The 57,671-nt window shown below is 40.1% G+C and carries 51 protein-coding genes and 7 tRNA genes (2 of these 58 running past the window's edge); 18 read left to right on the top strand and 40 right to left on the bottom strand.

Going from position 1 to position 57,671, the window contains the following annotated elements; translation table 11 throughout:
• The 6 genes from AC2HW8_RS05360 to AC2HW8_RS05335 all read right to left on the bottom strand — a co-directional run.
• A protein-coding gene (locus AC2HW8_RS05360; protein ID WP_015523935.1) for an adenylosuccinate synthase crosses the window boundary here: on the bottom strand, positions 1–38 show its start. The gene continues 1,240 nt to the left of window position 1, outside the view; only the first 38 of its 1,278 coding nucleotides appear in the window; its start codon is at positions 36–38; its stop codon lies off the left edge, out of view.
• Between the two features lie 84 nt (positions 39–122).
• Complete coding sequence (purB, locus tag AC2HW8_RS05355) at positions 123–1,559, bottom strand: adenylosuccinate lyase (RefSeq protein WP_046432932.1); 1,437 nt, start codon at positions 1,557–1,559, stop codon at positions 123–125.
• Positions 1,560–1,576: 17 nt separating this feature from the next.
• Positions 1,577–3,043: an amidophosphoribosyltransferase gene (gene purF / locus AC2HW8_RS05350; protein ID WP_117967508.1), complete on the bottom strand. Its 1,467-nt coding sequence runs from the start codon at positions 3,041–3,043 to the stop codon at positions 1,577–1,579.
• 80 nt (positions 3,044–3,123) lie between these two features.
• Positions 3,124–3,831, bottom strand: coding sequence for a phosphoribosylaminoimidazolesuccinocarboxamide synthase (gene purC, locus AC2HW8_RS05345; protein WP_015523937.1), 708 nt, complete (start codon positions 3,829–3,831; stop codon positions 3,124–3,126).
• A gap of 231 nt (positions 3,832–4,062) precedes the next feature.
• Positions 4,063–4,566, bottom strand: a complete 504-nt coding sequence (locus AC2HW8_RS05340; protein ID WP_484327241.1) for a hypothetical protein — start codon at positions 4,564–4,566, stop codon at positions 4,063–4,065.
• A 60-nt stretch (positions 4,567–4,626) separates the two neighbouring features.
• Positions 4,627–4,713 (bottom strand) — tRNA-Leu (locus tag AC2HW8_RS05335).
• Between the two features lie 283 nt (positions 4,714–4,996).
• Between AC2HW8_RS05335 and AC2HW8_RS05330 the strand changes: the two genes are divergently transcribed.
• Complete coding sequence (locus AC2HW8_RS05330) at positions 4,997–6,052, top strand: CPBP family intramembrane glutamic endopeptidase (protein WP_303807337.1); 1,056 nt, start codon at positions 4,997–4,999, stop codon at positions 6,050–6,052.
• Positions 6,045–6,503, top strand: coding sequence for a nucleoside deaminase (locus AC2HW8_RS05325; protein WP_021882837.1), 459 nt, complete (start codon positions 6,045–6,047; stop codon positions 6,501–6,503). The genes AC2HW8_RS05330 and AC2HW8_RS05325 overlap by 8 nt, the downstream gene beginning before the upstream one ends.
• 65 nt (positions 6,504–6,568) lie before the next feature.
• Here the strand turns inward: AC2HW8_RS05325 and AC2HW8_RS05320 are convergent, their stop codons facing one another.
• From AC2HW8_RS05320 to murD, 5 genes are read right to left on the bottom strand one after another with little or no spacing between them, the layout of a single operon-like run.
• Positions 6,569–7,828 (bottom strand): methionine gamma-lyase family protein, encoded by a 1,260-nt coding sequence (locus AC2HW8_RS05320; protein WP_484327240.1) that lies wholly within the window; start codon positions 7,826–7,828, stop codon positions 6,569–6,571.
• 5 nt (positions 7,829–7,833) lie between these two features.
• The gene (locus tag AC2HW8_RS05315; protein WP_303666945.1) at positions 7,834–8,607 is read right to left on the bottom strand and encodes a GNAT family N-acetyltransferase; all 774 of its coding nucleotides are present in this window, start codon (positions 8,605–8,607) and stop codon (positions 7,834–7,836) included.
• Positions 8,608–9,657, bottom strand: coding sequence for a M42 family metallopeptidase (locus AC2HW8_RS05310; RefSeq protein ID WP_484327239.1), 1,050 nt, complete (start codon positions 9,655–9,657; stop codon positions 8,608–8,610).
• Positions 9,650–10,678: a M20/M25/M40 family metallo-hydrolase gene (locus AC2HW8_RS05305; protein ID WP_117886000.1), complete on the bottom strand. Its 1,029-nt coding sequence runs from the start codon at positions 10,676–10,678 to the stop codon at positions 9,650–9,652. The genes AC2HW8_RS05310 and AC2HW8_RS05305 overlap by 8 nt, the downstream gene beginning before the upstream one ends.
• An 8-nt stretch (positions 10,679–10,686) precedes the next feature.
• Positions 10,687–12,078, bottom strand: coding sequence for a UDP-N-acetylmuramoyl-L-alanine--D-glutamate ligase (gene murD, locus AC2HW8_RS05300; protein WP_303665556.1), 1,392 nt, complete (start codon positions 12,076–12,078; stop codon positions 10,687–10,689).
• A gap of 152 nt (positions 12,079–12,230) precedes the next feature.
• On the opposite strand from murD, the gene pdxR reads away from it, so the two are divergent.
• Positions 12,231–13,595: a MocR-like pyridoxine biosynthesis transcription factor PdxR gene (gene pdxR / locus AC2HW8_RS05295; protein WP_021882843.1), complete on the top strand. Its 1,365-nt coding sequence runs from the start codon at positions 12,231–12,233 to the stop codon at positions 13,593–13,595.
• Positions 13,596–13,638: 43 nt separating this feature from the next.
• On the opposite strand, the gene AC2HW8_RS05290 is transcribed toward pdxR, so the two are convergent.
• The 8 genes from AC2HW8_RS05290 to AC2HW8_RS05255 form a co-directional block, all read right to left on the bottom strand.
• Positions 13,639–14,505, bottom strand: a complete 867-nt coding sequence (locus AC2HW8_RS05290) for a hypothetical protein (protein ID WP_021882844.1) — start codon at positions 14,503–14,505, stop codon at positions 13,639–13,641.
• 96 nt (positions 14,506–14,601) lie between these two features.
• Complete coding sequence (locus AC2HW8_RS05285; protein ID WP_484327238.1) at positions 14,602–15,813, bottom strand: serine hydrolase domain-containing protein; 1,212 nt, start codon at positions 15,811–15,813, stop codon at positions 14,602–14,604.
• A 10-nt stretch (positions 15,814–15,823) separates the two neighbouring features.
• On the bottom strand, positions 15,824–18,073 hold the full coding sequence (locus AC2HW8_RS05280; RefSeq protein WP_484327237.1) for an ATP-dependent helicase: 2,250 nt from the start codon (positions 18,071–18,073) through the stop codon (positions 15,824–15,826).
• Between the two features lie 71 nt (positions 18,074–18,144).
• On the bottom strand, positions 18,145–18,516 hold the full coding sequence (locus tag AC2HW8_RS05275) for a DUF4358 domain-containing protein (RefSeq protein ID WP_296640392.1): 372 nt from the start codon (positions 18,514–18,516) through the stop codon (positions 18,145–18,147).
• 156 nt (positions 18,517–18,672) lie between these two features.
• Positions 18,673–18,749, bottom strand: a tRNA-Pro gene (locus tag AC2HW8_RS05270).
• A gap of 32 nt (positions 18,750–18,781) precedes the next feature.
• Positions 18,782–18,855 (bottom strand) — tRNA-Gln (locus AC2HW8_RS05265).
• A 149-nt stretch (positions 18,856–19,004) separates the two neighbouring features.
• Positions 19,005–19,991 carry an ATP-binding protein gene (locus tag AC2HW8_RS05260; protein WP_296640396.1) on the bottom strand — a complete coding sequence of 329 codons (987 nt, stop codon included), beginning with the start codon at positions 19,989–19,991 and terminating at the stop codon, positions 19,005–19,007.
• 13 nt (positions 19,992–20,004) lie between these two features.
• Positions 20,005–21,102 carry a DnaD domain protein gene (locus AC2HW8_RS05255; protein ID WP_303994622.1) on the bottom strand — a complete coding sequence of 366 codons (1,098 nt, stop codon included), beginning with the start codon at positions 21,100–21,102 and terminating at the stop codon, positions 20,005–20,007.
• 272 nt (positions 21,103–21,374) lie between these two features.
• Here AC2HW8_RS05255 and AC2HW8_RS05250 point away from each other — a divergent pair, with 272 nt between their 5' ends.
• Positions 21,375–21,629: a TIGR03905 family TSCPD domain-containing protein gene (locus AC2HW8_RS05250; RefSeq protein ID WP_015523993.1), complete on the top strand. Its 255-nt coding sequence runs from the start codon at positions 21,375–21,377 to the stop codon at positions 21,627–21,629.
• Positions 21,630–21,832: 203 nt separating this feature from the next.
• Here AC2HW8_RS05250 and AC2HW8_RS05245 read toward each other — a convergent pair whose 3' ends face one another.
• Together AC2HW8_RS05245 and prfB are read right to left on the bottom strand one after the other, a co-directional pair.
• A complete protein-coding gene (locus tag AC2HW8_RS05245) occupies positions 21,833–23,044 on the bottom strand; it encodes a cofactor-independent phosphoglycerate mutase (protein ID WP_304002108.1) in 1,212 nt (403 codons plus the stop codon).
• 33 nt (positions 23,045–23,077) lie between these two features.
• Entirely contained in the window at positions 23,078–24,196 is a 1,119-nt protein-coding gene (gene prfB, locus AC2HW8_RS05240) for a peptide chain release factor 2 (RefSeq protein WP_117838103.1), read from the bottom strand.
• A 196-nt stretch (positions 24,197–24,392) separates the two neighbouring features.
• Here prfB and AC2HW8_RS05235 point away from each other — a divergent pair, with 196 nt between their 5' ends.
• Both AC2HW8_RS05235 and galU read left to right on the top strand, forming a co-directional pair.
• On the top strand, positions 24,393–25,436 hold the full coding sequence (locus AC2HW8_RS05235; RefSeq protein WP_484327236.1) for an RING finger protein: 1,044 nt from the start codon (positions 24,393–24,395) through the stop codon (positions 25,434–25,436).
• Between the two features lie 71 nt (positions 25,437–25,507).
• Positions 25,508–26,380, top strand: coding sequence for a UTP--glucose-1-phosphate uridylyltransferase GalU (gene galU, locus AC2HW8_RS05230; protein WP_117967488.1), 873 nt, complete (start codon positions 25,508–25,510; stop codon positions 26,378–26,380).
• 136 nt (positions 26,381–26,516) lie between these two features.
• Here galU and AC2HW8_RS05225 read toward each other — a convergent pair whose 3' ends face one another.
• Positions 26,517–27,338, bottom strand: coding sequence for a histidinol-phosphatase HisJ family protein (locus AC2HW8_RS05225; protein ID WP_484327235.1), 822 nt, complete (start codon positions 27,336–27,338; stop codon positions 26,517–26,519).
• 158 nt (positions 27,339–27,496) lie between these two features.
• On the opposite strand from AC2HW8_RS05225, the gene AC2HW8_RS05220 reads away from it, so the two are divergent.
• Genes AC2HW8_RS05220 through AC2HW8_RS05170 form a run of 11 tightly spaced genes read left to right on the top strand, consistent with a single transcriptional unit; the run spans position 27,497 to position 37,847 of the window.
• Complete coding sequence (locus AC2HW8_RS05220) at positions 27,497–27,766, top strand: ACT domain-containing protein (RefSeq protein WP_015524000.1); 270 nt, start codon at positions 27,497–27,499, stop codon at positions 27,764–27,766.
• Positions 27,767–27,799: 33 nt separating this feature from the next.
• Complete coding sequence (locus tag AC2HW8_RS05215) at positions 27,800–29,161, top strand: PFL family protein (RefSeq protein ID WP_015524001.1); 1,362 nt, start codon at positions 27,800–27,802, stop codon at positions 29,159–29,161.
• A 20-nt stretch (positions 29,162–29,181) separates the two neighbouring features.
• The gene (locus tag AC2HW8_RS05210; protein ID WP_015524002.1) at positions 29,182–29,493 is read left to right on the top strand and encodes a hypothetical protein; all 312 of its coding nucleotides are present in this window, start codon (positions 29,182–29,184) and stop codon (positions 29,491–29,493) included.
• A gap of 38 nt (positions 29,494–29,531) precedes the next feature.
• Complete coding sequence (locus AC2HW8_RS05205) at positions 29,532–30,566, top strand: V0D/AC39 family V-type ATPase subunit (RefSeq protein WP_192869319.1); 1,035 nt, start codon at positions 29,532–29,534, stop codon at positions 30,564–30,566.
• A 32-nt stretch (positions 30,567–30,598) separates the two neighbouring features.
• The gene (locus AC2HW8_RS05200) at positions 30,599–32,533 is read left to right on the top strand and encodes a V-type ATP synthase subunit I (RefSeq protein WP_484327234.1); all 1,935 of its coding nucleotides are present in this window, start codon (positions 30,599–30,601) and stop codon (positions 32,531–32,533) included.
• Between the two features lie 21 nt (positions 32,534–32,554).
• Positions 32,555–32,980 carry an ATP synthase subunit C gene (locus AC2HW8_RS05195; RefSeq protein ID WP_015524004.1) on the top strand — a complete coding sequence of 142 codons (426 nt, stop codon included), beginning with the start codon at positions 32,555–32,557 and terminating at the stop codon, positions 32,978–32,980.
• Between the two features lie 36 nt (positions 32,981–33,016).
• Positions 33,017–33,325: a V-type ATP synthase subunit F gene (locus AC2HW8_RS05190; RefSeq protein ID WP_046432893.1), complete on the top strand. Its 309-nt coding sequence runs from the start codon at positions 33,017–33,019 to the stop codon at positions 33,323–33,325.
• 39 nt (positions 33,326–33,364) lie between these two features.
• A complete protein-coding gene (locus tag AC2HW8_RS05185; protein ID WP_015524006.1) occupies positions 33,365–33,961 on the top strand; it encodes a V-type ATP synthase subunit E in 597 nt (198 codons plus the stop codon).
• A gap of 42 nt (positions 33,962–34,003) precedes the next feature.
• On the top strand, positions 34,004–35,758 hold the full coding sequence (locus tag AC2HW8_RS05180; protein ID WP_046432888.1) for a V-type ATP synthase subunit A: 1,755 nt from the start codon (positions 34,004–34,006) through the stop codon (positions 35,756–35,758).
• 18 nt (positions 35,759–35,776) lie between these two features.
• Positions 35,777–37,156, top strand: a complete 1,380-nt coding sequence (locus tag AC2HW8_RS05175; RefSeq protein ID WP_021882860.1) for a V-type ATP synthase subunit B — start codon at positions 35,777–35,779, stop codon at positions 37,154–37,156.
• A gap of 28 nt (positions 37,157–37,184) precedes the next feature.
• Entirely contained in the window at positions 37,185–37,847 is a 663-nt protein-coding gene (locus AC2HW8_RS05170; protein ID WP_021882861.1) for a V-type ATP synthase subunit D, read from the top strand.
• Between the two features lie 92 nt (positions 37,848–37,939).
• Here the strand turns inward: AC2HW8_RS05170 and AC2HW8_RS05165 are convergent, their stop codons facing one another.
• From AC2HW8_RS05165 to AC2HW8_RS05125, 9 genes are all read right to left on the bottom strand, one after another.
• Positions 37,940–38,374, bottom strand: coding sequence for a hypothetical protein (locus AC2HW8_RS05165; RefSeq protein ID WP_295024163.1), 435 nt, complete (start codon positions 38,372–38,374; stop codon positions 37,940–37,942).
• Between the two features lie 8 nt (positions 38,375–38,382).
• On the bottom strand, positions 38,383–38,706 hold the full coding sequence (locus AC2HW8_RS05160) for a hypothetical protein (RefSeq protein WP_484327233.1): 324 nt from the start codon (positions 38,704–38,706) through the stop codon (positions 38,383–38,385).
• 80 nt (positions 38,707–38,786) lie between these two features.
• Positions 38,787–39,110: a carboxymuconolactone decarboxylase family protein gene (locus tag AC2HW8_RS05155; protein ID WP_015524011.1), complete on the bottom strand. Its 324-nt coding sequence runs from the start codon at positions 39,108–39,110 to the stop codon at positions 38,787–38,789.
• A 47-nt stretch (positions 39,111–39,157) separates the two neighbouring features.
• Positions 39,158–40,915, bottom strand: a complete 1,758-nt coding sequence (locus AC2HW8_RS05150; protein WP_484327232.1) for a 1-deoxy-D-xylulose-5-phosphate synthase — start codon at positions 40,913–40,915, stop codon at positions 39,158–39,160.
• A gap of 222 nt (positions 40,916–41,137) precedes the next feature.
• A tRNA-Gln gene (locus tag AC2HW8_RS05145) sits at positions 41,138–41,212 on the bottom strand.
• 65 nt (positions 41,213–41,277) lie between these two features.
• A tRNA-Lys gene (locus tag AC2HW8_RS05140) sits at positions 41,278–41,353 on the bottom strand.
• Positions 41,354–41,356: 3 nt separating this feature from the next.
• Positions 41,357–41,433: transfer RNA gene (locus AC2HW8_RS05135), tRNA-His, on the bottom strand.
• 6 nt (positions 41,434–41,439) lie between these two features.
• Positions 41,440–41,516 (bottom strand) — tRNA-Arg (locus AC2HW8_RS05130).
• Positions 41,517–41,638: 122 nt separating this feature from the next.
• Positions 41,639–42,739, bottom strand: a complete 1,101-nt coding sequence (locus AC2HW8_RS05125) for an AAA family ATPase (RefSeq protein ID WP_337620395.1) — start codon at positions 42,737–42,739, stop codon at positions 41,639–41,641.
• A 280-nt stretch (positions 42,740–43,019) separates the two neighbouring features.
• On the opposite strand from AC2HW8_RS05125, the gene AC2HW8_RS05120 reads away from it, so the two are divergent.
• Positions 43,020–44,045, top strand: coding sequence for a branched-chain amino acid aminotransferase (locus tag AC2HW8_RS05120; protein WP_015524014.1), 1,026 nt, complete (start codon positions 43,020–43,022; stop codon positions 44,043–44,045).
• Between the two features lie 47 nt (positions 44,046–44,092).
• Here AC2HW8_RS05120 and AC2HW8_RS05115 read toward each other — a convergent pair whose 3' ends face one another.
• The 9 genes from AC2HW8_RS05115 to AC2HW8_RS05075 form a co-directional block, all read right to left on the bottom strand.
• Entirely contained in the window at positions 44,093–44,806 is a 714-nt protein-coding gene (locus AC2HW8_RS05115; protein ID WP_484327231.1) for a hypothetical protein, read from the bottom strand.
• A 54-nt stretch (positions 44,807–44,860) separates the two neighbouring features.
• On the bottom strand, positions 44,861–45,721 hold the full coding sequence (locus AC2HW8_RS05110; RefSeq protein WP_443950835.1) for a leucine-rich repeat protein: 861 nt from the start codon (positions 45,719–45,721) through the stop codon (positions 44,861–44,863).
• Between the two features lie 72 nt (positions 45,722–45,793).
• The gene (locus AC2HW8_RS05105; protein ID WP_293616388.1) at positions 45,794–45,943 is read right to left on the bottom strand and encodes a hypothetical protein; all 150 of its coding nucleotides are present in this window, start codon (positions 45,941–45,943) and stop codon (positions 45,794–45,796) included.
• A gap of 20 nt (positions 45,944–45,963) precedes the next feature.
• Positions 45,964–51,363: an InlB B-repeat-containing protein gene (locus AC2HW8_RS05100; protein ID WP_484327230.1), complete on the bottom strand. Its 5,400-nt coding sequence runs from the start codon at positions 51,361–51,363 to the stop codon at positions 45,964–45,966.
• A gap of 42 nt (positions 51,364–51,405) precedes the next feature.
• Entirely contained in the window at positions 51,406–51,696 is a 291-nt protein-coding gene (locus tag AC2HW8_RS05095; protein WP_046433773.1) for a hypothetical protein, read from the bottom strand.
• A gap of 682 nt (positions 51,697–52,378) precedes the next feature.
• Positions 52,379–53,182, bottom strand: coding sequence for an ABC transporter ATP-binding protein (locus AC2HW8_RS05090; protein ID WP_021884199.1), 804 nt, complete (start codon positions 53,180–53,182; stop codon positions 52,379–52,381).
• A gap of 2 nt (positions 53,183–53,184) precedes the next feature.
• Complete coding sequence (locus AC2HW8_RS05085) at positions 53,185–54,150, bottom strand: ABC transporter permease (RefSeq protein WP_015524019.1); 966 nt, start codon at positions 54,148–54,150, stop codon at positions 53,185–53,187.
• A gap of 76 nt (positions 54,151–54,226) precedes the next feature.
• A complete protein-coding gene (locus AC2HW8_RS05080; RefSeq protein WP_304002781.1) occupies positions 54,227–55,231 on the bottom strand; it encodes an ABC transporter substrate-binding protein in 1,005 nt (334 codons plus the stop codon).
• 172 nt (positions 55,232–55,403) lie between these two features.
• Positions 55,404–57,671, bottom strand: the 3' portion of a protein-coding gene (locus AC2HW8_RS05075) for a DNA polymerase III subunit alpha (protein ID WP_484327229.1). Its footprint extends 1,257 nt past the window's final position; only the last 2,268 of its 3,525 coding nucleotides appear in the window; the start codon falls outside the window, past its right edge; the stop codon is at positions 55,404–55,406.

Below are 57,671 nucleotides of genomic sequence, written 5' to 3'. Positions count from 1 at the left end.
TCGTCGCCCCAGTTGGCACCTACAATTGCTTTTACCATTTTACAAAACTCCTTTTTACAGACGCATGGTCTGCTATAAATAAAATATATACTTGAACCAAAGGTTCGATTAAATCAGTCTAATTAAACATTGATTTCAGGCTTGTCAGACTCAACATCTGCGTACTTTTCAAGAACAGGCTTGATGCACTCGTTGAGGAAGTCCTCTGTCTGCTCTTTTGCTCTGCCTGTGTAGTTTTCCGGCTTGAGAATCTTCTCAAGCTCTTCAAGAGTAACTCCGAATGCCTCATCTGCGGCAATTCTCTCGAGAAGGTCATTCTCGCCGCCTTCAACCTTAACTACTCTTGACGCAGCCATTGAATGCTCACGGATTTTCTCGTGAAGCTGCTGTCTGTCAGCACCACGCTTTTTAACTGCATCCATCATAATATTCTCTGTTGCCATGAACGGAAGTTCTTTTCTGAGTCTTTGTTCAATTACCTTTGGATAAACGACAAGACCGTCTGCAACATTTGCATAAAGTGAAAGGATGCCGTCAACTGCGAGGAATGCCTCCGGAACACTGAGACGCTTGTTGGCTGAGTCATCAAGTGTTCTTTCAAACCACTGTGTGGCAGTTGTAAAGTAACCGTTGAGAACATCAACCATAACATATCTTGAAAGTGAACCTATACGCTCACTCCTCATTGGGTTGCGCTTGTAAGCCATAGCCGATGAACCGATCTGATTCTTTTCAAACGGCTCTTCAACCTCTTTGAGGTGCTGAAGAAGTCTGATATCATTTGAGAATTTAGCGGCTGACTGAGCAATTCCCGCAAGAACATTGAGGAACTGTGAGTCAAGCTTTCTTGAATATGTCTGACCTGATACAGGGAAACAAGCCTTGTAGCCCATTTTTTCTGCAATCTTATGATCAAGCATTTTGCACTTTTCGTGATCTCCGTCAAAGAGTTCAAGGAAACTTGCCTGTGTACCTGTTGTACCCTTTGAACCGAGAAGCTTAGCCTTTGAAAGCTGATACTCAACATCTTCAAGATCCATAAGGAGCTCCTGAAGCCAGAGAGTCGCTCTCTTACCTACTGTTGTAGGCTGTGCAGGCTGAAAATGAGTGAATGCAAGGGTTGGAAGAGCCTTGTATTCATCGGCAAACTTTGAAAGGTTGCGGATAACTGTGATAAGCTTATTTCTGATAAGCTTGAGTCCTTCTGTCATAATGATGATATCTGTGTTATCACCGACATAGCAGGAGGTTGCTCCGAGATGAATAATGCCCTTTGCGTTCGGACACTGAACACCGTAAGCATATACATGTGACATTACATCGTGACGAACAATTTTCTCTCTTTCCTGTGCAACTTCATAGTTGATATCATCAGCATGAGCCTTGAGTTCGTCAATCTGCTCCTGTGTAATTGGGAGTCCGAGTTCTTTTTCCGATTCTGCAAGAGCAATCCAGAGCTTTCTCCATGTTCTGAATTTTTTATCCGGCGAGAAAATGTATTTCATTTCCTTGCTTGCATAACGGGCTGACAAGGGTGATTCATAAGTATCTTTTACCATTATTTACATCCTTTCAATTAGTTGTCCTTTTTATTGTTTTCATCGAAGTTCATTCCGCCACGCTCTTTGCCCTTAAAGGTTTCTTTTGTGATAGGAGCGGGGTAATTACCCGTAAAGCAACCGTCACAAAAGCCTACGGGAGCGTTGTGAATCATCTCACGAAGTGACTCAACAGGGAGGTATCCGAGGGAATCAGCCTTGCTGAGCTTTGTGATTTCTTCGATTGTATGGTTGCAGGCAATAAGTTCTCCTCTTGACGGAATGTCAGTACCGTAATAACACGGCCACATAAACGGAGGTGAACTGATACGCATATGTACCTCTTTTGCGCCTGCCTCTTTGAGCATTGTAACAATTCGGTCAACAGTTGTACCACGCACAATGCTGTCATCAATAATAACAACTCTCTTGCCTTTGATTTTGTCGGCAATCGGGTTGAGTTTAATTTTTACGCTTTTCATTCGTTCCTTCTGACTTGGCTTTATGAAGGTTCTGCCGATGTAGCTGTTCTTCACAATAGCCTTTTCATAAGGAATTCCTGATTCTTCGCTGTAACCGATTGCGGCATCAATTCCCGATTCGGGAACACCGACAACCATATCAGCCTCAACAGGGTATTTTCTTGCAAGAATTCGTCCTGCCTGCTTTCTTGCCTCATAAACGCTTACTCCGTCAATAAAGGAGTCTGAACGGGCAAAATAAATATACTCAAAAATGCAAAGTGCCTTTTTCTTGTCACCAAAGTCGGGTTTCATACTGCGGACACCGTTTTGGTCTACAATTACGATTTCGCCCGGTTCAATATCACGGACAAATTCTGCACCGCAGGCATCAAGAGCCGCACTTTCACTTGCAAAAACATAGGAATCGTTGTACTTGCCCATACAAAGCGGTCTGAATCCGTGAGGATCACGAGCCGCAATAAGCTTTCTCGGGCTCATAACGAGGAGCGAATAAGCTCCCTCAATTACCTGCATTGTTCTTGCAACGGCATCTTCAACAGAATGACATTTAAGTCTTTCACGGGCAATTACATAGCAGATAACCTCGCTGTCGATTGTTGTCTGAAAGATTGCGCCACGCTGTTCAAGACTTCTGCGGATTTCAAGCGCATTGGTAAGGTTGCCGTTATGGGCAATTGAAAGCGTACCCTTTACATAACGCATAACAAGCGGTTGTGCATTTTCCAGCACAGAACCGCCTGCAGTCGAGTAACGGACATGCGAAACCGCCATTTGTCCGTTGAGAGAATCAAGAATTTTGTTGTTAAAGACCTCGGTAACAAGGCCCATATCTTTGTGATAATCAATTACACCTTCGTCAGATACAGCGATGCCGCAGCTTTCCTGTCCTCTGTGCTGGAGAGCAAGCAAGCCGTTATAACAAGCGTATGCAGGGTTAATTGTGCCGTCGCTGAATATGCCGAATACTCCGCACTCTTCGTGCAGACCTTCTTTTGCAAAATTATCGAAAGAAAATTCCAAGGTGCCACCATCCGATTAATCAAAATAACTATCCAAAGTTTAATTCACATATCTTAATTCAAAAATTCACAATGTAGTTATTATGCAAGACCTACACGCTTCATCATTTCGGCATAAGCCTCTTCAACACCGCCCATGTCACGACGGAAACGGTCTTTGTCGAGTTTTTCCTGAGTATCCATATCCCAGAAACGGCATGTATCGGGAGAAATTTCGTCAGCAAGGAGAATCTTGCCCTTGTATCTGCCGAACTCAATCTTGAAGTCAATAAGATCAACCTTGCACTGCTTGAAGAATTCAATCATAATCTCATTAATCTTGAAAGCCATTTCTGTGATTGTGTCGATTTCTTCCTTTGTAGCAAAGCCTGCTGCGAGGATGTGATATTCATTTACCATAGGATCGCCGAGTTCATCGTTCTTATAGCAGAATTCAAGAACAGGAGTCTTCATAGGAGTGCCTTCGGGAAGACCGAGACGCTTTGAAAGACTGCCGGCAGCTTTATTTCTTAAAATTACCTCGAGAGGAACAATTTCAACCTTCTTGAGGACTGTATCTCTGTCGTTAAGCTCTTCAACAAAGTCTGTTGCAATGCCATGCTTTTCGAGAAGCTTGAACATAAAGTTTGACATACGGTTGTTTACAACACCCTTGCCAACGATTGTACCCTTTTTCTCGCCGTTGAATGCAGTTGCGTCATCCTTGTAGGAAACGATGCAGAGATCGGGATCTTCTGTAGAAAATACCTTTTTAGCTTTTCCTTCGTAAAGTAATTCTTTCTTTTCCATAATCAAATCCTCCATAAAGATGCGGCTTTGCGCCGTAATTAAAAAACAATACAAGATACATTATAATATATAAATCAAAAATAAGCAACCGTATGAGAATTAAAAATAAAAAAATTGACGAATTTTTTAAAAAATTGCCTGTATCGAAAAATTATGAAACAAAAATAATCTTAAACAGGGCATTTTTGCAAAAGGAAAAGGAACAATACGGCGTGTATTGCTCCTTTGAAATTAAACTCTGACTGTATTCTGCTTATTTCTGAATACGAAAAGTATTATCGGTCTAAAAAGTCCGAAGGTAAGGACATTTACTACTGTGAGAACATCCGAATATCTGATGTTAAGATTTTTGAATATTTTATCGGCGATAATTACATCTATCACAAATGAGGCAATGACACAAGCTAACAGGGCAATCAAGCCGATGATACCGATTTCCAGTTCAAAGCAGAAAAACAGAACGGCAACGGTTGCGATTGAAAGGTTCAGCACACCTTCTATTATGCCTAAAGCCTTATTCCCTGCAATTTTACCGAGGAGATATTTATTATAAAACGGAATCCAAGCTGTACCGCTGTGCTTATAGTACAAGTTCTTGCACATACCCATTGCCGCAATGCTCTCAAAAACATAGCTTACTGCAAAATAAATAATCAGCACGGCAATTACTGCTATAAAAAACATATACATAGCCGAAAGCATTCCCATTAAAAGCATAACACTTATTCCGCCCATAATTATCGCCCTCCGAAATATACTAAAAAAGGACACTAACTCTATGAGTTAATGTCCTTTTGGTGCCGGTGACCGGACTTGAACCGGTACGGTATCGCTACCGGCGGATTTTGAGTCCGCTACGTCTGCCAATTCCATCACACCGGCAAATGCAAAACATATTATACAATACAAATCAGGAAAAATCAAGTTATATTTTTAAATTTTTTGCCTTAATTACTACGCTGTAAATAGAGGTGAATCAATTTGTGTGAAAATACAAACGGTTTTTCTTCTTTGGCGTCGATTTTGAGTGAATTTATTATACTGTATTTTAAAGTTACTTTTTGTCGGATTACATCATTTTAATCATGCAAATACTTTATACGGATGTTTTAATCCTTGAAAATAATATGCCTCTATGTTAGAATAGCTTTGAGGATGTGATAATTTGATAAATAACCAGTTTTCGGGTAATAATATGCCGTTTTACGGCAATAACCTTAATTATAACCGCAATTTCAAAAAAGAGTTCCAGTATGATAATCTCAAGCAAAGATCAAGCGGTTTAGGTTTTTTTGTATTTGCGTATTCGCTTACAATGACAGTAAGCGCAATGATAGTTGTAGAAGTTTTCAAGGCTTTTGGTTCGGCAAAATATATTTATTCTGACAATTATTCAATACTGACTTACTTTATGGATATATTTATTTCCGTATTTGCCGTTGTTGTTCCTGCATTTTTTTATATAAAGCTTTCAAGAAACAGTTTAAATGATATTATCAGCACAAAATATGTAAAACAAAAAAGTATGATACCCATTCTGTTTCTCGGAATGGGGGGTGCGATGATTGCAAATGTTGCCACGAGTGTTATCGCAGACAACTTCTCGCTTTTCGGAATTGAAAACACATCTTCGGGATTGACAATCGGAGATTCAAGTGTTTTGAGTATTGTTCTGAACATAATTTCAACAGCAATCGTCCCCGCTTTTGCCGAAGAATTTGCTTTCAGAGGAATAGTTATGGGTTCTCTGAGAAAGTTCGGTGATACAACAGCAGTTATAGGCTCTGCAATTTTGTTCGGTGCAATGCATCAGAATATATCACAAATTCCGTTTGCGTTTATTCTCGGACTTATTTTTGCGTATGTCGATTGCAAATTCAATTCCATTCTTCCGTCAATTGCAATCCATTTTCTTAATAACCTATATGCTGTTTCCATGAGCATTTTAAGAGATGCAAACATTGTTTCCGATTATGCGGCGACAATAATCAGTTACAGCCTGATTATTTTCTTCTGTATTGCAGGCTTTGTTTCATATATCGTACTCGCCAAAAATGATAAGAACTTTTTCAAAATGTCTGATAAGAAAGACGGAATTGTAAGTGAACTTAACTTAAAAGAGAAAATGACTGCATTTCTTGTGAATCCCGGTATCATACTTTCACTTGTACTTTTTCTGATAACTACAATCACAAATTTAGGATTAATTAACAATGGATAAAACTTTATACTATATGCAAAAGGCTATTGAACAGGCTGAGATTGCCGCTGCGGAAAACGAAGTTCCCGTCGGTGCGGTAATTGTCAGAAATGATGAAATTGTTGCCACAGGAAGAAATCGCCGTGAACAAAGCAAGAACGCTCTTCTTCATGCCGAAACCGACGCAATATACAATGCCTGTCAAAAGCTTGGCGGTTGGAGATTGTGGAACTGTGAAATTTATGTAACACTTGAGCCTTGCCCTATGTGTGCAGGTGCAATAATCAACGCTCATATTCCAAAGGTATATTTCGGCGCATACGACTTAAAAAACGGTGCTTGCGGTACAATTACGAATCTGTTCCAGATGCCGTTCAATTTCAAGCCTGAATCAGTCGGCGGTATTATGCAGGAGGAGTGTTCTAAACTTCTCACCGACTTTTTTAAAAACTTACGCAATAAAAAATCATAGAAAAAATCCCGCTTACAAAAGCGGGATTTTTTATTTGCTGTTATAATCAAAGCAACAAGATTATATTATTTTTCATCTCTTAAAATCTTACTTGCCGCAAGCATTACACCGAGCTTACCGCTGTGGAAGTTAAGACTTCCCTGCATCCATACTGCATACGGTTCACGCAACGGTGCGTCTGCAGAAAGTTCAATAGATGAACCGAGAGTAAATGCGCCTGCCGCCATAACTACCTGACTTTCGTAACCCGGCATATCCGACGGAATCGGAGATACAAAACTGTCAACAGCCGAACCGCTCTGAACACCCTCGCAAAAGCGGCATACCTTTTCTGCATTACCGAGCATGATAAGCTGAATGATATCTCCTCTTGCATCATTGTACTTAGGACTTGTTTCATAACCGAGAATTTCAAAAAGTGCCGATGCAAATACTGCAGTTTTAAGTGCTTCCCCCGTAACATGAGGAGCATGGTACGCACCCATAAAAAGTTCTCTGTTTGCGTTAAGAGTAGCACCGATTTCTTTGCCTGTACCGGGAGTGGTAAGTCTGTAGGCACACATCTCTACAAGTTCTTTCTTACCTGCAATATATCCGCCTGTAGGAGCAATACCGCCACCCGGATTCTTGATAAGAGAGCCTGCCATCATATCTACGCCCACTGACAAAGGTTCAACCTTGTCAATGAATTCACCGTAACAGTTATCAAGCATAATAATACTTTCGGGCGAATTGGCTTTTGAAATTTCACAAAGCTTTTTGATTTCTCTCCATGTGAGCGTAGGTCTTGTGCTGTAGCCTCTTGAACGCTGTATGTAAACCATTTTAGGCTTTTTTTCTGCAATGTCGCTTGCGATTTTGTCATAGTCAAGTGTGCCGTCAAGATTAAGCTCGGTCATTTCAAAATTGATTGAAAAGTCCTTGAGTGAACCTGGATAGTCACCCTCAATGCCTATAGCAGAACGGATTGTATCATACGGCATTCCTGTTACGGAAAGCATTGTATCTCCAGGTCTTAAAACGCCGAAAAGTGCAACTGTAAGGGCATGAGTACCGCTTACGAAATTATGACGGACAAGTGCGTCTTCTGCATCAAAAACATAGGCATAGACCTTGTCAAGAGCCTCTCTGCCTGCATCGTCGTATCCGTAGCCTGTAGAACCCCAAAGGTGACTTTCACGAACATCTGCAAGCTGAAAAGCCTTTATCATCTTCTGCTGGTTGTATTCCTGAATATCGTCAATCTCCGCAAGCTTGTCCTTGCAAAGCTCCATTGCCTTTTCGGATGCTTTTATAACTCTTTCATCTATATCAAAAAAACTCAAATATATCACCTTTCAAAATAATATTCCTGCCATGATCCGCACTGTTCAAAACCGAGATTATTATAAAACGACTGATTTGCATTCTTGGCTCTGTGAAGATACACGGTCTTGTTCTCGGCAATCAGTCTGTTGGATATGTACTTTACAACAGTTGAACCGTAGCCGTGCTTTCTGTAGTCGGGATGACACGATACCGCACCCAACACGGCACTGTTACTGCTTTCGGCAACGGTCATAGCCATTGCAACAAGTTTTGTGCCGTCATAAACACCGTACATTCTCGTTGCATTATGACGAAGCTTGTGATTCACATCAACATAAAAATCATCAAACGGCGGCGGAACAAAATTTTCATCGGCACAGCTTACGATGAGATTATAAACCTCTTTAATATCGGGAACATCAAAATTTATACTTTCGTCAACATTTTCAAACGGTTCTGATTTTTTCAGAATAACACCCGAAACGGATTTACTGCCGTATAAATTAAGGTTGAAATCTCCGCTGCATATTGCACTTGACGCACCCGCAACACGCATAAATGACGAAACTTCTTCAAGATTTGTTTTATCTGTGAGAAATAAAATGAAGTTTGTTCCGCATCGGGAAATTGCACCTGTACACTCATCTGTTTTATCGTCAATTATCGTCCAGTAGTCAACAAAAGCAAGCGATGAATCGTAACTGTTGTACTGAGAAATTATTCTGCACGCAAACGGATCTTCCGCCGACAGGTTCATAATTACATTTATATAATTTTCATTGGCGGTTACTATCATTCAGACCGTCTTTCCTTTCGCTAAATTTCCGCCCGCAATATAATCGGACAATACTTTTGCAAGTTTTAAAATGCTTTCGCAATCATCAAGATTTGCCGCAGTTGAAGGAGCATGAATATACCTTGACGGAAGTGATACCGCAAGAGTTCTCACTCCGCCTCTGCTCTGATGAATTGCACCCGAATCATTACCGCCTGCAACTGCTCTCTTATACTGAACAGCTATGTTATTCTTTTCGGCAAGTTCAAAAGCGGCACTTATCATTTCTTTATCATAAACTGTCGCCCTATCCATTACGGTAACCGTTGCACCTTTTGACAAATTGCATACCTGATGAGATACATCAACCTCCGCAACATCAGCGGCAGTTGTGCTTTCGATAACAAGAGCAAAATCAGGATTAACCGTAAAAGCCGCAGATCTAGCACCACGCAATCCCACTTCTTCCTGAACAACAAATGTGAAATACATATCATATTCGGGTTCGGATTTTATGAGATTAATAAGCACATAGCAGCCGAAACGGTCATCAAGTGCCTTTGTAACAACAGTTTTGCCGTTAATCTTAAAGTCGCCCTCAAAATTAATGCCGTCACCGTAGTTTACATATTTAAGCGCATCTTCCCTGCTTTCGGCACCGATATCAATGTACATATCATTCATTTTCGGAACAGCAGTTTTTTCATCACCGTTTGTAAGATGAATCGGTTTCACACCGATTACACCGTTAAGACCGTTTCTGCCAATACATACACGCTTACCGGGAAGAACTCTTCTGTCAATTCCTCCGACCTCGTCAAATTTAAGGTAACCGTCAGATGTTATATCCGTTACCATAAGACCTACTTCATCCATATGTGCCGACACCATAAGTTTGCTTTTTGCAGACTTTTTTCCCTTTTTAAACACAATAAGGTTGCCGAGATTATCTGTTTTAATATCATCGGCACAATCTTTAATCTCGTTAATTATAAGATTGCGAACATTCCCCTCATCACCCGAAATACCGTTGCAAAGGCAAAGCTGTTCAAGCAATTTTATGTCAATCATTGAAAGCACCTCCGCATTTAATGTATTCGGCAATAAGCTTTGCCGTATTGTCAACATCAGCTACAGAAATAACTTCATTCTGTGTATGCATATATCGCTGTGGGATTGATACAACAGCAGTTTTTACACCTTTTCCGCTGATTGAAATATGGTCGGCATTTGTACCTGTTCTGCCTGCTATCGGTTCAAGCTGATACGGTATATTTTTATTCTTTGCAACGCTTTCAAGCGATTTGCTCATTTCTTTGTTGAGAATTGAAGAAATGCAAATCATTGGTCCTTTGTCGAGTTCAACCGAAGAATAGAATCCCGAAACATCCGGCTGAGATGCAAAACTTACATCAACAACAATCGACTCGTCTGCTTCAACTGTAAAAGCACCTGTTTTAGCGCCTGTACCAAATGTTTCTTCCTGAGAGCTTAAAAGGATAATTACTTTATAATCTGTTTCATTGTCTTTCAATAACTCTGCACACTTAACAAGTGACGCAACACCGCATCTGTTATCAAGGCAAGGAGCAACAATTCTGCCGTTCAAAAGATTTGCCGGCTTTGAGGCAAATGTCAGCATATCACCGAATGAAATGAGTTTATTAACTTCATCATACGGCAGACCGAAATCAACCCAGATTTTGTCGGTTGGCATAGCCTTGTCCTCTTTTCCGTCGGAAAGATGAGGAGGCATACAGCATACAACACCTGTTACATCAGGATTGTTCTGCAGACAAAGCAGAGTATCAGCAAGAGTTCTTGCGTCAATTCCTCCGCACGGAGAAGCTTTTACAAATCCGTTTTCATTTATTTCGGTAACCATAAATCCTATGCGGTCAATGTGAGCGTCCAGTAATATGGTTTTATCTGAATTTTTGTTACCGCAAACAGCCATAAGACTGCCGTTTGATATCTTTATGTCATCCGTGTAGTCTGATAAAAACTTTTCGGCAACAGACAAAGCGGGCTCTTCCCTGCCCGACACACCCATTGCACAACAGAGTTCAAAAATAAGTTCTTTTGTGTTCATTGTATATCTTACTTCAAAGCGTTGACAATTGACTTGAAGTGATTACCTCTTTCTTCAAAATTCTTGTAAAGTCCGAAGCTTGCACTTGCGGGTGAAAGCGAAACAATATCTCCCTTTGTTGAACGCTCACGGGCAACAGCTACAGCCTCTTCCATATTTGTTACATTGATAATTTCAATTTCATCTGCATCATAGTTTGAAGCCTCTTTAACGGCTTTTTCAATTTTCGGGGCAGTATCGCCGAGAAGAATAAGGAGTTTTACTTTATCATTGATTACGGGACCAAGCGGCTCATAAGGAATATGCTTATCATATCCGCCTGCAATAATGCAGATTTTCTGCTTGTAAAGTGAAAGTGTGCCGAGTGCGGTTCTTGTAGGACTTGATGCAATTGAATCGTTGTAATACTTAACACCGTCAACCTCTCTTACAAACTCTGCACGGTGAGCAACACCGCCAAAAGTCTTTGCAACAGCTGTCATTGTTTCTGCATCAACAAGTCCCCACACGGCTGAAATAGCGGCAAGATAATTTTCTACATTATGCATACCGGGAATTTTGATGTCATGAATGTTCATAATACGGGTAATTTTTCCGTAGTCATTATAGCAGATTGTATCACCGTCAAGGAAAGCGCCGTTTGAAACATTTTCTTTTACTGAGAACTTTGCGAGCTGACCTCTTACGCTGTCGGAAAAGCCGTTTGTAATCTCATTATCAAGGTTGAGAACAGCCTTTGAAAAAGCATTCTGATGAAGAATGATATTTTTCTTTGAATCAATGTACTCCTGCATATCCTTGTGTATATCAAGATGGTTAGGAGCAAGGTTTGTTACCACGGCAATATCCGGACTCTTTCTCATAGAGATAAGCTGAAAACTTGAAAGCTCAACTACTGCACAGTCATCGTCATTCACGCTTTCAATCTCAGGAAGAAGCGGCTTGCCGATATTACCTCCAAGGTGTACATTAAAACCTGCCGCCTTTAAAAATTCAGAAATAATCGTTGTTGTGGTTGTTTTGCCGTCAGAACCTGTCACAGCAATAATCCTGCACGGGCAAAGGTCGAAGAAAACTTCCATTTCGGATGTAAGAACAACGCCCTTGTTACGAAGTGTAACAAGCTCATCCTTGTAAAAAGGTGTACCGGGACTTCTGAAAACGATATCGGCATCAATCTCGGAAAGATAATTTTCACCGAGTAAAAGTTCTGCACCGTACTCTTTAGCCTTAATACCGTTCTGTCCCAAATCTTCAAAATTCTTCTTATCGCAAGCAGTAACTTTTGCACCCTTTTCAACAAAAAGTTTTATAAGCGGAAGATTGCTTGTACCGATTCCGATAAAAGTAACTTTTTTCCCTTTTATACTGTCAAAAAATTTATCAGCCATAGCATTCATTGTAAAATCCCCTCTGCAATTAGTATTTTATGCCATTTCAGTGACTTTATGCCATACCATACAATTATACATTTTAACGGAAATAATTTCAACCGTAATACACTGATATTGCAATAATATTTTCAAAATGTTAAAATACGGTAGGTGATGTTATGCTGTACGATTTTATAATTATCAATAAAAAAGATAAAACTCCGCTTTACAGGCAGATTTATATGTCGGTCAGAAAATCAATTGAAACGGGAAGTTTGAAAAAAGGAACAAAGCTTCCGTCAATAAGGCGATTAAGTACAGACCTTGATGTTTCAAAAACTACTGTCAACGGAGCGTATGAACAGTTGTGTGCAGAGGGATATATATCAAACAGGCCACGAAGCGGATATTATGTTGAGGCACAGTTCAGCGGTACACCGTCAAAAAGCGATAAAATGTCTTCAAATATCAACAAAACAAAAAGATACTATGAATATGATTTCAGCAGTAAAAGCATTGATGACGGTATAATCAACATAAACGAATGGAAAAAATATGTTAAAGAAGTTTTAAATCAAAACTATCTGCTCACTTCCTACGGTGAAGAACAGGGTGAAGAAATTCTGAGAAATGCTCTGCAAAAATACAGCCTCGGCACACGGAGTGTAAACACCTCATACGAAAATATTATCGTCGGAGCAGGCACTCAGACGCTTTTGCACATACTCTGTTCACTTCTCGGCAATAATAAGAAAATCGCACTTGCGGATTACAGCTACATTCAGAGTGAATATGTGTTCAACAGTCACGGTTATGACATCAAATATTTCAGATGTGATAAATACGGAGCCTGTATTGATTCACTTGAAGAAATCAAGCCCGATATAATTCTTATAAATCCTAATTTTACCGTAAACAGCAACATTACAATGCCTGTTACACGCAGACTTGAGATAATCAAATGGGCAAAAGAAAATAATGTTTTGATTATTGAAGACGATTACAACGGTGAGCTTCGATACAGTACGCACCCTATGCCGTGCGTACAGAATTATGATACCGAAAACACGGTTTATCTCGGCTCTTTTTCAAAGATACTTCTTCCCTCTGTCAGAATCAGTTATATGGTTCTTCCGCAAAAACTCACAGATGAATACAACAAAATTAAAAAATACACAAATCAGACAGCGTCAAAAACAGAACAAATTGCCCTTGCAAAGTATATTAATAACGGTAAGCTTGATGTTCATCTGAGAAAAGCAAGAAGAATTTATCTTGAAAAAAGCAACCTTATGCTTTCAAACATAAAGAAATATTTCGGAACCTCCGTTAAAATTGTGTTTAACGAAACTTCGCTTTATGTTTCGCTGATTTTTAAGGATAAAACGATTGACGATTCTGTTATAAAGAAAATTGACGACGCATTAATTAAAACTATGCAGTTCAACAAAGCCGAAAATATGATTGTGTTAAGCTTTTCGGGAATAAAAGATGTAAAAATTGAAAGCGGAATAAAATTACTTTATGAAACAATTTCAAAATAGCATAACAAAACGGGACTGAAATCAGCCCCGTTTTTCTGTATAATCAGTTTTCACAACCGCATTTAAAAGAAGATGTATGAGAAGAGTCACGGTCGCCACGGTGTATTGCGTTCGGCGGGAAGAATGAGTCTGTAGGAAAATCAATTTTACTGAAAACTTCGCACGGATCATCGGGCGCTGACGGACATTCCTTGCGGGGAACACAAAAATCATAGGACGGAATCATAATCTGTACATCTCTTTCAAGCCTTGTAATCGTAAAAATACCGATTGTAACAAGCACTCGCTGTGTTTCAGGCTGTGCAGGTTCTCCGTCAAGGTAATCAATAACACAATTCGGAAATGTTCTGCAAACAGTTATCGGATTCGCATTATTGTAATCCTGTAGATTTGCAGACAATGCCATTGGATTTGAAATTTGAACCGTTGCTCTCGGCAAACAATAGGGATATTTGCACGGACAATCCGAATCTGATGTATCGCAAACAACATCCTTGTCACTGGAGAAAGACTTTACGCAGCCTTCACCGCCGTAAAGCACAACTCTTTTGCCGTACATTGCAAGACCTGTGACAGTTTCGGGAATCGCACCTGCGGCTGTATAGGCTTCAACGGTGACGGCAAAATAGTACATCATATCAACCGAATAAAAGCCACGATGGAATGCAACAGGCTCAACCTCTACCGTAGATGTAATTATGCGCACATTACTTATCTTTACGGAACAAGCCCCATCAATAATTTTCTGGTTTGCTTCGGTAAACATAACAGGAAGATTTGAAAGGCAATCTTTTGCTCCGCAACTGTCATAGATTCGTGAAACATTGATACAAACAGGTTCACAACCGTTAGTTTGCTCGCCGCCTTCGGTGCATGCATTTTCTGAGGAACAGAAAGGTACATCTGACATAAAAATAACCTCCGTAAAAGTATTGACAGTTCAATTAATGCACTGTAACAATACATTTTATGGAGGTTTTGATTTTTGGTGATTAACAGCCGAAAATTAACCGTAAAACGGGGCAAGTGTTTTCTGAATGTTATTAAACAGATTAATTGGACTGCTGTTTGAATAGTTTGAAAATGCTATATAAATTTGATTTTCGTCTTTTGTAAAAGCGAGAGCGGCATTATACTTGTCGATTTTTCCTGTGTGAGAAACCGCATTACTTTCTTCTGATACAACAAAACCGTAACCGTAGTTACCCTTGTACGGCGTTGTCATTTCTTTAAAAGATTTTTCCGAAATGAGCTTGTTTGTACAAAGAGCGTCAACCCATTTGAGTAAATCGGGAACATTGGAAATTAAACCAGTTGCAGAATATCCTACTCCGGGATACAATGTCCACGCATTATCGTAAATATCCTGATATCCTACAGCGAGCTTATCTGTGCTCCCAAAGCCTGTGTTCATCATTCCCGACGGTTTAAGAATATTCTCTTTAATATATTTTTCGTACGAGGTTTCGCTGACCTGTTCAATGATATCACCGAGAAGAAAATATGCACTGTTTGAGTACATATACTTCTCATCGGGTTCAAAATTAAGTTCCTGATCAAGTATCCAGTCCATTACGGCTTTTTTATTTTTCTTTGCGGAATTTTCGGCTGAAACCTTAAATTCAATCTGTGATTCGTTGTATGCATAGGTGTTGGTATCGCCGTCTTTGTTGATGTAATCCTTTATGCCCGCTGTCATTGTAAGCAGGTTTTTAACGGTGATTTTTTTGCCGTATTTATATGACGGAAAATATTTGTCGATTGTATCATCAAGTGAAAGCTTTCCCTTCTCAACAAGCTGCATAACCGCAACAGCAGTAAACTGCTTTGTGAGCGAAGCAATTCTAAAGCATGTGTCCGTAGAATTCTTTGTGTGCCTGTCCTTGTCGGAAAATCCGTTAGTGCCGATATACTCAAGAGCATTTCCGATTTTAACATAAACCGTTCCCCTGAATTTGTTATCGGTTATTATTGCGTCAAGATTTTCGGAAATATCGGAAGATTTTCTTTTGAGTTCGGAATAGTTCCATGTGGGTTCTTGTGTCTGCTCATCGGATGTTGCCGCCTTTGTTACAGGCTGTGAAGCAGCCACGGCAGTTGTTTTCTCGGTAGCAGATACAGAAGGCTGCGTGTCCTTTCCACAGCCTGTAAGGCACACAGAAAAAGCTGTCAACGCAGAAATTGCAAGACACAGAACCTTTTTTGATGATATAAGCACTTTAATCACCTCAGATTTTTTTCATATTACTGCAATAGTTCGCCATAAGAGTTTTTGTGCCGGCTTTATCAAAGGCGATTTCAAGCATAGTATCATTGCCCATTTTCTCGGCTTTCATTACCATGCCCTTGCCAAACACCTTGTGCTGAACACAATCTCCGACATTGAATACAGCACCGCTCTTAACAGGAGGTTTTGTAAATCCAAATGTTTTATTCGGTGAATACGAGCTACCCGACGATTTGCCGACAGAAACTTTTTCACCTGTTCCCGATGCAAAACCGGAAGACGCCTGTGTGAACATCTGCTTTCTTCCGCCGCTGTATTCAAGAAGATTATCTGGAATCTCGTTTAAGAATCTTGAGCCCTTGTTATAGCTTGTTGATCCGAACAGCATTCTCGAATTTGTTTTCGTGAAATAGAGAATTTCCTTTGCTCTTGTAATTCCGACATAGGCAAGTCGCCTTTCTTCGTTGAGTTCATCGGGATTCATCATTGTTGCAACGGACGGAAACATTCCTTCTTCCATGCCTGCGATGAACACAACAGGAAATTCAAGTCCCTTTGCCGAATGTAATGTCATCATCACGCAGGTATCTGCATCTGCATCGTAGTTATCAATATCGGTCTGGAGAGAAATTTCTTCAAGAAATGCAGAGAGGTCTGCCTCATCGCCGTAGTCCTCTTCAAACTTGACGATATTTGAAGAAAGTTCTTCAATGTTTTCAATACGAACTTCAGGGTTGTCCTTTTCGGTTTTAAGATACTGTTCGTATGATGTGTGTTCAATCACAAGGTTATATAATTCTGCAAGAGAATATTCGCCACTCTGCTCGGCTTCAATAAGTCCGTCAATAAGTGCAACAAAAGCTTTGAGCTTTGCAGAGGCACGAGAAAGCTGCGGATAGTTTTCCGCCTCCTTGATTACATCGTAAATGCTTTCGCCGAGTCCTGCGGCAATGTCTGCGGCATGGGAAACGGTTGTCGCACCTATTCCCCTCTTAGGAACATTGATAATTCTTGAAAGTCTGACATCATCATGAGGATTATTTATAACCTGAAGATATGCAACCATATCACGAATTTCTTCACGATCATAGAATCTGTGACCGCCGATTACACGGTGCGGCACACCGCTTCGTGACAAAGCCTGCTCAATTGCGTTTGACTGGGCATTCATTCTGTAAAGAATTGCATAGTCGGAATATTTTCTTCCGTCGGCAACACCGTCAAGAATAGTCTGAGCAATGAAATTAGCCTCGTCACGCTCATTCTCGGCTGTATGTACCTTGATTTTTTCGCCCTGACCGTTTTCGGTCCACAAAGTTTTACCCTTACGCATTGTGTTATTTGAGATGACCTCGTTAGCGGCATTGAGGATATTCTGTGTACTTCTGTAATTCTGTTCAAGGCGAATCATCTTTGCGTTCTTAAATGTATTTTCAAAAGAAAGAATATTTTCGATTGTAGCACCACGGAATTTGTAGATACTCTGGTCATCATCACCGACAACGCAGATATTGCCGTATTTGCTTGCAAGCAGGCTTACAAACTTATACTGCACCTGGTTAGTATCCTGATACTCATCGACCATGATGTACTTGAACTGATTTCTGTAATAATCAAGTATATCGGGTGCTGTTTCAAAAAGCTTTACGGTATTGCAAAGCATATCGTCAAAATCCATTGCGTCGGCTGTTTTAAGCTTTGTCTGATAGATTTCATAAACCTTTGCAATCTGTGCTTTTCTGCTGTCAAATTCAGCCTCTTTACGCATTTCTTCGGGAGTAAGCATTTTATCCTTAGCCTTTGAAATTTCGGAGAGGATTGATTTTACAGGCAAAGTTTTTTCGGCAATATTGAGTTGCTTTAAAATATCCTTGACGAGTTTTTTCTGATCGTCAGTCCCGTAAACCGTGAAATGACTTGTATAACCGATTCTGTCGCCGTATCTGCGAAGGATTCTTGCACAGGTTGAATGAAAGGTAGCCGCCCAGATGTCGGCACCGCCCTCGGGAACTGCCGCACAGATTCGTTCTTTAAGCTCTCCTGCGGCTTTATTGGTAAAAGTAATGGCAAGTATCTGCCATGGTTTACAAAGCTCACACTGCAAAATGTAGGCTATTCTGTTAACAAGAACAGTTGTTTTGCCCGAACCGGCACCTGCAAGTATGAGCAAAGGTCCTTCTGTGCAGAAAACAGCCTGTTTCTGCATATCATTCATATGTGAAAAGTTTTTTTGAATCTCAGTCTGTACCATTTTTAACCTGCCTTAAAATATTGCAAAAGAAAGGGGCGAACGATGTTCGCCCTCAGTAAATTTTAAATAAATTATTTAATGCTGTCATTAAACATTTTAAGCATATCAGATGCCTTTTCGCCGATAATCATTGTAACAAAGTTACCGTCTTTTGTAACCTTACAATTTTTCACCATATCAAGCTTTTCAGCCGAATAGGAAGCGTTCTGCTGGAAGATTGAATTATAGCGGTTTGTAAGAGCAGTTTCAACTCTTGAAGCAGCATCTGAATCAGTTGCCTCAACAAGAACTACCTCTGTGTTTTTGCTGTCTGTATCAGACTTACCGACCTCAGCGGCAAACTGCTTGATATCGTCGGCATTGATATTGTAATATTTGTACATATCATCCTTTGTTTCATACTTTGTTGCATCTACGCTGTACTCGGAATTCATCTTATCCATAAGATCAGCAAGATTAACTTCCTTTGCACCGCAACCTGCAAATATCGAAAGGCAAAGAACAAGAGCAATTGCAAGCGAAATTACTTTTTTTATAAAATTACCTCCAAATTTTAAAAAAAGAAAATGCGCCGAACTTAAAAAAGTACGGCGCCAAACTGGTCGAGGTGACAAGATTCGAACTTGCGACCCCATCGTCCCGAACGATGTGCGCTACCAAACTGCGCTACACCTCGAAATAAAAGAGCCCCGAATAACTTCGGGGCTGTGGCTGTGGAATAGGGATTCGAACCCCAACAAACAGAGTCAGAGTCTGTCGTGCTACCGTTACACTATTCCACAAGATGTAATTGCTACCGAACTTGCAACGATATGAATTATAAGACATATCGTTCAAAAAGTCAATACTTTTTTAAAAATTTTTTCAAAAAAGTTTTCAGACCTTCAAAACAGCCGACAGCAACAGGATTTTTGACGAAAAGATTTTAAAATTATTTTCGTCTGATCCTTATATCTCTGCCCAAAAAATCAAGCTGACGGGCATTTCCGCAGATTCTTGAAACAAATCTGTCAGTATAATTCTCCTGCAAATCTCTTATTGTCAGATTTGTATTTATAATTACGGGCTTGTTTGACAACATTCTTGAGTTAAAAATGTTGTAAAGCTGTGATACGGAAAATTGAGAATGAAATTCCGTTCCGAGGTCATCTATAATAAGTAAGTCGCATTCAACAAGCATATCGAATGTTGAATCATCTTCCTTGTTTGAAAAATATATTTTTTCAAGCTTTGAAACAAGTTGCGGAGCAGACGCATAAATTACACCGTAACCCCTCTTTATTGCCTCGTTTGCAATTGCAAGCGACAGATGAGTTTTGCCGAGTCCGGTTGCGCCTTTCATAAGTATACTTTCCGAATGTGAGTTAAAGTTATCTGCATAATTCTGACAATATCTTAAAACTCTGCTCATATGATCGTAAGGAGATACCTTAAGCTTTGGATCAACAGTCTTGTCATAATATTCAAGATTAAAGCTCTCAAATGTAGAAAGTGACAGCGGAGCGTTTCTGTTAAGCTCGGCACATGCACAGGCTATGAGTGCAGACTTCATGCATGAACATCTGACAGTTTTGCCGTTTATGTCACAATAGCCCTTGTCATTACATTTCTTACAAAAATAATCGGGTTCAAAATAATTTTCGGGATAACCGTTATCTGTAAGGATTTTCCTGACCTCTGCCTGCATTGCAAGATTCTGATCACGAAGCTTTGAAACGGCGTCCTTCACATCTCCGCCTGCAAGAACTGCTCGGGCTGTATTGATTCCGCCCACAGAAATCTGTTTTTCAAGTTCTTTCACACGGGGGAATTTTTTATAAATCTCTTCTTTTCTTCTTTCCGCTGCCTTTTCGGCGTTAAGTCTGCGTTCATGTAATGTGTCCGAAGCAGCCTTATAAACACTATTGCTGTATCCCATACCAACCTCTTAATTAAAAATTATCAAGTGAATTAAATTTGTCGAGTTCATTAATATCATAAGATGACGACTGTTTCTGCGACGGCTTTGACGCTGATTTTTCATACTTATGAAGTTCGTCAAGCGTGTGCAGATTGCTTGCATTCCAACGCTTTAAGATTCCGTCAATGTAGCGAAGATTCATTGTTCCCTTTGTATCAACGCATCTTTCATACGCCTCTCTGAGCATTTCGGGCGAAAACTTCCACTCGCTTACCCACTTGTCACCATATTCAAGCTGTTTCTTTGTAGGAGAACCGACATTTTTAAGTCCGAATGCTTTTGAAACAATTGAAAAGTTTGCCGTTGTTTTTTGAATCTGCTTAATCTTGTTATCAGCCGCCTCAAGCGAATAAACACCGTCATTTGCCCATTGAATACCGATATTTTCAATCGTTCTGATATTGCCCTTATCAATGCTTGCACAATAATGTATAAGCATAAAGATAACATCAAGCGGAAGTCCGCAGGTGTCCTTGAGCATAAGCAGAGTTGCAATATCGGAATTTGAAAGAACTTTTCCGAGTGTTGTCTGCGTTTCTTCAACAAGCATTTTTAATTCTTCATCAACTGCAAGTCTTTGTGCCGTAAATACAAAATCAGGCTTTTGCGGTCTTGTAGCCGTAAAATGTTTTTGCGGTTCTTCTGCGTTTTCCTTTGGTGACTGTTCTGTTTCCTGTTTTACAGGCTCTTGAACCGCTTGAACAGGCTGTGGCACTGTCTGTTGTGGCTGTAAAACAGTCTGAACAGGTTGCGGTGTCTGTTCCGTTTGAGCAGGAGTTTGCGGTGCAGGAACAAATTCCTCGTTATTTTTTACGGGAGTAAAGGTATTTTCAATTCGATTAAACACACCCATACTTACCCAATAGTCAAGCGCCTCGGGGATATCGGTTACATTGACACCTGTTGCCTTTGAAATTTCTGTGTCGTCAACGGAACGACCGGCATTACGAAGGACAAACAAAAGGACTTTAAGCTTTACGCCGTCAGAAAATTTTAATCCTTCATCGACTACTTTGGAGGGAACTGCAAAAATTGAGTTCCATGCTCCCAAATCTATATTAATTGACATTATATCCTACTTTCTGTGATTTGCTTTTTGTAAATGTCTGTTACAATATTTATAATAGTTTCATTCTCTTAAAGTAATGAAACATCTGCACTTGGATTTTAATCAGAACAACGCTCTGCTTTCATAACAGGGAGCAAGGTTTGTAACAAAGTGCAATCTATATTTAAATTATAACATAGATTTTCAATTTTAAAAACAAAAAAATAAAATTATCTGGATTTTTTTCTGTTTCTGTGATAATATGATTTCAAATTATGAAAAGAGGTATTACAATGAAATATTCATATTTTCCTACGGGAGTTTGCTCCAGACAGATTAATCTTGAACTTGATGACAACGGTAAAATCACAAGCTGTGAGTTTGTGGGCGGCTGTTCAGGCAACACTCAGGGCATTTGTATGCTTGTTAAAGGCATGGACGCAAAAGACGCTGTTGACAGATTAAAAGGCATTGACTGCCGTGGCAGAGGCACATCCTGCCCCGATCAGCTTTCAAAGGCTCTTGTTGAAGCATTAAAACTTATCTAAATCGTTTTTGCGTATAAGTTTAATTATTATTCCGATAAGGAATTTTACTGCATAAGAAAGCGCAATTACAAACAAGGCAATCACACTCATTATTGTTATGATAATGAACAAACACAACATAAAAACATCCTTACAGATTTTTAATTTCATTATATCTGCAAGGATGTTATTTTTTTGGTTTATTATGTAGTACAGAGCAAAAATTATTTAGAAAGGAAGTAATCCATCATTGTGAAACCTTTTTCAATATAGTTGCCTGTCTTTTTAGCCTCTTCTTCACAGAATTTGCTTACGCCGCTGTCAACTTCGTTTTTGCTGTCATAGATAAGATAAGGAACAGGATTTGAAGTGTGTGTGCGGATAGAAAGAGGTGTGGGATGATCGGGACATACGAGAACGGCAAAATCATCAAAAGTTCTGAGAAAATCGGTTACAGGCTTGAGAATATGCTCATCAATGAGTTCAATAGCCTTTACTTTATTTTCAATCTCTCCTCTGTGACCGCATTCATCGGGAGCTTCAACATGGATATATACAAAGTCCGCACCGTTTTTGAATTCATCAATTGCGGCTTTGCACTTTCCGTCAAAGTTTGTGTCAATATAGCCTGTTGCACCCTCAACATCAACACTCTTCATGCCGGCACAAATTGCGATACCTTTGAGAAGGTCAACAGCAGAAATCATACTGCCCTTTTTGCCGAACTTGCCGAAGAAGCTGTCAAGAGCGGGTTTTGTACCCTCCCCCCAAAGCCAAATTGAGTTAGCGGGACGAAGTCCTTTTTCAACTCTTGCCTTGTTTACAGGATGATCTTTGAGCAAATCATAGCTTTTCTTCATCAAATCATAGAGAGGGGCAGTATCGTCACCCTTTGGAATGTATTCTTTAATCACACGACCTGAGATATCGTGAGGAGGTGTAAGTTCGCCCGGATGAGGATTGCCGTTTTTCCATACAAGACAATGACGGTATGCAACACCCGAATAAAACTTGAAAATATCGTTGCCGAGCTTTTCCTCAACATAATTGATAAGTTCTCTTGCTTCTTCTGTTGAAATATCGCCTGCACAATAGTCAACCATAGACTTGTCCTCGTAGTTTTCTTCATCGGACAAAGTTACAAGGTTACATCTTAATGTTACATCGGTGTCTTTAAGGTCAATACCGATACTTGCCGCCTCAAGCGGAGAGCGACCGCTGTAATAAACAGCAGGCTCATAACCAAGAACCGAAAGGTTTGCAACATCGCTGCCGGGTTTGAGTCCTTCGGCAACGGTTTTAACCATTCCGACCTCGCCTTTTGAGGCAAGGTAATCCATACAAGGCTTAACAGCCTTTGCCATAGGAGTTGAATTATCAAGCTGTGCGTTTGGCTCATCAGCCATACCGTCACAGAGCATTACTAAATACTTCATACTAATTCATAGCCTTTCCGTATAATATGAAATTTATTTCTGAAGTGTGCCAAGACTTGCACACTTTAAATATGCGTTGATAAAGCCGTCAAGATCGCCGTCCATAACAGCCTGAATGTTACCTGTTTCAAAGCCTGTTCTGTGGTCTTTTACCATTGTATACGGCATAAATACATAGCTTCGGATCTGTGAACCCCAGGTGATTTCCTTTTGAACGCCCTTGATGTCCTCAATCTTTTCAAGATGCTCACGCTCTTTGATTTCAACGAGCTTTGAAATAAGCATATTCATAGCAACATCACGGTTCTGATACTGACTGCGCTCAACCTGACTGGCAACAACGATACCTGTAGGAATATGAGTAAGACGAACAGCAGATGAAGTCTTGTTGACCTTCTGACCGCCTGCACCGCTGGCACGGTAAACATCCATTTTAATATCTTCGGGCGGAATGTGAACCTCTGTATCTTTTGCAATTTCCGGCATAACCTCAAGAGATGAGAAGCTTGTGTGTCTTCTGCCTGCCGAGTCAAACGGAGATACACGAACAAGACGGTGAACGCCTGCCTCGCTCTTTAAGTAGCCGTAAGCATTTTCACCTTCAACAAGAAGCACGGCACTTTTAAGTCCTGCCTCATCGCCGTCAAGGTAGTCAACTTCTTTAACCTTAAAGCCGTGAGCCTCTGCCCAACGGGTGTACATTCTGTAAAGCATTTCAGCCCAGTCCTGAGCCTCTGTTCCGCCAGAACCTGCGTGAAATGTAAGAATTGCGTTATTTTTATCATATTCGCCTGTGAGCAAAGTCTGCAAACGCTGTTTTTCAAGATTTTCCTTGACAGCCTCAACTTCGTTTTCTGCCTCTTCAAGAAGAGATTCGTCCTCTTCCTCATTTGCAAGTTCAATCAAAGCGTGAGTATCCTCGTATTTGGCAACAAGACCTTCGTAAGCCTCAACCTTGCCCTTTAAAGAGCCCGTACGCTGTAAAACCTTTTGTGATTTTTCCACATCGTCCCAAAATCCCGGCTCGGTTGCCTTGAGTTCAAGCTGTTGAATCTCCGAGAGCATGCCCTTCATACCGAGTGCATCGGACAAATCGTCTATTTCAGGCTTGAGAGCCTGAAGCTTTAAAAGTAATTCCTCAAACTGTACCATAAACATGTACCTTTCTGAATATAGTTTATCCTTTTACAATTTAATATTATAGCAAAAACATCCACAAAAGTAAAGAAAAACAGCTATTTTATTCATAAGTAAACTTATACACAAAAACAAGTTGCATTTGTCAATACTATTTGTTATAATTAAAGTGTATAGGTACACCGTATCGTGTATCCTTTGGAGGTTTATAATGGAATTTACAGAATACAAATGTCCGGTATGTGACAAACAGTTCAAAAAGGGTGACGATATTGTAGTCTGCCCTGAATGCGGAGCACCGCATCACAGAGAATGTTATGAAAAAGAAGGTCATTGCCATTTTGCAGACAAACACGGTGCTGATTTTTCTTTTGAAAAAGAACAGCTTGAAGAGGCCGAACAACAGGCAGAGCAGGACGCCAAAGACGGTGTAGTTCTTTGCAAGCGCTGCGGAGCGGAAAATCCGAAAGAAATGTTCTATTGCTGCAGCTGCGGCGCACCGCTTTACGGTGATGGCAAAAACAATCCGAACTTTCAGCAGAATCAGAATAACGGTCAGCCAAACCCGAATTTCAATCAGAATCAGGGTATGCCGCCGTTCGGTGTTCCTTTTGGTCAGGCAAATCCGCAAATGGCTGCCGCTTTTGATCCTATGGCAGGAATGAAGAGCGACGAACCGCTTGTTGACGATATCACTGCAGGTGAAGCCGCAAAATTCATTGGTAAGAACACCCCTTATTATCTGAGGATTTTCAGCTTTATCAATAAGTTTAAAAAGAGCAGATTCAATTTTTCCGCATTTATTTTATCGGGAATATATTTTCTGTACCGAAAAATGTACGGCTTAGGCGTATTGTTCTCAGCTCTCGTACTCGGTTCAATGGTAGGTTCTGCTTATATTTCATCGCTTCCGGCATGGAAATCTATCTACACAGGCATAGTACAGGCTCAGCAATCCGGACAGGTGCTTTCGCTTAGTAATTCTTTCGGACTTTCACCGACTGAGTTTTTACTGTTTCTCTCTCCTCTGCTTGCAAATGCGGTTTCACTTATAGTAATGGTTATCAGCGGTTTAATTGCAAATAAATGTTACTACAATCACTCTGTTAAGAAAATTAAAAAGATAAAAAGTACAACAAATAAAGAGCTTTTGAATGAGGCACTCGAAACAAAAGGCGGAGTAAATCTCCCGATTGCTATTTCTGTAGCTTTTGCTTTCCTTGTTGTCAATTATCTGCCGATGTTCTTAATGTAAACGACAGAAACACCGTAGTAAATGTATAGAAACATAATGAGTAAAAAGTTTAATGAGAAAGAAGGAATATTATGAGTATAACAAAGGCGGTTATCCCGGCGGCGGGACTCGGTACAAGAGTTCTTCCCGCAACAAAAAATATGCCGAAAGAAATGTATCCTATCGTTGACAAGCCAACTATTCAGTTCATAGTTGAGGAGGCTGTTGCGGCAGGAATTACAGATATTCTCATCATCACAAACCGTGGCAAAGGACTTATGGAGGATCATTTTGACGCTTCTCCCGAACTTGAAAGTCTGCTTGAAAAGAGCGGCAAAACAGAATTTCTTGAAACAGTCAGAAATATTTCAAACCTTGCAAACATTTCTTTTATCAGACAAAAAGAAATGAAAGGTCTTGGACATGCCGTTCTCAAAGCAAAATCTTTTGTAGGCAATGAACCTTTTGCCGTTATGTACGGTGACGGCGTTATTACAGGCAAGGTTCCTGCAATCAAACAACTCATTGATCATTACGGTGAATACGGTGAAGGAGTTGTAGGTGTTAAAAAGGTTGACGCCAAAGACATTCACAAGTACGGTTCGCTCAAAGTTGAACATATGCACGACAATATTTTTGCCTGTACGGACATGAAGGAAAAGCCACAGACTCCCGAAGAAGTTCTTTCACTTTATTCGATTCTTGACAGATGCGTGCTCCCGGCTGAAATTTTTGAAATTCTCGAAAATACAAAGCCCGGAATCGGCGGAGAAATTCAGCTTACAGACGCAATGAGAGAGATTGCAATAACAAAAGGAATGACAGCCGTTGAGTTTGAGGGAAAGAGATACGATATGGGCAATAAATTCGGAATCTTGCAGGCTCAGATAGAAATTGGGCTTGAACACCCTGAAACAAAAGATTTATTGAAGGATTACATAAAAAATCTTGCAAAAACTTTGTAAAAAGGTATTGCAATTTTCAGAAAAGTGCAGTATAATGTGCTGCAGTTAAATATTGGATTCAAAAAAACAAGGAGGATTTCACATCATATCAGTGCGAAATCCTCTTTTTGCTTTTAAGAACTATTTTAATTCTTTGTTATTCAATTGTTATTTCATAAGGGCAACAGTTTTCATATATATAGTATGATTTGAATCCGGCTTTAAAAGCAAGCTCTATCCCCTTTTCAATATCTCTGCCGACATCATTTATATTATGTGCGTCACTTCCGAGGGTTATGTACTTACCTCCAAGGTCGTGATAGCGTTTAATTTCATCAAATGCAGGGAGAGTTTCACCGAGTCCCTTGAACAGTCCCGAAACATTAATTTCAAGAGCCTTATCCTTTTTAATAAGTTTTTCGTAGATAAGGTCAATCTTATCTCTGTACGGTGAAAGACTCGGAATAACGCCCGTGTCACGCTTAATATATCTCAACGGATATGTAAGATGTGCAAGAGTACAAAAGCTGTCAAAAGAGGCGGTTTCGAGAAGTTCATCAAAGTACATATCGAGAATTATATGTGCATCTTCTTTTTTGAAATCCATATAATAAAAATCCGGTCTGTTTCTCAGGTTATGCACGGATGCGATTATTATGTCAAAATCTCCAAAACAAAGTGCTTTTTTTGTACATTCGTCATTGTGCATTGGCTCACCGAGTTCAATGCCTCTCAGTATTTTGATTTTCCCCTTGTATCTATCTTTCAAAATCGAAGTTTCATAATTCGATTTTGGAATTAATTTGCTGAAATCTCCGTACTCACTTTCAGAGCCGAGCAAAATCTCGGGAGCTTCGCAGTGGTCGGTGATTGCAAGTGCAAAAAGTCCCTTATTACAGGCACTGTTGCACATTTCTTCAACTGTATTTTCAGCATCAAAAGAGTTGCTTGAATGGGTATGAATATCACATATTTTCATTAGTAAAACACCTCACAAAAAAGATGATAACATATGAAAAAAATTTTTTCAATATTGCACTTTACTTTATTAAAAATTAGTTATATAATATGCACAAATAAAGAAAAGCAGTTTTATGCAGAATCCCAACGAAAATCTGCATAAACAGGAGGTAAAAAATGAAGGCAGTTATCACAGTAATCGGTAAAGACAGCGTTGGAATCCTTGCAAAAGTTTCAGAGGCCTGTTCAAAGGCTGATGTTAATATCGTGGAAGTAACACAGAGTGTTCTTCAGGATATGTTTGCTATGATTATGCTTGTTGAAATTGACAAATCCAACATCGGATTTGAGCAGCTCCGTACAAACCTCAAAGCAGTCGGAGAATCAACAAATACAAAGGTTCATGTTATGCACGAGGACATCTTTAACAGCATGCACAGAATTTGATCAGTGCTACCGAATTGAAAGGATATACATAATATGTTAGAAACAAGAGATATACTTGAAACCATAAATATGATAGACAATGAAAACCTTGATGTAAGAACAATTACAATGGGTATTTCATTGCTTGACTGCATTGACGAGGACATTGATAAGGCTTGCACAAAGGTTTATGACAAAATCTGTCGAAATGCAAAAGACCTTGTTAAAACAGGTGAAGACATCCAGAAGGAATTTGGTATTCCGATTATACATAAAAGAATTTCAGTTACCCCTATCGGTATGGTAGCCGCTCCGTGCCAGAGCAAGAATGTTGTCAAGTTTGCCCACACTCTTGACAAAGCCGCAAAGGAACTCGGCGTAAACTTCATCGGCGGTTATTCCGCTCTTGTTCAGAAGGGTTTTGCAAGCGGTGACTACGCTCTTATTGAGAGTATTCCACAGGCCTTGAGCGAAACCGATTTCGTTTGTTCATCCGTAAATATCGGTTCTACAAAAGCCGGCATCAATATGGATGCTGTTAAGATGATGGGTAAGGTCGTTAAGCAGGCTGCAGAAGTTACAGCCGACAGAAACTGCATCGGTGCCGCAAAGCTCGTTGTATTCTGTAACGCTCCCGAAGACAACCCGTTTATGGCGGGTGCTTTCCACGGTGTCGGTGAAGCCGATACTGTTATCAATGTCGGTGTATCGGGTCCCGGCGTTGTAAGAGCCGCTCTTGCAAAAGACGGTGCAGGAAAAGACATCACGGAAATTGCAGATATGGTTAAGAAAACTGCATTCAAAATCACCCGTATGGGACAGCTTGTTGCAAGAGAAGCAAGCAAGCGACTTTGTGTTCCCTTTGGTATTGTTGACCTTTCACTTGCCCCGACACCTGCTGTCGGCGACAGTGTGGCATATATTCTTGAGGAGATGGGACTTGAAGTGTGCGGATGCCACGGTACAACCGCTGCACTTGCACTTCTTAATGACGCTGTTAAAAAAGGCGGCGTTATGGCTTCTTCCCATGTCGGCGGTCTGAGCGGTGCTTTTATCCCCGTTTCCGAGGATGCAGGTATGATTCATGCCGCTACTGAAGGTTACCTTGATATTACAAAACTTGAATCAATGACAGCCGTATGTTCGGTTGGTCTTGACATGATTGTAGTACCCGGTGACATAACTCCCGAGGTTATCTCTGCAATTATTGCAGATGAGGCTGCAATTGGTATGGTAAATACCAAAACAACTGCGGTAAGACTTATTCCGGCTATCGGAAAAAGTGCAGGCGAAGAACTTAATTTCGGCGGACTGCTCGGCAGAGGTCCCGTTATGCCTGTAAGGAAAGGTTCACCGGAGGCATTTATTAAGCGTGGCGGAAGAATTCCGGCTCCGCTTCAGGCGCTTAAAAACTAATTTTTCACGGGGGTGGTTTTATGGAGAATATGATTAAAAAAATCGTTGATGCCGACAACGAAGCCAAAGCCATGGAAAAGGATACTCTTGAAGAAAAAGAGGAACTTTCCAAAACTATTGAAGCCGAAACGAAGAAGATTTATGACGACTTCATGGCAAAAGCTGAAGAGGTTGTGAAACGCAACGACATTCAGGAAACAAAGAAAGCCGAACAGCAATGGGAGGAAATTCAGGGCAAGCACAATTCAGTGCATATCAAGCTTGACTCTGATTTTAAACTCAACTGTGACAAGTGGGTTGACGAAATCGTCAAAAGAACGGTTGCACAGTAACATTCCATTTACTGTTTACAAGGAGGTGTATGCGGATAATGTCAAAAACTTCGTTTGCAGTTCTGACAAAAGCAAGGTCAAAGTTCGGCAACAGACTTACCGAAAAGGATTACCAGAGTTTGCTTGCATGCCAGAGCGTCGGAGAGATTATGTCGTATCTTAAAAATAATACGCATTACTCCAAGGCTCTGACGGATGTCAGTGAGCGTGAAATTCACAGAGGACGGCTTGAGGCTCTTTTGAGGCAAAACCTTTTCTATGAATTTGACTCTTTGTGCAGATACGATTCGAGCGTAAGCTCGGGTTTGTCATCGTACATTATCTCGACATTAGAGGTTGAGCAGATTATAAGATTCCTTATCCTGCTCAGTTCAAACTCGACTGACAAGTTCATCTATCAATTCCCGGGGTATATTTCAAAGCATACGGAAATAGATGTTAACAAGCTTGCCAACGCAAAAAATTATGAAGAGTTTCTGAACGCCACACAGTCCTCCCAATTCTACGATATTCTCAAGCAATTTTCTCCTGATGAGAAAAATCGACTTCCAATATCGGACATTGAGAACAAGCTGTATAACTTGGTGTTCGGAAAACTGACAAAACTGATTAAAGCTACAACAAAAGGACAGGAAAAGCACGAGCTTATCAACTTTTTCTTTACGATTAACGATTATAATATTTTCTCGAGAATTCTGAGATTGAAAAAGTATTATAAGCTTTCTCCCGATGATATCAAAGCAAACCTCTTGCTTAATTACACAAATCTCAGCGAAAAGACCATTGACATGATGTGTAAGGCGGAATCTTCGGGCGAGATATTCTCAATTATGCAGAATACGCATAACGGAAGATTGATTGATAAAATCGGATATGTTTATGCAAGCGATATTTCACCGAGAGTAAAATACAGGCTTGCAAGGAAAAATATGCACTTTTCCAACAACCCTTCGGTTGTAATGATTTCATATATTTTTGTTGCCGAAACAGAGCTGATGAATATTGTCACTCTGATTGAGGGCACAAGATATGAACTTGACAATAAAATTACACAGTCATTGCTCATTAAATGATTATTTGACTGTCAAGAAGAGGTGATTATAATTTGGCTGTTTCAACCATGCAGGCCGTAAGCATTATCGGACTTACAAGGGATATTGATAATGTAATATCGGTACTTGGTGAATCAGGTGTGTTCCATCCCGATGATGTTTCATCCTTCTACAGCAACACAAAGGATTTTACACATCTGCAATCAAAAAACATCTATGCTGAACCTCTTAACACTCTTAAAGCAACATTAAGCCTTACAAAACGCAAGTTTAATCTTGTTGATGTAAGTGACTTTAATCCGACCTTTAAAGAAATTGAGCTGTTTACAAATCAGATAAACAGCGACATTGAAGTTCTTGCAGATGACAGGCTGTTTGTTGAAGAGCAGCTGATGCAGGCAAAGGAAAATCTTGTTGAAACAACACACTTTGTCGGACTTGGGGTTGAAATTGAAAAGGTTTTAACCTTAAAGTATATCAGTTCACGCTTTGGCAGATTGCCTAAGGAAAGCTTTGAAAAGCTTTCAGCCTATAAAGATAATCCTTATGTGGATTTTATTGTCTGTTCCGAGGATAAATCACATTATTGGGGCGTTTATTTTGCTCCGATTGACAAAACCGAGGAAATTGACAGAATCTTTTCAGGATTGTACTTTGAAAAATGTGATGTTCTCGGAGTTAATGATACACCGAGAATTCATCTGAAAAAACTTGAGAGTCTTATCCCCCACCTTGAGGAAAAGCTTAAAGAAGCTCAGAAGCGAGTTGACGATTATGTTAACAAGTATGAGGTTAGAATCTGTAAATATCTTTCTAAGCTTGAAGAGCTTAATCTTTATGCCAAAATCCGCACAAAAGCATTGCAATACAGCAAAAGCTTTATCATTGTAGGTTGGGTTCCTACAGAGGATGCTAAGCCTCTCAGACGCAGACTCAAAAAAATTGCCAGCGTCAATGTAGATTTTTCAGACGGCAAGACAGAGATTGCAAAATCGCCGCCTGTCAAACTCAAAAACTGTTTCCTTGCAAAACCGTTTGAATTTTACACAGAGATGTACGGTGTTCCGAAATATAACGAAATTGATCCGTCACTCTTTATCGCTATCACTTATGTCATTATATTCGGCATAATGTTTGCTGACCTCGGTCAGGGCATTTGTGTATCAATTGTCGGTGCGCTTATGTGGAAACTCAGGAAAATGAAAATCGGTAAGATTCTTGTGCCGTGCGGAATTTCTTCTGCGATATTCGGCTGTGTGTTCGGAAGTGTGTTCGGATTTGAGCATGTGCTCGATCCTCTTTACAAGGCACTCTTCGGACTTGATGAAAAACCGATTGAAGTAATGTCATCAGGCTCAATTGTAATGATTCTTCTTGCGGCTGTTGCAATAGGTATTTCGCTTGTTGTGGTTGCTATGGGACTTAATATTTACAGTTCCTTCAAACAGGGAGATGTGGGAAGAGCCTTGTTCGGATCAAGCGGTTGTGCAGGTCTTGTATTCTACTGTTCAATTATTTTCGGTGTTGCAGGACAGCTCGTATTGGGTCTGCAGGTATTTTCCCTTGCATACATTCTTTGCCTTATCGTTCTCCCCTATCTGCTCATCTTTTTCGGTGAGCCTCTCGGACTTCTTATCGCCGGTGAAAAAGACTGGCAGCCCGAAAGCTGGGGCGGATATATTCTTGAGCATGCTATCGAGTCAATCGAATTTTTGCTTGAGTATGTTACGAACACGGTAAGCTTTTTAAGAGTCGGTGCATTCGTTCTTGTACACGCAGGTATGATGACAGTTGTTTTCGTACTTGCCCAAACAGCTCCCGCAGTAGCATACTGGCCCGTAGTTGTTTTAGGTAATGTTTTTGTAATGGTTCTTGAGGCGCTTCTTGTTGCAATTCAGGTGTTAAGACTTGAATATTACGAGATGTTCAGCCGTTTCTATTCCGGTGAAGGCAGACCTTATGAACCTGTTAAATTAAATATTGATTGATAATTTTTTGGAGGTATTATTATGTTATTCAATTTAATTATGTTAGCTGTTCCGGTAGTATTCCTTTGTGCATCTGCAATTCTTGCAGTAAAGGCTTTTGAACACGGCAAGAACAGAAAGAAAACAGTTCTTACTCAGATTTGCTCATTCGCTGCTGTATTTGCATTCTGCATGGTATGCCCTATCGTAGCAAGTGCTGCTACAGGTGACGCCGCTGCAGCTACATCGGGTATGGCTGACGGTCTTGCATATATCGGTGCCGCTCTTGCAACAGGTCTTTCATGTATCGGCGGCGGTATTGCCGTTGGTAACGCTGCTCCTGCCGCTATCGGTGCTACAAGTGAAGATCCTAAGGCATTCGGTAAAGCAATCATCTTCGTTGTACTTGGTGAAGGTATCGCTATTTACGGTATGCTCGTTTCAATTCTTCTTATCTTTGCAAGATAATTTAAGCGATTTAAGTTTCGTTAAGGATTGATTATTATGAAATTTTTTCTTATAAGTGATAATGTCGATACCAAAATGGGTATGAGATTTGCAGGTATTGAAGGCGTAGTTGTTCATCAGGAGGATGAGGTACGCAGTGAGCTTGAAAAGGCTATGAACAGGGATGATATTGCAGTTATTCTTATTACGGAAACACTTGTTTCGCTCTGTCCCGACCTTATTTATGACCTCAAGCTTAACCGCAAACAGCCGCTTATTGTTGAAATTCCCGACCGTCACGGTAACGGAAGAACCAAGGACAGTATTACAAAATATGTTCAGGACGCAATCGGCGTAAAGCTGTAATTATCACATATCTGAATTTATTCAGGGAGGTTATTTTTAATGGAAAACTCCAAAAACAAAACAGATAACTTTCTGAAAGCCATTAAAAAATATGCTGATGAACAAAGAAGTGCCATGCAGACAGAGGTTGCTCAGCTTAAAGAAGAAAAGCTGAAAGAGGCAACCGAAAAAGGCAGACATGACAGCGAAAAATATATCAAGGACAAACTTGAAGAATCAAGAAACAGACAGACGGGTATTCTTGCAAAGAAAATTCAGGAAGGTCAGAAAAAACTGTTTCTCGAGAGAGCTGAAATGACTGAAAGCGTATTTAAAAAGGCTGAAGAAAAGCTTGTTGAATACACAAAAACATCAGATTACTCAAACAGCCTTGTAAAAAGTGCAAAGGAAGTTGCTAAGCTTTTTGCAGACAACGACTGTGTTGTTTATGTCAACGAAAGAGATATGAAGAACTCAGACAAAATCAAGGCAGTTTTTGCAGGAAGCACCGAGGTTGTTGCCGACAAATCAATTAAAATCGGCGGAATCAAAGGCTTTTGCAAGGCAATGAATATTGTTGCCGATGAAACTCTTGACAGCAAGCTCTATGCACAGAAAGAATGGTTTATTGAAAATTCCGGACTAAGTGTGCTTTAATCTTGCTGACTGTTAATTTCTTTTGAAAGAGATGGTAATAATATGGAAAACAACAATGTTATATATGGAATAAACGGACCTGTTGTTACCGTAAAAAATACCGACAGCTTTGAGATGATGGAAATGGTTCATGTAGGCAAGCAAAAGCTTGTTGGTGAAATCATCGGTATTACAGACGACATCACAACTATTCAGGTTTATGAGGAAACAACAGGACTTAAACCGGGCGATCCCGTTGAGGGTACCGGTGCTCCTATGAATGTTCTTCTCGGCCCCGGTATTATTGACAACATCTTTGACGGTATCGAAAGACCGCTAAAGGCTATTGAAGAAGAAGCAGGTGCGTTTATTAACCGTGGTTCTTCGGTTTCTGCTCTTGATGACAAGAAGCTGTGGAATGTTACAATGAAGGTCAAAGTCGGTGACAAGCTTGAGGGCGGTCAGATTTATGCTACTCTCCCCGAAACTCCTATCATTGAACACAGACTTATGGTTCCGCCTGAGCTTTCGGGTGAAGTAGTAAAGGTTAATCCCAACGGCGACTACAAGCTCTTTGATACAGTTGTTGTAATCAAGGATGACGAAGGCGTTGAGCACAACCTTACCCTTTGTCAGCAGTGGCCAATCAGAACTTCCCGTCCTGTTAAGGAAAGACTTACATCATCTGTTCCGCTTATCACGGGTCAGAGAGTTATTGATACTCTCTTCCCTATTGCAAAGGGCGGTACAGCAGCTATTCCGGGCGGTTTCGGTACAGGTAAAACAATGACTCAGCACCAGCTTGCAAAATGGTGCGACGCCGATATCATCATCTATGTCGGTTGCGGTGAGCGTGGTAACGAGATGAGCCAGGTTCTTGAGGAATTCTCAGAGCTTATTGACCCAAAGTCACAGCGTCCTATGACCGACAGAACCGTACTTATCGCCAACACATCAAATATGCCTGTTGCGGCTCGTGAGGCTTCAATTTACACAGGTATTACTCTTGGCGAATATTACAGAGATATGGGTTACCATGTTGCCATGATGGCTGACTCAACATCCCGTTGGGCTGAGGCTCTCCGTGAGATTTCAGGCCGACTTGAAGAAATGCCTGCCGAAGAAGGTTTCCCTGCATACCTTCCTTCAAGACTTGCCGAGTTCTATGAGCGTGGCGGTCGTGCCGAGGTTCTCAGCGGCGGCGAAGGTTCTGTAACGCTTATCGGTGCGGTTTCTCCGCAGGGTTCAGACTTCTCTGAGCCTGTAACACAGAACACAAAGCGTTTTACAAGATGTTTCTGGGCTCTTGATAAGGCTCTTGCTTATTCAAGACATTATCCCGCAATTAACTGGATGGACAGCTACAGCGAGTATTTTAACGACCTTGATCCGTGGTTCAGGGAAAATCTCGGTGAGGATTTTATTGAATACAGAAACAGAATAAGCGCACTTTTACAGGAAGAAAGTTCACTTATGGAAATCGTAAAGCTTATCGGTTCGGATGTACTCCCCGATGACCAGAAGCTTGTAATTGAAACAGCAAGAGTAATTCGTGTCGGTTTCTTACAACAGAACGCTTTCCATGCCGATGATACTTATGTTCCGCTTGAAAAGCAAAAGCTTATGATGAAAACCATTCTTCATCTTCATGCCAAAGCTAAGGATATAGTTGCTCAGAATATTCCGCTTTCCAAGATTCTTAACCTTGGTCTGTTTGATAAGCTTACAAAGATGAAGTATGATATTCCTAACAGCAAGCCTGAAATGTTTGACGATTACATTAAGGAAATTGACGAAAAGCTTGCTGCAATTTCTTAATAAGGAGGGAACGCAATAATGATTATAGATTATGTAGGCGTTAAAGAAATTAACGGCTCTCTTATAGTTATGGACGGTGTTAAGGGCGTTTCCAACGAGGAAATTGTTGACATTCGTCTTGATAACGGTACAATGCGTCAGGGTCGTGTCGTTCAGATTGAGGGCGAAAGAATAGTTGTTCAGGTTTTTGAGGGTACAAGAAGAATCAGCCTTAAAAACACAAGAACAAGACTTACAGGTCATCCTATGGAGATGCCTCTTTCCCCTGAAATTATCGGCCGTGTACTTGACGGTGCGGGCAAACCTATTGACGGACTCGGAGATATTTTCCCTGTTAAAAAGGCTAATATCAACGGTACTCCTATCAACCCTGTTTCCCGTGTTTATCCTAAAAACTACATCAACACAGGTATTTCAACCATTGATACGCTTATGACTCTTATCAGAGGTCAGAAGCTGCCTATCTTCTCCGGCTCAGGTATGAAACATAATGACCTTGCCGTTCAGATTGTAAGACAGGCTAAAATCAGCGGCGCAAACAGCTCTAACTTCGGTGTTGTATTTGCCGCAATGGGTGTTCAAAAAGATGTTGCAGAATACTTTAAGAAGAGCTTTGAAGAAAGCGGCGTACTTTCAAGAGTTGTAATGCTTTTGAACCTTTCAAACGATCCTATCATTGAAAGAACTCTTACACCGAGATGTGCTCTTACAATTGCTGAATATCTTGCATTTGAGCTTGATATGCACATTCTCGTTATTATGACCGATATGACATCTTATGCCGAGGCTCTTCGTGAGTTCTCGTCATCAAAAGGTGAAATTCCGGGCAGAAAGGGTTACCCAGGCTATCTTTATTCTGACCTTGCATCACTTTATGAGCGTGCAGGTATGATTAAAGGTCACAACGGTTCTGTTACACAGATTCCGATTTTGACAATGCCTAACGACGATATTACTCATCCTATCCCCGACCTTACAGGTTACATTACAGAGGGACAGATTGTTCTTGACCGTTCACTTCAGGGACAGGGATTGTATCCGCCTGTCAATGTTCTTCCTTCCCTTTCCCGTCTTATGAAGGACGGTATCGGTGAGGGTTACACAAGAGCCGATCACCAGCCTCTTGCAAACCAGCTTTTCGCTTCTTATGCAAAGGTAATTGACGCAAGATCGCTTGCATCTGTTATCGGTGAAGAGGAGCTTTCCCCTACTGATAAGAAGTACATTGAGTTTGGCAGATTGTTTGAATCAAAGTTCGTTAATCAGGGCTTTAATGAAAACAGAAGTATTGAACAGAGTCTTGACCTTGGTTGGGAATTGCTTTCAACATTGCCGAGAGCAGAACTTGACCGTGTTGACGATGCTTTACTTGATCAGTACTATAAGGGTGACAAATAATCGTTTGAAGAAAGGAGTGTGAGCATTTATGGCAGTACAGACAGTACCTACCAAGGGTAATCTTATGAATACTAAGAAATCCCTTGCACTCGCCAAAAACGGCTATGAACTGTTGGACAGAAAGCGTAACATTCTCATCAGAGAAATGATGACGCTTATCGACCATGCAAACGCAATCCAGCAGAAAATTGATGACGCTTATGCAGAGGCTTACACAGCACTTCAAACGGCAAATGTTACCAACGGCTTTTGTGAAGATATTTCTAACGCTATTCCCTATGAGAACGGCTTGAAGCTTGATTCAAGAAGTGTTATGGGTGTTGAAATTCCGATTCTCACTATTGAGAAACGAGAGGACCATAACTACCTACACTACGGTCTGCGCACAACAAATTCGGCAATTGATAAGGTTTATACGAAATTTACCGAAGTTAAAAATCTTACAGTTGAGCTTGCCGAGATTGAGAACAGCGTTTACCGCCTTGCCGATTCAATCAAGAAAACTCAGAAGAGAGCAAACGCTCTCAAGAACATTATGATTCCCCGTTTTGAGGAAACAGTTAAGTTCATTTCCGACGCACTTGACGAAAAGGATCGTGAGGAATTCAGCCGACTCAAGGTAATCAAAAAGAAAAAGCAAAAAGATGCTGCTTTGAAAAAAGCTAAAGAATTAAGTGCTGAAAGCGCATAAATTATCAGCCCGACCGTAATTTGGTCGGGCTGTTTTAATGTGTCAACATAATAAAACGGATTGGCATTTTTATTGAGCCAATCCGTTTTGTTTTAGATGTTGTGAATAAGCTGTTGTTTCTTTTTTGTTCGGTATTTTATAAATACCGAAACAATACATTCTGCAAAAACAACTATTGCAATCCCTGAAATAAGGTAGGCAAACATACCAAATGATGCCTTTGCCATAACAATTCCAAGTATGTCCGTTCCCTGTTTTATTGGTACGCTTATGCTGTTAATTGATTGATACGCCCAACACCATGCGATAATACCGTTGATAATGTTGGATACAGCAAGCGCAGTAATAACAGTACCGTATATTTTCATTTTCTTTATGTTGTGATGAAATATAAATACAAACAAAAGCTGTGCTAACAAGAGAATAAAAAATACAATCGAATTTCTTATAACAGGTATTTGGGTCAGTAAAGACGAAAGTGCTAAAAAAATAAAAAGAACAGTTAAAAATATTTCACTTATTTTCATATTCCACTTCACTTTCGGTCAAGTTTTCTTCTGTGCATTTTCTCTTTTGTCTTTGTACCCTTTACTTTGAAGATAATCAGGTATCCTGCAAGAAGCGCAAGGAATGTTGTCTGAGTATAGAACAAAGCGTAATCCTCGCTTGAAAAGCCCTTGCCATGCTTTACGGGCTTGTCCTCGGGCTTTTCTGTGGGAATAGGCTCAATGCCGTCATAATTGCCCGAAATCACCGCCTCATCGGGCGAAGACGCTGCAGATACACTTACACAAAAGGCTGATGAAAAAGTCATCAGAACAGCCATTAACAAGGTGATTATAAATTTAGTCTTTCTCATAATATTTCCCTTTGAAAAATTAAGATTTAAAATAACTACAGTTAATTGTATCACAAGAGAAATATATATGCAACTGCTCTTTATTCTTCTGTCCAAACCTCTTTTGCCATATTGAAAGCTGCCCAAGCTTTTGACCATCCTGCATAGAATGCGGAATGAGTGATGATTTCTGCAATTTCTTCCTTTGTAATGCCGTTGTTTTTGGCTGACATAAGATGATACTTAAAGGAAGAATCTACAAGTCCCTGTGACATAAGTGCAACAACTGTAACAAGTGAACGGTCACGAAGTGAAAGTTTGTCTTCCCTACTCCACACTTCACCGAAAAGCACATCGTCATTAATTTCTGCAAATTTCGGTGCAAACTCACCGAGTTTATCTCTTCCTGCTGTCTGTTTTACCATTGATATTAACTCCTAAAATTCGTTTATAATAGTTATTTTTAAATTATTTAAATCAAAGCGACTGCATCTTCTGCAATCTGTTCGGGTGTGAGGCGGTTTTCTTTGAGGACATCGGCAGGATTATATCTGTCAATGAATTCCTTTTTAAGACCAAAATTGATAACCTTAACATCTGACGGACCGTAGAAACGGGCAATCTTCTCACCAAAACCACCGTCAAGCACTCCGTCTTCAAGTGTCACAACAACATCATGGTCTTTCTTGAGGCTTTCAAGAAGTTCTGAGTCAACGCCTGTAATGTAGTAAGGATTGATAAGAGTAGGCGCTGTGCCTGTTTTTTCTTCAATAAGCTTTGCAGCCTGTTCGCCCATTCCATAGAATGAACCGAGTGCGATTACGGCAATCTTACCGCCCTGCTGAGCAACTTCATATTTATCAAGTTCTGCAAAATTTTTTGTGCAAGGCTTGCCTGTTGAAACAAGTTCTGCAACGGGAACACGAATTGCAACAGGGTAATCTGTCTGCTCAATGCTCCAGTCGAGGACTGCAAGGTAATCTTCCTTAGTTGTCGGAGCGATATAAACAAGGTTAGGAATATTTGAAATCATGGGAATATCAAAAATTCCGAGATGTGTAACATCTGTCATACCGTTTACCGACGCAGTCTGAACAAGGATTGTTGCAGGGTTTGAGTCAATGCACAAGTCCTGTGAAAGCTGATCGTAGGTTCTCTGAATGAATGAGCTGTAAACATTGAATACGGGCTTGCCGCCGTTCTTTGCGATAGCAGATGCCATTGCAACGGCTGTCTGTTCTGCGATGCCTACATCAAGAAACTGTCTGCCGAATGCCTTTCTCTCATCAGGAGTAAAGCCGTAAAGTGCGGGAGTGCCGGCTGTAATCGCCACAACAGACTTGTCAGACTTCATCTTATTTCTAAGATAATCTGTTGTAATTGAGCTGTAGTCCTCCTCATCAGGGAAATTAACAGTAGTTTTGCCTGTTTCAATATCAAACGGCATACACCAATGCCAGCTTTCTTTGTCGGTTTCAGCAGGCTTATAACCTTTACCTTTAAGAGTGTTAATATGAACAACAACAGGATGATCAATGTCTTTTACAGACTTAAAAGCCTTGATAAGCTCTTCAATATTGTTGCCGTCCTTGACATATACATAATCAAGCCCCATTGACTTGAAAAGATTACATTCAGCCTTGCCGTCTGTGTCACGAAGAAGTTTGAGATTTTTATAAAGTCCGCCGTGATTTTCTGCAATTGACATTTGATTATCATTTGCTATAATAATCAGGTTAGAATCCATTTCACCGGCAACATTAAAACCTTCAAGAGCCTCACCGCCGCTGATTGAGCCGTCACCGATGAGTGCAATAACATTACCATTGCCGTTTGTTACATCTCTGCCCCTTGCAAGCCCGCAGGCAAGGCTGACAGAGGTTGATGTATGACCGACAGTAAAAATATCGTGTTCGCTCTCTATGGGGCTTGTATAGCCTGTTACATCATCGTAATGCTCCTGTGCAATATATGCCTCTTTTCTGCCTGTGAGGATTTTATGAGGATATGACTGGTGTGAAACATCAAACACAAACTTGTCCTGTGGTGAATCAAATACATAATGAAGGGCAATTGTTGCCTCTACAATACCGAAATTCGGGCCGAAGTGACCGCCGTGAACACTTGCACGGTGAAGTAAAGCGTCACGCATCTCCGATGCAAGAGCGTTAAGTTCATCAATACTGAGTTTCTTAACATCCTGCGGTCCGTTTATTTTTTCAATATACATCGTAATCAGAGCTCCTTATCATATAAATTTTAAATATAAATCATAGATATCTCTCTTTAGCTATATTATATAACCTCAAGCTAACTTTAGGTCAAGAGTATTTTTAAAAAATTTATCTTTTGCATTCTTTTTTCATGTATATCGTCGCAACGCAATAGCATAACCCTCGACAGTTAACTATAATTGAAACAGGCACTTACATAATTGCAAGTGCCTGTTTCATGGCTGAGCCGGCGGGATTCGAACCCACGGGTGACGGAGTCAAAGTCCGTTGCCTTACCGCTTGGCGACGGCTCAGTATATATTCTACTTTTATTGATTATTAAAAAAACAAGCCGCCAAAGAATTTCTTCAGCGGCTGTTGGTGACCCATCGGAGATTCGAACTCCGGACACCTTGATTAAAAGTCAAGTGCTCTGCCAACTGAGCTAATGAGTCAAATGGGGTGGAATGCCGGATTCGAACCGGCGGTCTCCAGTGCCACAAACTGGCGCGTTAACCAACTACGCTAATCCCACCATAAGTGGCGCGCCAAAAGGGACTCGAACCCCTGACCTACTGCTTAGAAGGCAGTTGCTCTATCCAGCTGAGCTATTGGCGCATCAGTTGCTGACCTCAGTCAGCCTTTATATTATACCCATATACGGCATATTTGTCAACACTTTTTTGAATTTTTTTCATATTTAATTTTTAAAAAGTTTTTTTCGGACAAAATCCGTCAAATTACGGCTTTCCGTATTTTTGAGCAAGTGCAAGATTCCTGTAATCGGGTTCAGATGAAACCTCTCTTATAAGCTTTACAAACTTAGGAAGTTGATACCGCTGATCTTCACTAAGCAATTCAATTTCTATTGTTGCCCTGTCATTCCAGAACGGATAAACATCAAGTTCGCAGTAGGTGCTGTTGTCAACAATGCAATATCTGTCTTTACTGATGACGCCTGTAACATACTGCCTTTGAGCAAGGTACGAGTCGTATTGTTCTTTTGAAATATAATTTTCAATTTCAATCCGCTTAATATCCGATATTTTGATTTTTACAGTTTTGATATATACAGCCTTGTCACCCTCTCCCCTTTTGCGGATTCTGAAATATCCTTCCTCGGGAGTAGTGAGGTATGCCTGTGTAATGGGAATTCTGCGACAGGTTTTTATGCTGTTCAAAAATTCAATATCAGGATATTCAATCAAAAATTTTCTTTCAATTTCAAGCGGTTTCGGAATTCCGAGAAATGCGACAACCTCCTTGAGAAGTCTATTCAGCTTAGTATCAAAGTCGGTCGAATTATCAATAATTCTCAGATGCGGTGTGCCTGTCCACACAGCCATAACATCTGTGTCAACTTCTCTTGCTTTTTCAAGACTTTCTTCTCTGCGGAAAATATTAGTTTCTTTTCCGTAATACTCTTCTGCACCGTCTGCGGAAGTCACAAGATGAAATACTGCGTCATAAGAGCTTCGTATTACATCTTCATTCAAATTGTGAATACCTGCATACTTTGCAAACTCATCTTCCGTAACATATGCTCTGCTGTCAAGCAATCCTCTGTCAAAAAGCAAAACCGCCTTTTCACAATCCATATTTTTGGCAATTTGCGTTTTTTCATTCTCCTCAGCAAGCTGAATTTCAAACAGTTCTCTGTGAAATTCATAAGAGCCGACATTTTCGGGGGTTTTGCCCTCACTAAACAATCTGCTTGCAACCTCACCGATTGTAATTGTAGGAACATTAAGCTTTTTAAGCTCTTCGCTGATATATTTTAATGCGGAAGACTTGCCACCGCAAGGTCCTCCCGTCAATACGATTTTTACAACTTCAGCCATAAAATCACCCATATAACTCATTAAATTAAGTATATATCCCAACAGCAATTTTTTTATTCTGTAGAAGAACATTGTTGTTTGTTTTTGCCCTTTAAAAGATAATATCGGCAAAATGAAAGTTTCTTATGCAGTAAAATTCATATTATACATTAAAAAGCGTATAAATTATCATAAAAATGGTGAAATATGCTGTTATAACATTGACAAGTTGCGTGTTAAAGTGCTAAAATATGTGTATAACCAATGAGGTTTTTTCTTATATTGAAAGGAAGTATTTATGATGGAAAAGCAGAATATTGACTGGGCAAACATTGGCTTCGGTTATATGCCCATCGGTGAAAGATTTGTAGCTAATTATAAAGACGGTAAGTGGGACAACGGCAGTATGACAGCCGACACCACAATTACTATCAGCGAATGTGCAGGCGTTTTGCAGTATGCTCAGACTTGCTTTGAGGGTATGAAAGCGTACACTACCTGTGACGGCAGAATTGTTGTGTTCAGACCTGACCTTAACGGACAGAGAATGGAGGACAGCTGTAAGCGTCTTGAGATGCCTGTATTTCCAAAAGAAAAGTTTGTTGAGGCTGTTTGCAATGTTGTTAAGGCAAATGCCGATTATGTTCCTCCGTACGGCACAGGCGCAACACTTTATATTCGTCCGTATATGTTCGGCAGCGGTCCTGTAATCGGTGTTAAGCCGTCGGCAGAATATCAGTTCAGAGTATTTACTACTCCTGTAGGTCCTTACTTCAAGGGCGGTGCAAAGCCTATTACAATTAAGGTTTCAGACTTTGACAGAGCTGCTCCTCACGGCACAGGTCACATCAAAGCAGGACTTAACTATGCAATGAGCCTTCACGCTATTGTTACCGCTCATGCAGAAGGTTTTGACGAAAATATGTATCTTGATGCCGCTACAAGAACTAAGGTTGAAGAAACAGGCGGTGCTAACTTTATTTTTGTAACAAAGGACAACAAGGTTGTTACTCCAAAGTCTAACAGCATTCTCCCCTCAATTACCCGCCGTTCACTTATGTATGTTGCTGAGCATTATCTTGGTCTTGAGGTTGAAGAAAGAGAAGTTTACTTTGATGAAGTTAAGGACTTTGCAGAATGCGGTCTTTGCGGTACAGCTGCCGTAATCTCACCTGTCGGCAAAATTAACGACCACGGCAAGGAAATTTGTTTCCCGAGCGGTATGGATGAAATGGGTCCGATTACAAAGAAGCTTTACGATACACTTACAGGTATTCAGATGGGTAGAATCGAAGCTCCCGAAGGCTGGATTAAGGAAATCAAGTAATCAATTTTATACATATAACAAGACGGTCTGCGAGAACAGACCGTCTTTTATTTGCAGTTTTTAATTATATTGTTGTAGGCAACATCTACGGCAGAATCATCTGTATTACAATGCAATACATAAAAATTTGTATGCCGAATAAGATTATCAAGATTTGAGAGCAAAGACATTCCATCTGACTTATTCACAAATTTGACAGTTGATTTGTAGAGCCTTTGTACAATCTCATTTGTGTCGGGAATTGTAACAAAATTATCGTCTGAGCGTTCTATGAATATTATAGCGCCTACGGGAACGGTTTCATTGTTAGCAATTCCGCTTCCGCCGTCAAACGGAGTTCCGCAGCATAGCGGGACTTCGTTTTTAATTTTCACAACAGGCTTATCGTCATTGAGAATATGAGCTTTTGAGCCGAATCTTTTCAGCCACATCTTTGTATGAGTGGATTTGCCGACGCCTGAATCGGCGGAAAACAAATACGCTTTTCCGTTAAAAACGAGTGCCGAGGAATGCACAAGCATAGCCCCACGGTGAATTATTTTACGGTTAAAAATTGACGCCGTTGCAAATTCTTCGGCTTCATCAATGGTTGAACCTTCAACCATACGGCTCAACAGGGAATTTAAGTATGAGTCTGACGGTATTGCAGAAAAATCTGCACTTCTCTCCCCTTCATACAAAAACGGTTCGCACAATTTTTTTAAATAATCAAATTTTGGTTCAATTTCAACGATAAAATCAGCTATTAAATATTTTGGCAAAGCGTCCTCCGAAATAAAACAGACTCACAAAAAGTGAGCCTGTTTTTTTATTGGTTAGTTTAAATGAACGATAAACTTCTGAATTTCCGTTGCGTCAACTACTGTGATGTCACCGTCGTTGTTATAATCGGCAAGATGTTTTTGTTCTGCCGAAAGTTCAACAATACCGACAACATACTTCTGCACAAGAGTTGCATCTAAAATATTAATCCCGCCATCCATATTAACATCACCGACATCATAAGCAGAAATGCCCTCAAACGGAATATTGTTAGCCTTTGCGTATTCCTCGGCATAAGAACCGTAACTGCCCTTGATTGTTACAGAAGCAGTTTTTCGGAACGCAGACCTGGAAATTTCAGTAACAGAAGACGGAATATAAACAGACTTCAAAGATGAACATTCAGAAAACGCATAATTACCGATTTTGTTTACTGTGTCCGGAATAACAATAGATTCAATTGACGAACACTTATAAAACATCTGTGCGTTTATTAATGTTATTTTTGAATTAAGATCAACTGATTTTAATGAAGTACATCCTTGAAAAAGGCAGATACCAACATCCGTACAATTTTCAGAAAGCTTTGCAGACAAAAGATTTGTTGCGTCAGCAAAAGCACTATCGCCAACCTTAGTAACAGTGTTTGGCATGGTTACAGAAGTTATTGTTGTATTTTTTGAAAAAGCAAAAGAATCAATTCCTGAAACGGTCTTATCCAAAATTGTTTCGGGAATAGCAACATTAGAATTTGAATTATCATAATCAGAAACGGTAATAGTGCCGTCACTATTTTTTAAAAATATGAAATGATCAAATTCATAATAAGTTTCTGCAAAAAATGTTGTAATACCAATTACAGCTAACAAAACCACTGTAACGGAACACACAAGAATTTTTTTGAAATTTTTCATAATAGTTCCTCAATTGTACATATGGGGCAAACGAAAAATATTTGCCCCATAAAAATTTAATATTTAAGCCTATTAAGCAAAGGGTTCATCACCGTTTTCAGGCATTACGCCGCCATTTTCAGTAATCGTTCCCTCCGGATCACTGTAATTGACCTTAGCAAGTATAGATTCGAATGAGAATTTCACAATTTCAATTGCAGGTTCGTTATACTGCTTTTTCATAAATTTCTACCTCCCCGCAATTACTTATCTGTATTTGTCTCAGAGTTGCCGATGTCATAAAGGTTAAAGTAAACTGCACCAGTGATTTTGAAAGTACCAGGAACTGCATTACCGCTTGCGTCAACCTCATACACATAGTAGTATGCCTTCATAACATAATTTCTGTATGCCTGAGTATTCTTAAACTTAACATAGTAGTCAAGTCTGTTCTTATTGTTATAACCTGAATTATTAATTCCAAACTTATAAGCAATATTGCTAACGCCATCTACATTTGTATACTTCAAGCTGGAAGAATTACCTGTGGCAAGGTTTTTAATCTCATCGGATGAACTATTGAATTTAATACCAGAGTAATCAACAGTAGAACCTACAGCGCCAAATTTACCGCCATCTTTAACATTAGCTTCTGTAACTTTAGCATTCTGATTAAGTTCAACGATGACACCTGTTTTGTATTTAGATGACTGATTAAGAAGTTCAGCGTCAGGTGACATAAATGCAACTATAAAGTCAGCATAGAGATAGTCATAGTTAATACCTGCCTCTGTGTACTGCTCACGAGTATATGTCGCATTACCGATAGAGATATAGGACTCACTCTTTCCACCGTAAATAGGTTTTACAATAAAGTTGTCAGTTACTCTGAGATTGAAATACTGTGAATAGCATCTTGCAATTTCACGTTTTGTATTATCAGAAACTACAGACCAATAGAGGAACTTTTTGCCGTTAACTTCTGCTGCTGTTTTGTAGAAGTCGCCTGTATCACTATTCTTGATATAGGAATTCAAAGCGTGTTGTCCGCTATATACCGGTGCAAAGTCGGTTTCATTTGCAGCTTTATCAGTACAATAAGATAATTCTACATTAAACTCCTTACCGGTCTGAATACCGTCGAGAACTACATTTGTACCGTTAATAGTCGTAGTCTGCTGTTTGATACTCCAGAGACAATCTTTATGAAGGTCATCAATAGCAGGAGCATTATCCATAATAAGTTTCTGATGATCATGGTTATTAGGATCAATAATATAAGCATTTTTAGCGGTATCATAATAATTATCGTCAAGCTTAACCTTTACTGTATAAACTCTGTCCTGATCAAAACGGTTCTTATATCTGTAGTGAAGCACAGCGTCACCTGTTACAGGAGAAATATCCGAATAGTAGTTAAGAGCCATAGTAACCTGATGACCGCTTGAATCGAACAAATCGGAGGGTTTCACAGTAAACGAATGTTCAACAGTTCCTGTCTTTCCTACATCACTATCATCTTCACCACCAAACGGCAGATACTTGCCATTTTTATCCTTTTCATAGAACCTGTAAAACGTATTATTGCCTGCACAAACTGTTTTGAGTTTAATACTAATGGGTTGATCACTCTGTGCAATCGGAATAGTAATACTGCCTGTCGTATAATCATATGTAGTTGTTTTACCATCCTTGTCAGTAAGGTCAACTTGTATATAGTATGTGCCACGACCGCCAAGCTTATCGGGACCGTCATATGCTGTATGCGAAAGTACAAGCTGACCGCTACCGATTTTGATATATCTTGCAACAAACTCTGTGTAAGCACCTGTTACAAGCTCAATTTCAGACATAGCGTCTTTATCGTACTCAATATAATTACCGTCTGCGTCTATTGCATACCAACCTTTGAATAACCAAAGGCTTGAAGAAGATGCGGTAAGAACAGCATCTGTTGCGTTCAACGGAAATTCATGTGATGTTGCGTCATTAATAGCCGCTTTAACACCTGTTTCCTTTCCTATAAAGCCGATGTTTTCAGGATTTGTGTTTGTGTCCTTAAAAAATGTTGTACCGTGGTCTGTACTGTATTCTACCCTTGTTTTGAGTGTTACCTTAACATCGTCAGCCTTAGTGTAGTACCAACGACCGTCAACACGAATACCGTCGTTTCCATCTTCATTAGAAGTTTTTGCAGTCATTTCAGACTCATAACAAATCTTAGTTTCAGCACCCTTATAAGGCTTGAGGGCATTCCAAATTTTGTTTGTGCTGCCTTCGGCAACATCCTTATCAGTTAAAATAAAGTCATTAGGGTTGCCCTGTACAATAAAATTACCATCTTTATCGAATACATACCACTCAGTTGACCAAACGCCTACTGTAGTTTTCTGGTTACCTGTTGAAACAACATATAACGTTTGAGTCTGTGCAGGGTCAAGATCGTAACCAAGAACATCTGTTTTATTACCTGAGAAGTAATTAATAAAGTCGTCCCAGCCATTATGAGTTTCATCACCGTAAGTTGAAATGTCGATTTTTGGGTCTGTCATAACAGGAGCATCTTTCGCATCAGCAAGAAGTGAAGACTGGTTTGAAGTACCTTTTCTGTACTTTACATCGAACATGATTGTATCATAGCCCTGCTCTGCAAGTACAGCAAAGTCCTTATAGTCATATGACTGTCTGTTAGCAACATTTCCGTCAGCATCTTTTGCACCCTTGAGATTTTTATGAAGACCTTCAAGGCCGTAGTTGTTAATTGTCATACCAGAAACAGAATATGGCTTAGTGGTATCATTGTTATAACCATATTGTTTTTGTCCGTTAGCGTAGTAATACTTTGGAACTTTGATATAGAAAAGTCCGTCCTTGTTTTGGAGCATTGGCTGTCCCGGGTAGGCTGTCGCACTATATGCGTTGTTATTGTTAACTTCATCAGATTTGTAATAATAGGTATAAAGAGCTACCGTATCGCCCCATTTACCTTTAAGCTCATCAGCGTTTACATAGAATGTGATGTAGTCGCCTGCCTCTTCAATTTTAGTGTTAAAATAAACAGGTGTGATTTCAATATCAGTATTTGTACCATCTATTGTATAGCTTGCAGAATAAACACCGGGTTCGGTCTTCTGTGCAGGAACAGTTTTACCATTTACGCAATAAGCATAAACATAGTAGCCTGCTTCTTTATAAGCTTTATTAACGGTTGTCTGAACAGTTATGATTGAACCTTTAACAGCCATATATTTTGTATAACCGGCTTTTTCCGAACCTGTTGAATCAATTACACCGCTTGTAACTTTTGTTACACCATAATCCTGTGTACCGTTCGTGGCAATAGTACCGTTTTTAGCAAATATATTTACTGCATTTTTAGGAGCCTCTTTGAACTTAGGCTCAGCAGAGTATGTGATTTTCTTTGAATTTAAATCAAGATTGTTTATATTAATGGTAAAGCCGGTAACATCACTATCACCGTTAATGTAAACTTTTGCAAATTTTACACCATATGAGCCACCAGCCGGTTGTTGTACATTCGCGTTATAGTTATCAAGAGAGAATCCCTTATCACTAACATTAATAATTTTAATATTTTCACTACTATCATTAATTATACCGGAAGTATTATTTTCTTTAGAAAAAATGATAAAATACTCCTTATCCTTGGGAACATCGGCTGCATTAAAGGCTGCGTAGTATTCACCCTTTTCATTTTCATAAAGAGGAACAGATTTATAATTTCCTGTTTGGAATGTCGGGTCTGTGCCACAGAGAAGATAATAGCCTGACGGAGTGACGGTTACTTCTTCAAAGTTAGCGGTTACGGTTGTGTCAGCTGTAATCTCAAGAGAAAGTGAAGGTTCGGTACGAGTTTCTGGTGTGCCATTATTAACCGTTACAGTCCAGTCGGAAAGAGCGTAGCCACTGGTTGGTTTTGCAGTGAATGTTACTGTATCGCCCTCGGTTACTTTTGTATCGGAAGTGAGTGGATTTGTTCCGTTGCGTTTAGCGGAAACAGTACCGAATGTTGGGTCGTTTGAATTGAATGTTACTGTGCATGTTTTTGCTTTACGGAATGTTACTTCTTTTACGGTAACATTCTGAGCAGGCATTGTAAATGTTGCGTTGTTGCCACTTACGGTGGTTTCAATTGGAGTACTACCGTCTTCACCCACAACAGTTACTTTGTCAAGAACTTTGCCAGTTTCAGGAGTTGCAGTAACAGTAACCTTTTCGCCTTTTGCAAACTCTGTCTTATCAACAGACGCAATTGACTTTATACTATCTGCTACAATAACATTGTATTTTGTGGTATTTTCCTCTACCCAAACACTTGGTGCATTTTTATCAGTCTTTACAATATAATGAATCTTGTATGTGCCTGGTTTACTAAAAAAGAAGTCGTTACCTTGACCTGAATTTTCGTATGTGTTATACGCTGTAACTGATGAATTACTCGAAATAATATCATATGTACCTTCGTTCGGACCATAATATTTGTCCGAACCATTATCCAACTTAATCAGCTTAAAATACTTACGATTATTTACATTTACATCATCATCTGTAACAGTAATTATTTTACTATATGAACCGTCCGATTCAGCGGTATCGAATTTTAAAGCACTATTATAACCTTTCCATCCCTTAATTGCTGACAGATCACCTGTAAGTCTGTACTCGGGATCAATAGCGGTAGACTTGAATTTTACATATACATTAGTATCTGCATTTACTGTTTCCTCATAATAAGTCTTAGTGCCGGCATCAGTAATTGCGTTTTTGCAGTCAGCATCTCTGTACCAACCCTCTACTGCGTAGTCTTCGTTTGGGGTTGCTGTGAAAGTTACAGACTTGCCCTTTTCAACAAAAGCAGGTGATGTACCGATTGAAGTTGAATCAGCATATGTAGCTTTAACAGAACCCATAGCTTCATCATTTACACCATAAGTTACAGTGTATTTTGGAGCTTCTGCGTTAACAATCCATGTTTTTAAATTATTAGCATCAAACCAAATTGTAAATTTAGATGTTGCATTACCTACCTTACAACCAGGTTTATTATCCCAATTATTAACATTATTGTTGACATCTACTTTGTCACCGTCAACATTTACAGTTTTACTCTCAGGATATGTTTCCCAAGCTGCACCGTACTGTATGCCATTATAGCTAAATCTAAAGCGGAAACTGTTGTTATAAAGATTACTATCTACAACATAATAAAAACAATCAGATTCAGCATCATATGTCATTGAAAAAGATGTTGTAGAGTTAAGAGGATCTCCACTTGTTCCATATAACAACTCAGCCTTAGGAGTAGTTTTAACAGTTACTGTTGCAGTATCTGAAACAGAAGTATAGTTATCAGCTGAAACAGATACAGTATAAGTAGTTGTTGCCGAAGGAGTAACGTCAATTGATGCAGTAGTATCAGAAGTTGTCGCTGTACCAACAGTTTTGTTACTTGCATCAGTAAAAGTATAAGTTACTTTATCAACACCTGCTGCTTTTTTCGTCAAAGTTGCAGTAAGTTTTGTACTGCCACCTGATGTAACAGTTGCAGGCGAAGCTGTAAGTGATACGCTTTGTGCTACTGAATTAGAATCTGAATAAGTGCTCCAAGTATAACTATTACCGTCAGCAGATACTTTAATCAAATTTTGTCCATTTTCCGGAACTGTAACTTTCAAAGGTTCTTTCTATTGGTTGTTTACACATGCCTTACCTAATGAACCATTTCCTGGTTTATTAAAATCCATATCTGATTCAATTGTTGTCGTAAGAATATAATCATTAGGTACATTGCCTTTGCTAAGATAATCCCACTTCCAATTATTACTCTGAACTTGACTTATATAATTTAATTCGGTAGGTTTACACGCTGAAAAATCATAATATAACTTTTCACCTTTTGGGATAATACCATCCTTTGCACCTACTGCATTAACTGTTGAAACAGTGCCGATAAGCATTGTTGACAGAAGCATCATTACCGCAAGGATGACGGAAACAGTGCTTCTGCCTAAATGAGAATTTTTGTTTTCATAAATATTACCTCCATAACCGAATATTTTGGTTTTGGTTAGGTTCGGGGTCGACCTTTACCGCCTGACCAACGGTGAAATATAATCGGCAAAGCCACGGGATTTTGTTGTTAATTTACAAAAAGTGCCGTGTCTTTAGCTAAAAAATGTGTCCTTGAGCTTGTTTCAGTCAAAATGTGAACACTAACCCATATTTTTTATAGTAGATTGTACCATTTTAGATTGATTTTTTCAATTAGGTTGCAATAATTTTATTGTGTTTGTTTAATGTGATAGTTTTGTGTTTGTTTTTACATTCAGTTTTGCCGTTTTGACAAGATATTTTTATGTTATGCACAAGTTATGGTGCGTTTTTTGTAGAATTCGTCTATATATCGGTGTTTTTAATTATTCCGATTAAGAAATTGTTATGCCGTGTGTTACAAATTTAATAATGTTATTTTGCTGAAAGTTCAATATTTGAATGTTGTACAGTAACATTGTAAAATCAGTTTGACGGAAAATTTTCCGCCTTTGCGTGACGGCAGTCCGACGGAGACAGCTACGGGTAACCGTGCATAGTTTAATATACAAATAAAAATGCCCGACTGCGGTGTCGGGCATTTTGTTTGAGATTATATGATTTTGATTATTTATCCTTACTTAAAAGCATACGGTCGTTTTCAAGCTTTGAACCGCTTGCTTTTTCAAACATCTCGAGTAGGTGTTCAACCGTAAGATTTTTCTTTTCTTCGCCTGAGATATCGAGGATAATTTTGCCGTCACTCATCATAATAAGACGGTTGCCGTGAGTAATTGCATCATGCATATTATGAGTTACCATAAGTGCCGTAAGGTTGTTTTCGGCAATAATTTTGTCTGAAAGCTCAAGCACCTTTGCGGCTGTTTTCGGGTCAAGGGCTGCTGTATGCTCGTCAAGCAGGAGAAGCTTTGGCTTTTTGATTGTTGCCATAAGGAGTGTTATTGCCTGACGCTGACCGCCAGAGAGAAGTCCTACTTTTGAGGACATTCTGTCCTCAAGTCCGAGGTCGAACTCTGCAAGCATCTGACGGTAACGGAATCTTTCGTCAGCCTTTACACCCCACGAAAGTCCTCTTTTTTTGCCTCGTCTTGCGGCAATTGCGAGGTTTTCTATAATTTCCATATCGGCTACCGTGCCTGTCATCGGGTCCTGAAATACTCTGCCGAGGTACGGCGCTCTTTTATGCTCGGGCAATGCGGAAATATCCTTGCCGTCAATGAGAATCTGACCGCAGTCAACAGGCCACACGCCTGCAATTGCGTTGAGTGTTGTTGATTTGCCTGCACCGTTACCGCCGATTACCGTACAAAAATCGCCGTCATTGAGGGTGAGATTAACTCCGCAGAGTGCCTGTTTTTCGTTTACTGTGCCTTTATTAAAGGTTTTCCATACATTCTTGATTTCAAGCATTCTTAACCCTCCTTCTGTGCGTTTTTAGCATTCATTTTTGCAACTTTCTTGAATGAAGTCTTTCTCTTTTTCTGGAGATACGGAACTGCAAGGAAGATTGCAACGATAATTGCCGTGAAGAGCTTTGTATCGTCTGTCGGCATCTTGAGCCAGAGGACGATGCCCATTGCGATATAATAAAGAATACCGCCGACAATTACAAAGACCATTCTGATGATGAAATTCATGTGCTTGCGGAAAATTGCCTCACCGAGAACTTCACCGATGATTACAGCGGCAAGACCGATTACGATTGCGCCTCTGCCCATGTTGATATCCGCAAAACCCTGATACTGAGCAAAAAGTGAACCCGAAAGTGCAACGAGTCCGTTTGAAAGTGCAAGAGCAATTACCTTTGTGAAATTGATGTTAATGCCCTGTGCCTTGCTCATTGCAGGGTTTGAGCCTGTTGAACGGATTGTTGAACCCTGTTCCGTGCCGAAATACCAATACATTGCGGCAATTACAACGGCACAAATTCCAAGACCTACGAGAATTGCCATATTTATATTACTTGCAGAAACAACAAGCGTATAGTTTCTGTAGCTGATTGGGAGGTTTGATTTTCCCATAATATTCAGGTTAATTGAATAAAGAGCAATCTGTGTGAGAATACCTGCGAGAATGTCGGGGATTCCGAGAAGCGTGTGAAGAAGTCCCGTTACAAGACCTGCCGCAAGACCTGCAAGGATTGCTACGATGATTGTTGCCCAAACGGGACAGCCGTTGATGAGCATAACTGCGGTTACTGCACCGCCTGTTGCAAATGAACCGTCAACGCTGAGGTCGGCAAAGTTCAAAAGCTTAAAGGTGAGAAATACACCGAGTCCCATAAGTCCCCAGATTATACCCTGAGCAATATTACCCGGAAGTGCGGATAAAAAGCTCATTGGATTAAGAGAACCGAAGTAGTTTGCTAAAAAATCCATAAAAACCACCTATACATAAAATATCGGGGTGTCGCTTGCACGGCACCCCTGCCAATATTATTTTTCTGAATATGAATTATTCTGCTTTGATTTCTGTGTAACCGTCGGGAACTTTGATTCCGTATGTGTCACAACGATCTTTGATATATTCTTTTGTTACATTCGGAGCAGCCTCAACCTTCATCTTTGTGATGTCCTCACCCTTTACAAGAATGTTGTAAGCCATTTCGCCTGTTTTTCTGCCGAGTTCGTCATAGCTGATTGAAAGTGTTGCAACACCGCAGCCCTTGCAGATGCCTTCTTCGCCGGCAACAATAGGAGTTTTTGCGGCTGTGGCAACATTGTCGATGATACCTGTGTTAGATGCCGCTGTGTTATCTGTCGGAATGTAAAGAACATCGCTCTCGTCACAGGCAGTCTTTGCAACTGCGGCAACATCATTTGAATCTGCAAATGAATATGATTTTACAGTATAGCCTGCATCCTTGAAATAAGGAGTGATTGTATCGCACTGATACTTTGAGTTAGCCTCAGCCGAGCAGTAGAGAATTCCGACATTCTTTGCATCGGGGAAAAGCTCCTTGAGCATAGCCGCCTGCTGATCAAGCGGAGCAAGGTCTGTTGTACCCGAAACATTCATACCCGAAACGCCGTTCCAATCAGACTTGTCAAGCGCTGTGCCGTAGTCTGTGATTGAGGTACCGAGAACCGGAATATTCGGTGTTGCTGTGTATGCTGCCTGAAGTGCGGCAGTACCATTACCGAGAATAAGGTCATAGTTTGAAGAAACAAACTGGTTACAGATTGTAGCGCAGGTTGCGGAATCACCCTGAGCGTTCTGCTCGTCAAACTTTACATTGTCTGCACCGAGTTTCTCAGTAAGATAATCTTTAAAGCCTTTTGTTGCGGCATCAAGAGCCTCATGCTGAACAAGCTGACAGATACCGATATTGTAAACCTTACCGTCCGTGCCTGAATTATCTGCCTTTGAGCTTTCTGCAGAACCGCCGCATCCTGCAAATGCGAGTGACATGGAAGCCGCCGCAAGAGCAACTGCGACAATTTTTTTAGCTTTTTTCATTTTAATTTCCTCCTAAGCTTTCAGCACTTTCACGCTGTAAAGCATCATATACTTCTGCACTTTTATGCAATAAAGTGTTTTAACAACATAAATTATAATACAAAAAAACGAAATTTTCAATAGCTTTCACTACTTTTTATTACAAATAACTGAAATAAAAGTTTGTTTTTGGTTATTTTGCCACCACATTTTCGTCACCAAGCTGATATTTGAGTTCTTTTATCATTACAGGATTGATATCAACCCACATTGACGAGGGGGCTTTCACCTTTCTTTTAGTGTCGGTAAGATAGAAAATAACAGGCGTTCTGCCGTCAAAAATATCAAGAACACGCTTTGCACGGTTGTATTTGTCGGTATTGAGGTCATCAATACGCAAATACAACGCATAAGGCTTTTGTGTATCATTTTTCACGGCTTGCATCTGATAATTTTGCGAAAAATGTTCTGTGTTTTTCATTGCAACAGGGTTATTTTTGCAATCCTCGTTTGTACGGGCAGACGCTATGGAATCGCAGATGATTTTCGGCTCTTCGTTTTCTTTTAAATTGACAGTTCCACGGAACAGCAACGCACCGCCTGCACCGAGGAGTGCGGAATATTTTTCATATACATTCGGGAAAATCACGATTTCAAGCATTCCGTATCTGTCCTCGGCATTGACAAAAGCCATAATCCTGTTATTTTTTGTAAGCTGGGTTTTCAGCTTTGCAACTATGCAGACAAGGCTGACTTTTTTCCCGTCAAAATACATACCGCTGTCATTATTGATTATATCGCCCGTTTTGTCGGCATGGATTGCTTTTGAAAAAGTTGTGTATTCATCGAGCGGATGACCGCTGAGATACATTCCCGCAATTTCGTTTTCCATATGCAAAAGTTCAGAAACGGGAAATTCGGGCAAATCGGGAATTTTAGGCTTTGATGATTGAGCATCAACTTCTGCGTCATCAAAAAACGACATCTGACCGCCCGCATTTCTTCTGCTTTCATACTCAACATCGTCAAGAACGGTTTTACTGATTGCGAGCAATTGTCTGCGATTTGCTCCGAGTCCGTCAAATGCACCGCATTTTATCAGACTTTCAATTGCTCTGCTGTTCATATTTCTGCCGTAGAGCCTTTTGCAGAAATCAAAGAAATCTTCATAAGGATTGTTTATGCGCTCCGAGATGATTTCATCTATGAAATTTCTGCCGAGATTTTTAACGGCAAGAAGTCCGTAACGGATATCGTTTCCGCTGACTGTAAAATGAAGATTGCTTTCGTTGACATTAGGCGGTAATACACGGATTCCGAGCCGTTTGCACTCAGTAATATATGACGCAAGTTTATTTTGATTATCAAGAACACTTGAAAGCAGAGCCGCCATATATTCACGGGGATAGTGGCATTTGAGCCATGCAGTTTTGTAGGAAATGTTGGCATATGCCGCCGCATGGGATTTGTTGAAAGCGTAGTGTGCAAAGCTTTCCATTTCATCATAAACGGAAATTGCCGTTTTTTCATCAACCCCACGGCGAATGCATCCTTCAACTATGATATTGCCGTCATCATCAGTAAGACCGTGAATGAATATTTCACGCTCCGACTCCATTACGGCAAGTTTTTTCTTGCTCATTGCACGGCGCACTATGTCTGCTCTGCCGAGACTGTAGCCTGCAAGCGTTCTGAAAATCTGCATAACCTGTTCCTGATAAATTATGCAACCGCTTGTAACTCCGAGAATTTCCTTTAAAAGCGGATGTTTGTAACGAATATGCGACGGATTGTGACGACAGTCAATATAAGCGGGAATGCTGTCCATAGGTCCGGGACGATAGAGAGCCGTAACAGCTATAAGATCCTCAATTCGCTCCGGTTTTAGCTGAGTGAGAACATTTTTCATTCCTTGGCTTTCAAACTGAAACACACCCTCCGTGTATCCTTTTGAAAACATTTCAAAAACTTTTTTATCATTTTCATCGACCATATCGGGATTATAGTCGGGATTTTTATGTTTTATCTGCTTTTCTGCATCATTGATTACGGTTAAGTTTCTGAGCCCGAGGAAGTCCATTTTTAAAAGACCGAGTTCTTCAAGTGCCGTCATGGTGAACTGTGTTACAACATTATCGTCATTTTTTGACAGCGGAACATAGTCGCTGACGGGCTTATCGGTGATTACAACTCCTGCGGCGTGCATTGTTGCGTGACGGGGCATTCCCTCAATGCTCATTGCAACATCAAGCAGTTTTTTTATCTGCGGATCGTTATTGCAGCGACTTCTCAGATCGGGACTCAGTTTCAGCGCTTCCTCGATTGTCATATCATGTTCCATAGGAACAAGCTTTGCAACAGAATCTACTGTCGCATACGGAATTTCAAGCACCCTTCCGACATCTCGGATTGCACCTCTTGCCGCCATTGTACCGAACGAAATTATCTGTGCAACATGATC

The sequence above is a fragment of the Ruminococcoides sp. genome (assembly GCF_057037865.1).
This window is presented reverse-complemented; position numbering and strand designations above follow the sequence as displayed.

Coding starts and splice junctions, on each gene's coding strand:
- purB (WP_046432932.1), bottom strand. CDS start 1,559: ATGGTAAAAGATACTTATGAATCACCCTTGTCAGCCCGTTATGCAAGC.
- purC (WP_015523937.1), bottom strand. CDS start 3,831: ATGGAAAAGAAAGAATTACTTTACGAAGGAAAAGCTAAAAAGGTATTT.
- AC2HW8_RS05340 (WP_484327241.1), bottom strand. CDS start 4,566: ATGGGCGGAATAAGTGTTATGCTTTTAATGGGAATGCTTTCGGCTATG.
- AC2HW8_RS05325 (WP_021882837.1), top strand. CDS start 6,045: ATGGATAAAACTTTATACTATATGCAAAAGGCTATTGAACAGGCTGAG.
- AC2HW8_RS05315 (WP_303666945.1), bottom strand. CDS start 8,607: ATGATAGTAACCGCCAATGAAAATTATATAAATGTAATTATGAACCTG.
- AC2HW8_RS05310 (WP_484327239.1), bottom strand. CDS start 9,657: ATGATTGACATAAAATTGCTTGAACAGCTTTGCCTTTGCAACGGTATT.
- AC2HW8_RS05305 (WP_117886000.1), bottom strand. CDS start 10,678: ATGAACACAAAAGAACTTATTTTTGAACTCTGTTGTGCAATGGGTGTG.
- murD (WP_303665556.1), bottom strand. CDS start 12,078: ATGAATGCTATGGCTGATAAATTTTTTGACAGTATAAAAGGGAAAAAA.
- pdxR (WP_021882843.1), top strand. CDS start 12,231: ATGCTGTACGATTTTATAATTATCAATAAAAAAGATAAAACTCCGCTT.
- AC2HW8_RS05290 (WP_021882844.1), bottom strand. CDS start 14,505: ATGTCAGATGTACCTTTCTGTTCCTCAGAAAATGCATGCACCGAAGGC.
- AC2HW8_RS05280 (WP_484327237.1), bottom strand. CDS start 18,073: ATGGTACAGACTGAGATTCAAAAAAACTTTTCACATATGAATGATATG.
- AC2HW8_RS05275 (WP_296640392.1), bottom strand. CDS start 18,516: ATGGATAAGATGAATTCCGAGTACAGCGTAGATGCAACAAAGTATGAA.
- AC2HW8_RS05260 (WP_296640396.1), bottom strand. CDS start 19,991: ATGGGATACAGCAATAGTGTTTATAAGGCTGCTTCGGACACATTACAT.
- AC2HW8_RS05255 (WP_303994622.1), bottom strand. CDS start 21,102: ATGTCAATTAATATAGATTTGGGAGCATGGAACTCAATTTTTGCAGTT.
- AC2HW8_RS05250 (WP_015523993.1), top strand. CDS start 21,375: ATGAAATATTCATATTTTCCTACGGGAGTTTGCTCCAGACAGATTAAT.
- AC2HW8_RS05245 (WP_304002108.1), bottom strand. CDS start 23,044: ATGAAGTATTTAGTAATGCTCTGTGACGGTATGGCTGATGAGCCAAAC.
- prfB (WP_117838103.1), bottom strand. CDS start 24,196: ATGGTACAGTTTGAGGAATTACTTTTAAAGCTTCAGGCTCTCAAGCCT.
- AC2HW8_RS05235 (WP_484327236.1), top strand. CDS start 24,393: ATGGAATTTACAGAATACAAATGTCCGGTATGTGACAAACAGTTCAAA.
- galU (WP_117967488.1), top strand. CDS start 25,508: ATGAGTATAACAAAGGCGGTTATCCCGGCGGCGGGACTCGGTACAAGA.
- AC2HW8_RS05225 (WP_484327235.1), bottom strand. CDS start 27,338: ATGAAAATATGTGATATTCATACCCATTCAAGCAACTCTTTTGATGCT.
- AC2HW8_RS05220 (WP_015524000.1), top strand. CDS start 27,497: ATGAAGGCAGTTATCACAGTAATCGGTAAAGACAGCGTTGGAATCCTT.
- AC2HW8_RS05215 (WP_015524001.1), top strand. CDS start 27,800: ATGTTAGAAACAAGAGATATACTTGAAACCATAAATATGATAGACAAT.
- AC2HW8_RS05210 (WP_015524002.1), top strand. CDS start 29,182: ATGGAGAATATGATTAAAAAAATCGTTGATGCCGACAACGAAGCCAAA.
- AC2HW8_RS05205 (WP_192869319.1), top strand. CDS start 29,532: ATGTCAAAAACTTCGTTTGCAGTTCTGACAAAAGCAAGGTCAAAGTTC.
- AC2HW8_RS05195 (WP_015524004.1), top strand. CDS start 32,555: ATGTTATTCAATTTAATTATGTTAGCTGTTCCGGTAGTATTCCTTTGT.
- AC2HW8_RS05190 (WP_046432893.1), top strand. CDS start 33,017: ATGAAATTTTTTCTTATAAGTGATAATGTCGATACCAAAATGGGTATG.
- AC2HW8_RS05185 (WP_015524006.1), top strand. CDS start 33,365: ATGGAAAACTCCAAAAACAAAACAGATAACTTTCTGAAAGCCATTAAA.
- AC2HW8_RS05180 (WP_046432888.1), top strand. CDS start 34,004: ATGGAAAACAACAATGTTATATATGGAATAAACGGACCTGTTGTTACC.
- AC2HW8_RS05175 (WP_021882860.1), top strand. CDS start 35,777: ATGATTATAGATTATGTAGGCGTTAAAGAAATTAACGGCTCTCTTATA.
- AC2HW8_RS05170 (WP_021882861.1), top strand. CDS start 37,185: ATGGCAGTACAGACAGTACCTACCAAGGGTAATCTTATGAATACTAAG.
- AC2HW8_RS05165 (WP_295024163.1), bottom strand. CDS start 38,374: ATGAAAATAAGTGAAATATTTTTAACTGTTCTTTTTATTTTTTTAGCA.
- AC2HW8_RS05160 (WP_484327233.1), bottom strand. CDS start 38,706: ATGAGAAAGACTAAATTTATAATCACCTTGTTAATGGCTGTTCTGATG.
- AC2HW8_RS05155 (WP_015524011.1), bottom strand. CDS start 39,110: ATGGTAAAACAGACAGCAGGAAGAGATAAACTCGGTGAGTTTGCACCG.
- AC2HW8_RS05150 (WP_484327232.1), bottom strand. CDS start 40,915: ATGTATATTGAAAAAATAAACGGACCGCAGGATGTTAAGAAACTCAGT.
- AC2HW8_RS05125 (WP_337620395.1), bottom strand. CDS start 42,739: ATGGCTGAAGTTGTAAAAATCGTATTGACGGGAGGACCTTGCGGTGGC.
- AC2HW8_RS05120 (WP_015524014.1), top strand. CDS start 43,020: ATGGAAAAGCAGAATATTGACTGGGCAAACATTGGCTTCGGTTATATG.
- AC2HW8_RS05110 (WP_443950835.1), bottom strand. CDS start 45,721: ATGAAAAATTTCAAAAAAATTCTTGTGTGTTCCGTTACAGTGGTTTTG.
- AC2HW8_RS05105 (WP_293616388.1), bottom strand. CDS start 45,943: ATGAAAAAGCAGTATAACGAACCTGCAATTGAAATTGTGAAATTCTCA.
- AC2HW8_RS05095 (WP_046433773.1), bottom strand. CDS start 51,696: ATGATGCTTCTGTCAACAATGCTTATCGGCACTGTTTCAACAGTTAAT.
- AC2HW8_RS05090 (WP_021884199.1), bottom strand. CDS start 53,182: ATGCTTGAAATCAAGAATGTATGGAAAACCTTTAATAAAGGCACAGTA.
- AC2HW8_RS05085 (WP_015524019.1), bottom strand. CDS start 54,150: ATGGATTTTTTAGCAAACTACTTCGGTTCTCTTAATCCAATGAGCTTT.
- AC2HW8_RS05080 (WP_304002781.1), bottom strand. CDS start 55,231: ATGAAAAAAGCTAAAAAAATTGTCGCAGTTGCTCTTGCGGCGGCTTCC.